Consider the following 57671-nt stretch of genomic DNA (forward strand, 5'->3'; position numbering starts at 1 on the left):
CTCACTGGCCAACGCATGGTTCACCAGTTCGATGGCTTTCGTGGACGTGTTGGCGCGAAGCCATGTTCCGGTGGCCTGCGCATTGCAGACCCACCCGAATTCACGAAAACGCTCCTGCGCGGTTTGCCTTGCTACGATGACCCTCAGGCGAATGGCATGGCTGGATTCGCCGGAAGGTGTCATTCCCGGATTGATTCGTTCCACGGGAGGCACTTCGATTTGAATGTCGATGCGGTCGAGGATCGGCCCGGACAGTCGGCTGAAGTATTTGATACGGTCTTTTTCCTTGCAGGTGCAGCGTTCGCCGTTGCCGTAGGCGTAACCGCAGGGGCAGGGATTGGCCGCCATGATCAGTTGGAATCTCGCTGGATAGTAGGTGGTGCCTTTCGCACGCGATATTGCCACGTACCCGGATTCCAAGGGTTCGCGCAATGTTTGTAGGGTGCGTGCCGAGAATTCGGGCGCCTCGTCCATGAACAGAATGCCCCGGTGCGCCCGTGTGATCGCGCCTGGCTGCGCCAACCCTGCGCCACCGCCGACCAGGGACGCGGTGGATGCGGTATGGTGCGGCGCTTCGAATGGTGGAATGTCGCTGATGCCATAGCTGGGCAATGTGCCGCATAGGGAGCGGATTGATGCGACTTCCAGCTGTTCCGATTCGCTTAACGGGCTCATAATGCCGGGAATGCGCGAAGCAAGCATGGTTTTTCCGGTACCGGGAGGGCCGGTCATCATCAGATGGTGTCCACCTGCGGCCGCCACCTCCAACGCCCATTTGGCCGTTTCCTGCCCCATGACCTCATTCATGTCTCCCGGGGAAGGGTATATCGACATGGCGGCGTCGTTGGGGTTCACGTCCCTGATCCGGTCGGGAATCTCGTACTTCGCGGTGCCTCCCATCAGTTCGATCAATTCGCCCACGTGGCGTACGCCGATGGCGTTGACGTCGGGCACGAGGGCGGCTTCGTCCAGATTGGCATGCGGCACGATCACTTTGCAGACGCCCTGATCGCGTGCGTGCAGCAGAATCGGCAGTAGTCCGTTGATGGGAAGCACCGTGCCGTCGAGATTCACTTCCCCGAGCACGACAGTGTCTTTCAGGCAATCGTGGGGTATCGTTCCGGATGCGCTGAACACGCTCGCTGCTATCGCCAGATCATGAGAGGAACCGCGTTTGGGCATGGATGCCGGCGAAAGATTGACCGTGACCCGTGTCTCTGGCCATTTTGCGCCGCTGGCTTGGCATGCGGATTTGACACGTTCCCTCGCTTCGGAAAGCGAGGTGTCGGGAAGTCCGATGATGGAGAAGTAAGGAAGTCCGGGGGAGACGAACGCCTGGATTTGGATGATGAAGGCTTTCAATCCGATTAGTCCCACGGAAAGTGCGCTGCCGATGGCCATCAGAACGCTCCTTCAATATGGTGCACAAGCGGCTTGCCGTCACGTACGATGACGGTGATGACGTCGAAGCGTACGCCGTTGTGTGGTGTGCGATGGTCGCTGTCCGACAGCCACTGCACGGCCGCGTGGCGCAGGTTGATCTGCTTGGATGACGTCACGGCTTCCTGCGGAGTGCCATAGCGGAGCGTCCGCCTGGTTTTGACTTCGACGAAGACGATGATTCCCGCATCGTCGCGTGAGACGATGTCGAGTTCGCCATACCGGCAGTGCCAATTGCGGTCGAGCGTCTGCCAGCCCTGGCTTTCCAGCCATGCGGCCGCATACTGTTCGCCAAGTTCGCCGAGCTGCCGTGCGCACAGAGTGCCATCATGCAATCGCTGTGCGATGGAATCAAGAAGCTGTTCCGAACGCTGCGTTGCGATCGGAACGTCATATGTTGTGTTGCCGTTCATGGTTCAAGTCCAGCAGAAAGAATCGGTGTGAAGCAAGCGTGAACGGCGAATGTGGATAAAGGATGCGGTTTCGGGCGTGTTTGGGATAGTCGGTGGATAACTTGCCGTTATCCACATTGCTCCACGGGACCAATGGCTGTGGAACGCCCGAAACCGTATATGATCGGAATGCTCAGTGACGGACCAGCTGCGTCAGCTCGTCAAGATTCAGTTCAAAGCTCACGCCACGTTCATCATGATGCGGCTGATACTGCGTGTTTTCCATGGCATGACGCACGAACTCGCCTGCGATATGTGCCGATTCGGCTAACGGCCTGCCCGCCATCAGCGCACCACAGAGTGCGGAAGCGAACGCGTCGCCGGTACCATGCGTCATGAACGGCAGCTTGCTGTGCGCAAGCTCCTGCTTGCCAGAAGCCCCCGAAGCAGCTGAGGCAACATAATTGCGAATCGTGCCATCGTCATGATCGATGCCTTTCAAAACCACGTTTTTCGCACCCAAATCAAGCAATGCGTCAATCATGTCATTTACTTCGGCATCGCTCAGATCGCGCCCTGGGTATGTGCGTTTCGTCAATATGGATGCTTCCGTCAAATTCGGCATCAGCACGTCGGCGCCATCCACCAGCGTGCCCATAGCTTCGCAGAGTTCCGGCGTGTATGTGGCGTAGATTTCGCCTCCATCTCCCATTACCGGATCCACCAAACGCAAGGCATGCGGATATTGCGAATACAGGCGTTTGATAATCGCAACCTGTTCGGCGGAGCCAAGAAAACCGGAATACACGCCGTCCAAATCGACGTTCTCCTTACGCCATGCGTCCAGATAGCCGTCCAAAATCTCAGTCGTATCGTGGAAGGTGAATACGCTGTAGCGCGTGTGTGCCGAAAACAGCGCGGTCGGCACCGGGCACACGTCGCACCCGGCCGCCGACAGGATCGGAATGGCCGCCGTCAGCGAGCAATTGCCGTATCCGCACATGTCATGCACCGCCGCAACGCGCGGAACATAATGCGGGTCGCGATCATACAGAATCACGTCATCCATGTTGAAACCCTCTCTTGCGATTGTCTGACCACGACTTTAGCCGCCCGTCTGACTTCGGAGACTCGATGCTTCGCACGGTGTTTCACCGCAGTGCCGTTTGCCGGCGTGTCGCAGTTTTCCAGATGGTTGTCAGAACGGTTTTGTAGAGCTTGAATGGCAATGATTCCAACGGTTTATAAAGGGATATAGGCAAGTGCGATAACGTTTGGCTTGCATTGCGGAGCGCGGCCGGATTATTGTCACTACCAACACCTGACCAGCCGCCACACACGGCAAGGCGGGTGGCCAGCAAGACAGGCAACGAACCATTCCACACAAGGAGCAGAAACCATGGCAGATTCCAAGAACTACCGCTTCGAAACCCTGCAGCTTCACGTCGGCCAGGAGCAGGCCGATCCGGCAACCGATTCCCGCGCGGTGCCGATCTACCAGACCACCAGCTACGTGTTCCATAATTTCGACCACGCCGAGGCCCGTTTCGGACTGGCTGATCCAGGCAACATCTACGGCCGCCTGACCAACTCCACCCAAAGCGTGTTCGAAGACCGCATCGCAGCCCTCGAAGGCGGCACCGCAGGTCTGGCCGTCGCATCCGGCGCAGCCGCGGTCGAATACGCGGTGCGCAACATTACCCAGTCCGGCGATCACATCGTCGCCGCCAAGAACATATACGGTGGCACCTTCAACCTGCTGCGTCACACCCTGCCGCGTGACGGCATCACCACCACCTTCGTCTCCGCCGAGAATCCGCAGGAGTTCGAGGACGCCATCCAGGAGAACACCAAGCTCGTCTACTTCGAGACCTTCGGCAATCCGAACGCCGACCTGCCAGACTTCGAAGCCATCACCGCCATCGCCCACAAGCATCATCTGCCGGTGATCGTCGACAACACCTTCGCCACCCCGTACCTGTTCCGCCCGCTGGAGCATGGCGCTGATGTCGTGGTCGAATCCGCAACCAAGTTCATTGGCGGCCACGGCACCACCCTCGGCGGTGTGATCGTTGAAGGCGGCAATTTCAACTGGGCCGAAGTGCCGGGCAAGTTCCCGACCCTGACCGAGCCGGATCCGTCCTATCACGGATTGAACTTCTACGAGGCTCTGGGCGGCTCCGCGTTCGTGACCCGCATCCGCGCCATCCTGCTGCGCGACACCGGTGCCACCCTGTCTCCGTTCGCCGCATTCCTGCTGCTGCAGGGCACCGAAACCCTGTCGTTGCGTGTCGAACGCCATGTTGAGAACGCGCTGAAGGTCATCGACTATCTGAAGACCGTTCCGGAAGTCGAGTCCATCTCCCACCCGTCCATCGAAGGCCGCAAGGACAACGAGCTGTACAAGAAGTACTTCCCGAATGGCGGCGGCTCCATCTTCACCTTCGACATCAAGGGCGGCAAGGACGCGGCACGCGTGTTCATCGACAACCTGCACCTGTTCAGCCTGTTGGCCAACGTGGCCGACGCCAAGAGCCTCGTGATCCACCCGGCCTCCACCACGCACTCTCAGGAGACAGTGGAGGAGCTCGAGGACCAGGGCATTCACCAGGGCACCATTCGTCTGTCCATCGGCACCGAGAACATCGAAGACATCCTCGACGATCTCAAGGGTGGTTTCGCGGCTCTGCGTGAATCTGGTCTTGCCAAGTGAAATGCATCGGATCGGCGGAATAGCGCCATCCTAAACAAATGAAACGGTCTGCGACATCGAAAAGAAGGGGTGGTGTCGCAGACCGTTTCGTCGTATCTGCAAACGATGTCATCTCAATGTATTACAGCTGGTATAGAATCTGCGGTTGTTACGAAAAGCAATATCTCAATTCTTTTCTTTGAAAGAAAAAACATTAGATTCTTTCAAAAATACAAGCATTACCGATGATATTGAGAATAACGTAAAGAGAGAAGAGATCATGGCTCAAGAAGTCAAGAACGATATCAAAAAGGCGTTGCATGTCAACACCATTCCGCTAATCGCCATTATGACCGCGGTCACCACGGTGCTGACCATGCTCGTGAAGATCCCGACACCGATCCGTGGCTACCTCAACCTGTCCGACACCATGATCTATTTCAGCGCGTATGCGTTCGGACCATGGGTGGGCGGCGTTATCGGCGGTCTTGGCCCGGCGTTGAGCGATCTGATTTCCGGTTATCCGCAGTGGGCCATCTTCACGTTCATCATCGATGGCCTGCAGGCCGTGCTCGTGGGCCTGCTCGTCAAGAAATTCAATCCGGCGAACATCATTATCGGCTCGGTGATCGCAGGCGTATGGAAGGTGTTCGGCTATTTCATCGCAGGCGGAATCCTTTCCGGATTTGGCCCGGCGTTGGGTGAGATCGCGGGCAACTCCTTCCAGATGGCGGTGGGTCTGATTGTGGGCTTCGCGCTGTTCACCGCCGTTCGTCAGGCCTATCCGCCGCTGGTACGTTTGGGCAACCTCGGTATTAAGGCGGGGGAGTGATACATTAATATCATGTGAAGGCAGGCCCGTGGATTTGCCGATGAAAGGCGATTCCACGGGTTTTATTGTGAAATGCGGTTGCCGGCTGCGGAAAAAAATGCGTGAAAGCACGGGGTGGGCGTCATGATTACGGTTCGCGACTTAGGATGGAAGTACGCGCCACTGACCGACGGGGGCAAGCCGGTGGAAAGTCTCAAGCGCGTCAGCTTCGACATCCGGTCCGGCTCCTTCGTCGGCATCATCGGACCGACCGGAGCTGGCAAATCCACGCTATGCATGGCATTGGCCGGCATCATTCCGAACCTGGCCGACGGCACTATGAGCGGTGTCGTGGAAGTTAACGGCATGAATACGAGCAGGCACTCCGTCTCGGCACTGTCGGAGCGCGTCGGCTACGTGCAACAGGATCCGGAGGCGCAGCTGTTCTGCTCGAGTGTCGAGGATGAGATCGCTTTCCCGCTGGAAAACCGCGGAGTAGCCCCAAACATCATCGACAAGCAGATCGACATCATGCTTGACTTGGTCGGCATGGCCGGATACCGCAAACGTGTACCGACCAGCCTGTCGGGAGGCCAGATGCAGCGCGTGGCCATCGCCGCCGCGCTCGCGGCGGAACCCGATGTGCTTATTCTTGACGAACCCACCGCGGCCCTCGACCCCGAAGGCAAGCAGGAAGTGTTCGACGTGCTCGAACGCATTCGCCAGACCCGTTCCATGACGGTGATCATGGCCGAGCAGGATACCGAACACATCGCCTACTGGGCCGATCAGGTGCTGTTCATGGTCAACGGTGAAGTGGTGCGCAATGGAGACGCCAGCCTATTTACCCGGGAACGCGGACTGTTGGAATCCTCCGGCGTGCGGGTGAGTGACGGACCGTCCCCTGTCATCAAGGCGTTGCCGGTAAGGAATGACGGCAAACCGAAGCATGCGATCATCAGTCTGGACCATGTGACGCACCGCTATGGACAGGGCGGCAATGCGTCTCCCGCACTGGACGACGTCAGCCTGGATATCGAACAGGGCGCCTTCGTAGGGCTTATCGGGCGCAACGGGTCAGGCAAAACCACGCTCGCCAAGCATCTGAACGGGCTGATTCAACCCACGCAAGGAATCGTGAATGTGGATGGGCTCGACGTATCGAAGCATAGCGTGGGTGAAATGGCCGCGCACGTCGGATTCGTATTCCAAAATCCCGACCATCAGATCTTCTGTTCCAGCACCAAAGAGGAGATCGCGTTCGGTCCGACCGCGCTCGGACTTGACACGGCCACCGTGTTCAAACGTGTCGACGAAATGATGACATTGTTCGACCTGCACCGGTATGAGGACGTTTCGCCGGCTACGCTCGGCTACGGCGAACGACGTGCGGTGGCATTGTCTTCGGTGATCGCCATGCGCACGCCAATACTCGTCCTCGACGAACCTACGGCGGGTCTCGACCATCGTCTCGCATCACGATTCCTTGGAGCCGTGGAAAAACTCAACCGGCGTGGCGTCACCGTCATCATGATCAGCCATGACATGCGTGCCGTATATCGGTATTGCACGCACGTGCTCGAATTGGAAGACGGTCATGTCGTGCAATATGGACCGATCGACAAATCGCAGAAAGCGCAACAATCGTCCGCGCGACAGGCGCGGCAGCCGCACAAGGCGCGCGGTCCGGTATCAGCGACCCACGTATTGTTGAAAATCGCCAAGGATGAATGCGACAAGGAGGAACGCTGATGGATGCCGACCTGTATGTGCCAGGCGACGGATGGTTGCATCGCACCGATCCGCGCGTCAAATTCCTCATCTCCATCGTCATGCTGGCCCTTTGCCTCGTATGGCGTAACTGGGCGTTCATCCTCGGCATCCTCATTCTCGAACATGTGATGCTCGCCACCGACTGTGTGCCCGCCGAACGCATTGGATGGGTATGGAAGATCCTCGCCGTGCTCATCGTGTTCATCGTGGTGCTTTGGCCGGTCTTCGACCAGAGTGGAACGCACGTGCTCTGGCAGTGGGGATGGCTGCGTCTCACGCAGGAGAACCTGCTCATGGCGGCGGTGATGGGTCTGCGCATTCCAGCGCTCGGCTTTGCATGCTTCATCACGCTGTTCACCACCAGCCAGACCAAACTGGTTCGTGGCCTTACCTCGCTCGGTGTGCCCTACAAGGCCGGGCTTACCTTGGCAACCGCATTACGGTATATTCCCGTGTTCTTCTCCATCTTCCAATCCGTGTCCGAAGCGCAGCGTGCTCGAGGGCTTGATCTGAGCGGCAAAGTCAATGCGGCAGGTAAAAAACGTAACATATTAGTGCGTCTCGTAGACCGGTTCAAATCGTATCTGCCAATCATCATTGCCGTATTGATCCGCGCCTACAAAATGAGCCAAAGCGTGGGCTGGGCCATGGAATCGCGCGGACTCAACCTGAATCGGAACGGCGTGAAACGCACATATCGGGTCAACCTTACGATGAGAATTGCCGACTGGATTATTCTCGTGATTACCATCGCCGCCACCGCAGGCAGCGTGTGGTTGATGACATGGCTGTCATAGGGAGGCGTGATGACGCAGGATGAAGGGCGTACCACAATCACCGCACGTGATTTGAAGGTGGTCTCGGCACTGCAATGCAACGGACGCATGACCATGCAGGCGCTTGCCGATAAAATCGGCATTTCCGTATATGCGGCGACGGAAAGCTACAAACGGCTCACCGATGCGGGCATCATGACCATTGTGCCCGTATGCAATCCGTTGAGTCTCGGAAATTACAGTCAGGTGCTTGTGGGACTGCGCATCAACGGCAATCGCAACGAGGCGCTCGCCATGCTCAAAGCCATGCCTCAGGTCACCTATGTGGTCTGCGCGCTGGGCGATGCCGACATCATCGCCGAAGCTGTGGTGTATTCAGCCGAAGGTATGGACCATTTCCTGAAGTACGATTTGCGCGCACTGCCCGGATTGACCCGTCTGCAAGTGTTCTCCTGCGGTCGATTGGTGCTTGACGACCATAATGTCAGCGTGGTCAACCGTCTGCTGGCCGAACGCGGCGAAACTGGGTTCATGACCAAACGTGAGGCCAGCGTCGGCACCGATATTCCCGTGCATCGGTTGGACGCGCGATTCGTGCACACGTTCAACGAATTGCAGAAAGACGGCAGGGCAAGCTACGCCATGCTAGGGGAGCATCTTGGTGTGACGCACACCGCGATTCGTGGGCGCGTCAAAAAACTGGAGGATTCCGGTGTGATGCGCATTATGGCCACGGTCAGCCCCATGCGTTTAGGCGGATTCCGCCAAGCGTTTCTCGGCATCGGTGTGAGGCCTCCGTATCGGCTCGACATCGAACAGTTGTTAGCGATCGACGAGGTGACATATGCGATGAGCGGAGTCGGTTTGAATGGCGCCGACTATCTCATCGAAATCATCGCCGGAGATGACGAGGACTTATGGCGTGTGGTGGATGAGTCCATCCGTTCGCTGCCAGGCGTGGATCAGACATGGTGGGCTTCCACCGTCAGTGTGGAAAAAGAGTCGTACTGGCTCGAACCTCCGCAGGATGGTGTACTCCTCGACGATTGATAAATCAATGGCATGGGGCGTCTCATTTTTGCTCATTCTCAAGGATGAGATGATAATTCAGACCAACGCATGATATTGGAATCAGCTGTTTTTCCGTAATTTTGGAGGTAATCCAAAGAAAGGAATGACAGCATGGATATCAGGGACACCATCAAAGCTACCAATACGGCCATTGCAACCGTGGATCTTGTGAAGGACTACGGTTCCGGAAATAACACGGTGCATGCGTTGCGTGGCGTCAACGTTGCTTTTGAAAAAGGAAAATTCACGGCGATTATGGGACCTTCCGGTTCCGGCAAATCCACGTTGATGCACACGTTGGCAGGACTGGATTCCGCGACCGGCGGGCACATCATATTCAATGGCGACGATCTGACTCGCATGAACGACAACCAGCTTACGTTGCTGCGCCGCCGCGACATCGGATTCATCTTCCAAAGCTTCAATCTGCTGCCGATGTTCACCGCCGAACAGAACATTCTCATGCCATTGACCTTGGCTGGAGCGAAACCCGACCGACAGTGGTTGCGTCTGCTGGTGGAAACGCTTGGCCTTAAGGAACGTCTCAACCATCGTCCGAACGAACTATCGGGAGGTCAACAGCAGCGGGTGGCCATCGCACGAGCATTGATCACCAAACCGAAACTAGTGTTCGCAGACGAGCCCACCGGCAATCTTGACTCCGTATCAAGCGCCGAAGTGCTGAGCTTCCTGAAACGTTCCGTCAACGAACTTGGCCAAACCATCATCATGGTTACGCATGATGCGGTCGCCGCGTCTTACGCCGACCGTGCGCTCGTGTTCGCCGACGGCCAGATCGTGGCGGACGTGAACAAGCCGACAGCAGACCAGATGAGTGAACTGCTGATGAAGGAACGCGAAGCCGCCACAATGAATGTGGCTTCCGCGAGACATTCCCACTAAACGCACTGTAGAAGCATTCGAAGAAGGGAACAGAATCCACCATGTGGTCCATCACTTTGAAACTCATGCGAAAAACCAAGCGCATGCTCATACCCGCAGGCATCGCCATCATGATCGGCACGGCGTTCATCGCCAGCACCTTCCTGTTCGGCAATGCCATGAACGACTCCCTGACGCGGCGGCTGACCGCTATGTTCGGAAACGCCAACTATGCGGTGACCGTCAACAGCTCCGACCTGAGCGATGAGGAACTCAACGAAGCGTACTCCAGCACTGTCGGCGACTTTCATCTCGACCAGATCGCCGGCATCGAAGGGGTTGGCGGCGTCCGTGCCTCGGTGGAAACCGACGTCAGCGTTTCCAAGGGAGACAGCACCGTCAGCGGCGAGATCATTTCCACCGCGGCACAGAAGAACATGCTCCCCGTGAATGTCACGGAAGGGGACCAACCGAAGGATTCCAACGAAGTCGCGCTGCCGGAAGACATGGCGAAACAGTTGAACGTCGGCGTTGGAGACACTGTAAGCCTGACCTCCCGATATGCGGTAGGCGACGATGGCAAAGCCAAGGCGGACAACGTGCGCGTGGTAGGACTCACGTCCGATCCGAACGGCGCCTACTCGTACTATGGTGGTGCGATCGTAGGATCCAACAATCTGCTTGCCGCAATGCAGGGAGTGGACGATTTCAGCGCCACCGGAACAACAATGGTGTATCTCGACCTTGCCTTGGATGGAAACAGCGTATCCGCAAAAACCATCAACGGTGTGAAAGCGTTGCTGCCAAAGCATTTCGATCTGATGTCACGACAGCAAATCAGTGACGAAAGCATCAAATCCTTAAGCGGCAACCAAACCAACATCGTCACCACATTCCTTATGTGCTTCGGCGTGCTTGCCATGTTCGTGGCGGCTCTGGTGATCGCCAACACGTTCCAAGTGCTCGTGGCGCAACGCCGCCGCACACTCGCCTTGCTACGCACCATCGGCGCAAAGAAAGGCCAACTGTATGGTTCCGTGCTGTTCGAAGCGGTGGTGCTCGGCTTCGTCGCATCCGTGCTTGGCGTGGTGCTTGGAAGCCTGCTCATGTGGGGCATGTGCGTCAGCGACATCATGCAGGCGGGTATGCGGTTCAACTTCTCCTGGCAAGCCGCCGTCGTACCGATTCTCTTCGGCATTGTGGTGACGGTGCTTGCATCCATGGGATCTGCACGTTCCGCCACCGCGGTAACGCCATTGGAGGCATTGCGTCCGATTGAACTGACCGACAACCGTCGTTCCAGCCTTACGCGAGCCATAATCGGTATTCTGATGGTGGTGGTCGGTATCGCCATGGCCATATTCTCCATCTGGCAGGTGCAGGCCACCAACGGCGGCGAGGATGCGAGCGGCGATCAATTCACGATGATTCTGCTCATAGCCATCGCCGGTGCAGCACTGGTGTTCCTCGGCATGGTGGTCACCGCGGTATTCTGGATGCCGACCCTCATGAAGGGCGTTGGAGCGTTGGCCTCGCTGACAGGTCCTTCCGCAACAGTTGCACACGCCAACATTCAGAAGAATCCGCGACGCATCGCAGCAACCGGTGCCGCTCTGCTCATCGGTGTCACCTTGGTCTCCACCATCGCAACCGGTGCCGCTAGCGCCAAAGAGACTATGAATGGTGCGCTCGCCACCCGTTATAGCGTCGACATCGTGGCCATGGGCGATGACATCAGCCAGCAAATGGTCAAGGATGTATCTGACATCAACGGCGTGTCCGACACGTTGTATGCGCCGGCGGTTTCCGTGACCTTGGAGAAAGCGGATGGAACCCAGCCTACGTCCGCATTGCTGGTCGGCGTGAAGAACATCGATCAGGTCAAGCAGGTCATGCGTGCCAACTTGGGTAACGCCTCCATCGACAGTGATAGCGTGCTCATGCCAACATACAATGCGCAAACCGGCAAGGAGCTGCAGTTCGCCAATGGCACGGCTGATTTCTCCACTGAATGGAACCAGAACGGCGACGCTACGCGTTCGCTGACATTGCAAGCCAACCAAGCCGACTACCGTCGTGTATCCGCGCAATATGGAGCTGTTGGATTCGTGGATGAAAGCCATTTCACCAATGGTGACCTTGATGCCGCCACCCATGTGTTGCTGGTCAAGGCAGACACTGACAAGTCGGGAGTTTCCGTTGACGACATCTACAACGACATGCAGGCCGCATTGGAGAAGAGCACTGATGCGACAGTGACCGGACCGATCGCCGAACGCATCGTATGGGCGAACATGATTGACTCCATGATGATGCTTCTGGTGGGGTTGATCGCCGTGGCCGTGCTCATCGCACTTGTCGGCGTAGCCAACACGCTGTCGCTGTCAGTGATCGAACGCACCCGAGAATCCGCCACACTGCGTGCCATCGGCATGACTCGAGGCCAGTTGCGACGCTCCCTCGCGGTGGAAGCCCTGCTCATCTCGCTGGTATCCGGCATCTCGGGCGTACTACTTGGCACACTGTTCGGCTGGCTGGGCGCATACGTGGTGTTCAGCATGTACGGCAAAGTGGTGTTCCCGTTCGAATGGGGCATTAACGGCATCGTACTCGCCGTGGCAGCCGTGGCAGCGCTGCTCGCCAGCGTATTCCCCGCACGTAGGGCAGTGAGCACGCCTCCTGTTGAGGCGCTCGCCGAAGCCTAAACGCCTAAACTTATATCGGAAAAAGAATAACGGCTTGTGTGACTCGCATATATTGTGGGTCCGCAAGCCTTTTTTCGTTTTTCATATTTGCGAGGATTGTGCGCTTGACGATTCATTTCATTATGAGGCCAGAGGAGCTCCGGACGGAAATGTGACCGGCATGTAAGCAGAGAAACGTTAGCGAAACATGGTGGCAATGTTGCCGAACCGGGTGTTTGCAATGGTTTTCCATACCTGTTCGACATAGGAATCGTGCGGAATGCCGGAATACGATTCCACTCGAATCATACGAAAAAGGGAGGGCGTATGATCACATCTCGATTCGGTAGGCTCAGTGGGGGACTGCGCAGATTCAGTGCACTTGCCGCGGCTTTTGTCATGGTGACAGCTTCAAGCGGTTGCGGATGGGGGCGGACCGTGGCACAGAAGAACGCTTTGGAAGCTAGTGCCACCGATACATCCAACGCCTCTAGTTGCGTGGACGTCTCCGGTTCTACAATCAAAATCGGCTTCGTGAATTCATTGTCGGGCACCATGGCAATTTCTGAAACTACAGTGAATAAATCGCTGCACATGGCCGCCGATGAAATTAACGCGGCGGGCGGCGTGCTTGGCAAACAGCTCAAGGTGGTCGATCAGGACGGCAAGTCGGAGCCCGCTGTTTTCGCCGAAAAAGCGCGTAGCCTTATCGAAAAGGAGTGCGTGGCGGCGGTGTTCGGCGGTTGGACGTCCAGTTCGCGCAAGGCCATGCTGCCGGTGTTCGAGGCCGACAATGCGCTGTTGTTCTACCCGTTGCAATACGAAGGTATGGAATCCAGTTCCAACATCTTTTATTCGGGTGCCGCCCCCAACCAACAGATCGTGCCCGCGCTTGACTATCTCAAAGAGCAGGGTCATAAGAAGCTGTTCCTCGTGGGATCCGACTACGTGTTTCCACAGACCGCGAACCGCGTGGTAAACGCCTATGCTGAGGGTAATGGCATGGAAGTGGTCGGCGAGGAATACACGCCGATGGGTTCCACTGATTTCACCACTATTGTCAACAAGCTCAAGTCCTCTGGCGCGGACGCCGTGGTCAACACGTTGAATGGCGATTCCAATGTTGCGTTCTTCAAGGAATACAAGGCTTCCGGTCTAACCGCTGACCAGGTGCCGGTGATTTCGATGTCAATTGCCGAGGAGGAAATTTCCGCTATCGGACTTGATAATGTCAAGGGCCAACTGACGGCTTGGAACTATTACCAGACGCTGGACAGTTCTGAAAACCAGAAATTCGTTAAGAACTTCAAAGCAAAGTATGGTGCAAGTAAGCCTACCTCCGATCCGATGGAATCCGCCTACACCTCGCTCTACCTGTGGAAAGCCATGGTCGAAAAGGCTAAGAGTTTCGACGTGGACAAGGTCAAGGCGGCTGCAGATGGCGTGACTTTCAACGCCCCTGAGGGGAAAGTCACTGTGGATGGCGAAAACCACCATATTTACAAAACGTCGTATATCGGGCGCATTGAGGACGACTTGCTCATTCATACGGTTTGGCAATCCGATGGACCGATTGCCCCGGATCCATACCTCAAGACTTACAGCTGGGCAAAATCGCTGAACGCAAGCGCACAGTGACAACTGAAGTTAAAACACGCGCACATATCACACGTATAGACGAAAAACCACAGAAAGAGGGGAGTGGACGACCATGAATATGTTCTTTCCACAGATTGTGGCGGGATTGTCCAATGGGTCAATTCTGCTGTTGGCGGCGCTTGGATTGTCGCTGACATTCGGACAGATGGGCGTGATCAATAACGCCCACGGCGAGTTCATGATGGCCGGTGCATACACTGCGTATGTCATGGGTTCGGTCATCGAATCGAAGACGGTGGCGCTCGCAGTGGCACTGGTGGTTGGATTCCTTGTGTCCGGCTGTTTGGGGTTGCTGCTTGACGTGTTGCTGTTGCAGCGCATGCGCACCAGACCTTTGGACACGTTGTTAGTGACTTTCGGCGTTTCGTTGGTGCTGCAGCAGCTTGCACGCGATATTTTCGGTTCCACGCCAGTGTATGCCGCTGCGCCGAAAGCGCTTGCCAGCCCGGTGACGGTTTTCGGCTACAGCTTCTCGGCCGCCCGACTATTCATCTTCATTCTCTCCATTGTGTGCGTTGCGGCGCTATATGCGGTTCTGAAGTTCACGCCACTGGGTCGTCAGATTCGCGCCACGGGTGAAAACCGTGATTTGGCGGAGGCTTCCGGTATCTCCAGCAGAAAGGTCGACCACGTGACATTCTTCCTCGGCTCTGGTATCGCTGGCATAGCAGGCGTGGCTCTGAGCCTGCTTAACTCCATCAGTTTCAATTTCGGCACCAACTTTATCGTGCAGGCCTTCCTTGTTGTTGTCGCCGGCGGTGTTGGCCAGCTTAAGGGCGCGGTGATCGCATCCTTCGTGTTGGGCCTGTGCCAGTCGTGGATTGAATTGCCGACATCCGCATCCATTGGGCAGGTGATGGTGTTTCTCATCGTCGTGCTCTTCCTGCAGTTCCGCCCGCAGGGTCTGGTCGCTGTTCGTTCCAGGAATCTGGCGTAGGTTCGGGAGAAAGGGGATATTATGCAACGTCTCAACATTTCCGAGTTGTATACCAAATACAAGCTGTGGATTGGCGTTATTGCAGCGGTTGTGCTGATCTTTCTGGCACCCGCCGTCATGAACACCTACAATGTGGGGCTCCTGTCCAAATACCTGTGCTACGCGATGGTCGCAGTGGGCATCGGATTGGCTTGGGGCGAAGGCGGCATGCTCACTTTGGGGCAGGGTCTGTTCTTTGGTCTTGGCGCTTATGTGATGGCTATGCATATGAAAATGTCTGATATTGGGCCTGGCCAAGTGCCTGATTTCATGGCTCAATACGGTATTACCGAACTGCCTGACTTCTGGAAACTGTTTGCCAACCCTGTAGTTGCGGCAATTGGTGTGATCGCAGTGCCCGGTATTATCGCAGCGGTTCTCGGATTGCTGGTGTTTGGGCGTGGAGTGCGCGGCGCGTACTTTGCAATCCTGTCGCAGGCGCTGGTCGCGGCTTTTGCGGTGCTGCTCATCGGTCAGTCCAAAACCACCGGCGGCACGAACGGCTTGTCTGACTTCGACGGTTTCTTCGGCTATGACCTGACCGATCCCGCGAACAAGGAGATGATCTACTACATCTGCGCGTTCTGTGTACTTGCCATGGTGCTTATATCCTACTGGATCCGTCACTCGTTCATGGGCGAGTTGGTGATCGGCGTGCGCGATCAGGAGAACCGCATGAAATTCCTGGGCTACAACCCCGCGTCGATCAAAGTGTTCGTCTTTTCGCTGGCCGCGATGTTCGCCGGCTTGGGCGGCGCGATGTTCGTGCCGGTGGTTGGCATCATCTCGCCGTCGGACATCGGTGTGACACCGTCGATCCTCATGCTCGCCGGTGTGGTGATCGGCGGGCGCACCACGCTGTTGGGGCCCGTAATAGGCACATTGATCGTGCGTTTTGCGGAGACGCAGCTGTCCGAGGCCTATCCAAGTGCTTGGACCTATATCGAAGGAGCGATGTTCATTCTCGTCATCGCCTTCGTGCCGATGGGCTTGGGACAGTTCAAGGGCGTATGGCCATGGATCAAAGACAAACTGGGATTGACGGGGCCGAGCGTCAAGGCGGCCACGATGACTAAGGCGGTGAACGCATGAGCGAGCGTCGGAATGAGACGACGGTGAATGGCGAGGAACTTGAGCAGTTGCGCCGTGAGGTGCGACGCATGCGTGATGAGGCCGAGCGCATGCGTGATGAGGCCGCGCAGATGAAGGCGGAGATCGCCGAGGAGCGTGACCGTCTGAAGACACAGCTGGCGGCGTTGGACGATCGCGGCGGTCAGTGGAGCGATTATTTGGAAATCCGTGGACTACATGTGGAGTTCGACGGCTTCGTGGCCGTGAAGGACATCGATCTGACGGTGATGCATGGCGATCTGCGCTTCCTTATCGGTCCGAACGGCGCTGGCAAGACCACGATCATCGACGCGATCACCGGATTGGTTCCAGCCACCGGATCCGCCACCTTCCGTGGTGAGCAGCTCATTGGCAGGAAACCCAATGAGATTGTGCATCTCGGTGTGGGACGCACCTTCCAGACGGCCTCGGTGGTCGAAGAACTCACCGTGCTGCAGAACCTGCAGATCGCCGAAGGATTCCGGAAAAAGCCGCGTGAACTGTTCGCCAAGCCGGACAAGGCCTCGCAGAATGTGGAATACATGATGGAGGTCTGCAATCTCAAGGACGATGCCGACAAGTTGGCTGGCACTCTGCCACACGGCAAGAAGCAATGGTTGGAGATCGGCATGCTGCTGGTGCAGGACGCCCATCTGTTGCTGCTCGACGAACCGGTGGCAGGCATGACTCCGGCCGAACGCGAGGCCACGGGTCAGCTGCTCAAGCGTTGCAGTCGGAACCGCACTGTGATCATCGTTGAACATGACATGGATTTCATGCGTCAGTTCGCCGATTCCGTCACCGTGCTCAATCAGGGTGAGATTCTGGCCGAAGGATCGGTCGAGGACATTCAGAACAACGAGGAGGTCGTGCGCATCTACCTCGGCGGAGGTGATCAGTGATGGCGATGTTGGAAGTCAAGGGACTTAATTCCGGCTACGGTAAGGTCAAAGTCGTCGACGATATTTCATTCGATGTGAAAGCTGGGCAATGGGTGAGCATCGTCGGTAACAATGGTGCTGGTAAGACCACGCTGCTCAAAGCAATTCTCGGATTATTGCCGATAAATGGTGGAACTGTGACGTTCGATGGCAAGGATGTCACCAAAGCCGCTCCGAACAAACGCATTGCAGCTGGCATGGCTTTCGTGCCGCAGGGGCAGCAGTCCTTCGGCCAGATGACAGTTGCCGAGAATCTGCAGTTGGTGGCAGAACAATACGGTTCGCAGGCGAGGTCTCGCTATGACGAGGCAGTGGAGGCGTTCCCCGTGCTGAAGGAGTTCAGGGATCGGCGTGCTGGGCTCCTTTCAGGCGGTCAGCGCCAGCAGCTGTCAATTGCCCGTGCGCTGATCACACGTCCCAAACTCATCATTCTCGACGAACCCACCGAAGGCATCCAGCCCAACATTGTGGCCGACATCCAACGCTCGATTCGTTCGATGTCCGAGGACAGGGGCATCGGCGTGGTTCTGGTGGAGCAGAAGGTACAGTTCGCGGTCGAACGCGCGGACTTCTATTACGTGCTCGCCGCAGGGCGTTTCATCGCCGCCGGCGAAGGCGGTTCGGACGCGGTGTCCGAGGCCAAGGAGGCCATGAGGGTGTAAGGCGATGTCGATTCACCGATCGGACGGGGCAGACACACTATCGTGATCCGTCGGACGCGTCCCGTCCATCGTATGTCATCAGCGGAAACGTTACCGTGCCAGAATGCGGACTGCCATGGTAACGCGGAGCCATGAGCCGCAGTGGCACGTGAATGCGGTGCATGCCATACGCGTAACCAAGGATTACCAAGGAATCGAGGCAAAACATGAGACTAACGCCCAGGGAAACCGACAAACTAATGCTGCATTTGGCAGGCGAACTTGCCAAAGAGCGACGTGATCGGGGGGTGAAACTCAACTATCCCGAAGCCATCGCGCTAATCAGCTCCGAAGTGATGGAACGGGCGCGTGAAGGTATGACAGTGGCCGAGCTTATGGCCTATGGGCGCACTGTGGTTACGGCGGATGAGGTCATGCCCGGCGTGGCGGAGATGATTCACGAAGTGGAGGTCGAAGCCACATTCCCCGATGGAACCAAACTCGTATCCATCCATGATCCCGTCGAAACCACCGAGGAACTAGTGCCCGGCGAATATCTGCCGGCCGATGGTGAACTGACGCTGAACGAAGGTTGCGAAGCCATCGAAATCGACGTGACGAATACCGCTGACCGTCCCATTCAGGTCGGATCGCATTATCACTTTTTTGAAGCGAACAAGTATTTGCGTTTTGATCGCAGAGCCGCTTATGGCAAGCATCTTGATATTGCCGCTGGCACGGCCGTACGTTTTGAACCTGGTGAATCGCATCGTGTGCAGCTTATCGATTTTGGCGGCACCCGCGAGGTCCATGGATTCGCCCAACTGGTGGAAGGACGCCTGGACGACCCAGTCGTGCGTGAAACGGCATTCGCCAAAGCGCGCGAAGAGCATTTTCTGGGAATGGATGATGGCGACGACGAGGAGATTGCATGATGAAAACGATTACACGACGTGATTATGCCGGCATGTTCGGTCCCACTACCGGAGACAGGGTGCGTTTGGGCGATACAAGTCTGATCGTCGAAGTGGAAAAAGACTACACGCATTACGGCGACGAATTGAAATTCGGAGGTGGCAAATCATTCCGCGATGGCATGGGACAATCCTCAACGCAATTGGATGCCGAATCGCCTGACACAGTAATCACCAATGCGTTGATCGTCGACTACACCGGCATTTACAAAGCCGACATCGGCATCAAGGACGGTAAAATCAACGCAATCGGCAAAGCAGGCAACCCCCAGACCATGGACGGCGTGACACCGGGACTCGCAGTGGGATCTGGCACCGAAGCGCTTGCGGGCGAAGGCCTGATTGTTACGGCAGGAGGCCTTGACACCCATATTCACTTCATCGCACCGCAGCAGGTGCGCACCGCGCTCGCAGGCGGAGTTACCACAATGGTGGGCGGCGGTACGGGACCGGCAGATGGCACCAATGCCACCACCTGCACTCCTGGCGCTTTTCATATGGCTCGCATGATTGAAGCGGCGGAAGCGTTGCCGATAAATATCGCATATCTTGGGAAGGGCAACGATTCATCGCCTGAACCGTTACGCGAGCAGGTGCGTGCGGGAGCTGCTGGTCTCAAAATCCATGAGGATTGGGGAGCTACTCCGGCAGTAATCGACACATGCCTGACGGTGGCTGATGAAATGGATGTGCAGGTGGCCATCCACACCGATACTCTGAACGAGGGCGGTTGTGTGGAAGACACGATTGCCGCGTTCAAAGGCCGTACAATCCACACGTACCACACGGAGGGCGCAGGTGGCGGACATGCTCCAGACATTATCCGTGCGGCCGGTTTCCCTAATGTGCTGCCGAGCTCCACGAACCCGACCATGCCGTTCACGCGCAACACGATTGATGAGCATCTTGACATGATGATGGTTACGCACCATCTGGATCGCAATGTTCCTGAGGATATTGCTTTCGCTGATTCGCGTATCCGTCCCGAAACCATCGCAGCTGAGGATGTGCTGCACGATATGGGCATCATTTCGATGATGAGCTCCGATTCACAGGCCATGGGGCGCGTGGGCGAAGTGATCACACGCACTTGGCAGACGGCCGATAAAATGAAGAAGCAGCGTGGTCCTCTGCCTGAAGATGAGCATGACGGCAACCGCAACGACAACTTCCGCGTAAAACGTTACGTGTCCAAATACACGATTAATCCGGCGCTGACGCATGGCGTCGCCGACTATGTGGGCTCCATTGAAGTAGGGAAAATGGCTGATTTGGTGCTCTGGCAGCCTGCGCTGTTTGGAGCGAAACCTGAGATGGTTATCAAAGGTGGTTCGATCGCCTATTCGCGGATGGGTGATGCGAACGCTTCGATTCCTACTCCGGAGCCGGTGATTTATCGTGACATGTTCGGTGGTATCGGACGCGCGCTCGGCTCCAGTTGCATCACATTCGTTTCGCAGGCAGCTTTTGATGATGATATCAAAGGCCGATTGGGATTGTCTCGTACGGTTTTGCCTGTGCGCGGGTGCCGTACAATCGGCAAAAAAGATCTCAAATTCAATGATGTGCTGGCTGACATTCAGGTGAATCCTGAAACTTTCACGGTTACCGTGGATGGCGAACCGGTTGCCTGTGAACCTGCAGCCGAGCTGCCATTGGCGCAACGGTACTTCCTGTTCTAATTATTCCTAGGCGGGTGGCAGATCGAGACAGATGACGGAAGATAATTTCGGATGAAAGGATCTGCTGCGGTTCCAAGCGGCCGTGCGGCTCACAACCTTGTTGAGGCCGCACGGCCGCTTGGTCCGTATAAGCGAGTTTCGTCAGCCGTTGATCTTGGAAACTTTCCTTACATACGTTTGAAGTTCGGCATCATCGGACGCAACAGGTTTAATCGACCAGCCGGGAAGCGGCGGTGATGAAATCGAGAGCATCGGAACCGCGGGAAGTGAGTAATCGAGCGACCACGCCATCCATAACACGGGTGGTGCCGAATTCACCGGGTAAGCGCATGCTCTTGGCAAGGTCACGTAGTTTGGCGATTAAGGCATCCTCCTGATTTGCGCGAGCGGTGTTGCGTTCTGTTAAAGAGAGGGTCGTAGCGCCATTTTTCTCCATGCCATTGCACGATAGTTCGGGCAGATGAATATACATGAGACCGTTATGCGTGTAATCACGCCACATGGCCATGTGCGTGTAATCGAAACGGCCTGGTTCCAGCAGCGTGTGGTCCGCGAAGGCCAAATGACTTGTTGAATCGGTTGGGCATGTGCGGTGTCGAGCGGTACTCGGGGCATCAGTGGTGGATGCGTGAGGCGTCTCGTCCAGTTCTGAGAATGACGTTCCGTCTACAAAGACCTTGAGTTTGCTGGAATAACGCTGCATTTTCCATTGCTCGCCCATGCCGGCTCGTCCGTTAGCTACCACGTCGGCATACACGAAGGTGGATTGCGGGGAGATATGAGCGGTCACCGCGTTTTCGAAATCACTGTTCTGGAACGGTATTACCGGTAATGGCAGGAACACCGTTTTGGCGATGCCTTGAACGGTCAGATTGATGATACGTGATGCTGAACCTCCGGCGGTATCGAGCACTTTCTCATAGCTTTGCGTGCTGATTGTGGAGTCAGTTCCGGGTCCGAATACACAATCCATTCGGGCTTCGTCCCCAGCAAGAAAACCGGGCCCTACAAAAGATAGCATGAATTCCGTATGACGACCGTCGACGAACGGATGCACCAGTTTGAACGGTGCATTGAAATACAGATCGTCGACTTTGGTGCGTTCGTGCCTCAGTGCGGTCGTCAAACGGAATTCGCTATGCATGAGTGGCCTTTCTGCGCGGGGGACTATTTACTGATTCCCTGCTATAGTGCCCTTTGAGTAGGCGAAGGTGGAATGATGGTGGATATGTCTTGGACGCCTCTGCTTCTGTAAAAATGAAGATGATTACATGTCTTCAAAAAGCGCGGATTTTTTGATCCAGTCAATCACGTCGTCCACGCCCTTGTCGTTCATCAAATCGGTGAATATATATGGTCTGCCATTGCGCATTTTCTCAGAATCACGGGCCATGATATCCAGATTGGCGTGCACAAGATCGGCGATGTCGGTTTTGTTGATTACCAGCAGATCGGAACGTGTGACGCCCGGTCCGCCCTTGCGCGGGATTTTGTCACCTTCATCGGTTGCGATTACGTAGATTGTCGCGTCGGCTAGATCAGGGCTGAAGGTTGCTGAGAGGTTGTCGCCGCCTGATTCCACGAAGATGATGTCCACATCGGGGTGTGATTCGGCCATCGCCTCGCAGGCCTCAAGATTCATCGAGCAGTCTTCACGGATTGCGGTGTGTGGGCATCCGCCGGTTTCCACACCGACAATTCGGTCTTCTGGCAGTCGGGAATTGGCGATGAGGAATTCGGCGTCCTCCTTGGTGTAGATGTCGTTGGTGACAACGCAGATTGAGTAGTCGTCGGCCATTTTTCTGGTCAGGCGTTCGATAAGCGCGGTTTTACCGGAACCGACTGGGCCGGCAACGCCGATGCGTACATATGACATGGTTTTCCTTTCGTTGTGGGATAACTCGTCTAACTCATATAAAGACGGGAATAAAGGGTTTCGTGTTGCATGGAGGCGATATCAAGGTAGGCGCCAGAAATGCCGAGGTCATCGGGATGCAGTGTGAATGCGAGGTCTACGGCATCAACTACGGCTGGGAAACTGTCACGAAGTGCAATCTGCCCCGCATATTGGCTGATAGGCACGGCTTTAACCGCGCAGACGGTGAGTGCGCTGATCAGCGAATAACAGTAGGTGATGGCCGCCTCACGAAGGTCGGGTGCCTTATCGGCAGCGAACAAGCCCATGGCAATGGCATGCAAACCCAAACAATGTCCTGTGTCTATCAGTGCTTTATAAGTGTCAACGTGAGGTATGGTACGGCCGACGGAAGGTGTGGACGAGACGGGATCCAGGGCATTGTGCCGCATATTGACCGTACGCCGGGCCGAACCTCCATGCCGTACATCCATGGGTTGTAACGGGTTGGATTCCATCTGGTCGGCGAGTTTGATCATGCGCAAGCACATTTTGTGTTGGCCTTCGCGGATTTCTCGTGGAGCTTGAAGTGCGGTTGCCAGACTGTCTAATTCGGTGATTTTTCTAGTGAAACCGGTGGGGGAGAGCCGCCTGTCGCGTGCGATACGCCCGGCGATTACCATTTGTCCGATTTCCTTATAGGCGGCCACTTCCAAGTAGTTGTGCAGGTAGTCGGCGAAATCGCGGTTCGATTGAATGATGTCGTGCTGCACGAAGGTTTCCATGCCGTTCGACAATGCGAAAGCTCCCACGGGGAACACGCTGTCGCATACTTGCAGATAATTGAGGCGACGCAATTCGATGATGTCGGCTGAGCGTTTCGCGTGTTCTCTGGCGTTCGATGTTCTTCTGCGTGGTGTGCTCAGTGTGTATGCCATGTGTGGCCGCCGTCATGTGAATGCGTGCCGTCCGCGCGGTGCAGCACGCCATTGAGCTCGTATGTTTCGTGTTCATGAGTGTGCTCATGATTATATTGATTATGCGCGGTTTCGTGATGATGGTGGGCGAAGGCCGCATCGGCTTCACGCTCCTGAGCTTCCTCCTCCAAATCGCCAGTGGTTTTGTTGGTTCCCGGCACGATGGTTCCACTTCCCGCATGTGCTTTGACAATCAGGAAACCATCGAATCCACCTTCAATAACCTTCGGTTCGAAGCCGATTTTCTTGGTGTATTCCATCGTCGGATGGTCATAAGGCACCAGCACGCGGTCCTCCTCCACCTTGAGGCTCAGGTGACGGTTGCCGAGTTCGAAGCACAGTCGGCCCATCTCTTTCATGGAATGTACCGGAATTTCAATGAGCTGAGCGGTTTTCATACGCGCGTAGTAGCGTTTGTCATCCGTTTCGGCGAGTACGTCGCCATCTTGAATGGTTTGCCCAACCATTACGCCGATTTCGGTACCGTCCTCGGCCACTTTGCGCATACGCTTCTTGGACGCTTCAAACCATTCGAAGTTGACCGGCACATTGAGCTTGCCGTCCGAAATGGGATGTTCGATGATATTGCCGGAAATGCCAGTGGCGATCATATCCCTGCTCCCGCCTTTCTTTCATGGTTACTGTTGCGAGCTGTGGTCAGAGTAAGACGGAAAAGCAAAGCGATTGTTTCCCGATTGTTTCCTATGTAACGGTGCGGCGTTACCACTGATTTACATGAGGGCAACATGCATCGGTAGCGTTATTTTCGCGGGCAATACCGCCACATGAAGGGTTATTCTCGAAAGGAGCGGAATAGATGGCTTGTTTTCTCGTGAGTGGCGCTGAAGCTGCAGCCGTGACCGCGGTGCGCAGGTTTGTGGAGCATAAAGAAATCGCCAAAGGCGTTGCCAGGAAAGTCGATGGCAAGGTGGTTGCGGTCAAGGAAGGGCACGTGCTGTTCAGTCGTAAGCTTGGATGGCTGATGAACATGCTGTGGGGTGGTGCGTTCCTACTGCTTATCGAGCATGTATGGCATGGTGAGGTGGTTCCATGGTTCCCGTTCCTCACTGCCATGCGTTCGCCTGATGAGACGGTTGTGATGCTCCATGAAATGGCCACGGTGGGCGTCGGCATGGCGGCTCTGGTTACTGTGGTTTGGGGAGCGATGTGTGTGGTAGCGGATTGGCTTGAAGCGCATGGTGCGGTTCTCACGGCGATGTCCGCTGAAACTGCGGGCTCCATCGGGGAATGATGGTGAGGCTCGCATGACGCTGATTATTACGGGTGTTACCGCATTTGCGGTGACGGTTATCTACATGCTTATGAGACGTCATAGCGTTGATCGTTGCAATTCCTCGCATTTGGGTATGCTGATGTTGATGTACTGGGGCGCGACACTGATGTGGTGCGTAGACGGCATTGCTTCGCTTGCCGAAGACAATCCATTTGTTACACTGTCTGACCCGGCCGTTGTGGCGGATGATAGTGCGCTTGGTTTGCTGGTGGTGTTTGCCGGCTTCTTCGCGTGGTCTGCCTACCTGATGGTTGAAGCATTACGTGCACGGCAGCGTGTCGCCGCAACGTCACGAAACATCTGATTGGTGATGCTGCTGATTGTTGCATCTGTTCGTGAGGGGCTCTCCAACGGTGAGATATGTCGCTGCTGGAAGCCCCTCATTTATTGTTGACAAAGGCTGTTTTGTTGCAACCGTCTAAAATTTGGCAGGTCTGTTGAAGTTGATTCCCGAGTGATTAAACCAGCTGGGCGTAATCGTCAGACCAAATGGTTTTCATAAGCGAACACCACTGCCTGCACGCGGTCACGCGCATTGATTTTCGACAGAATATGCGCCACATGCGTTTTCACCGTAGGCAGGCTGATGAAAAGCTTGTCGGCAATTTCCTGATTCGACAATCCATGCGCGATCTCAATAAGCACTTCGCGCTCGCGATCGGTCAGCTCGTCCAATTCCGGATCGGTATATGTTGAATCCGTAGCAGAAGTAGTTGCGGAATTTTCAGGCCTACCGACGTTCGTAGCCATGAAGTCGCCTTCCATCATTTTCTCGATAAGACGTTTCGTGGCGGACGGTGCGATAATCGCATTACCTTGAAAAACCGTGCGAATCGAATTCAGCAACGTTTCCGGTTCCGTATCTTTCAGCAGAAAACCGGAAGCTCCGGCAGTGATCGCAGCCATAACATATTCATCCAAATCGAATGTCGTCAGAATGATCACTTTGGTATGAGTGACTTCTGATTGCGTTCCATCGGCAGCAAAGCGATGCTGCAACGCACTGATCTGCCGAGTCGCCTCAATACCATCCATGCCGGGCATACGCACATCCATCAACACCACGTCAGGATGCAGCGTTTCCGCCAACGCCACAGCCTCTGCACCATCGCGAGCCTGCGCCGCAACCGCCATATCAGGTTGGGAGCCGATCACCATGGCGAAACCGGCACGTACCAATTCCTGATCATCGGCAATGACCACACGAATCTTCTGTTCTTCACTCATACTCTCCACCTTATCGGCATTGTTCCGCTCACAGCGCGAAACAAACCCTTAAATCTCCCTGAAAAACTTGAATCGGCTATCGAGGCACGCGCTGCAGCTGCTCCTCCAATGGTGCTGCGGGCCTCAACTGCAGTTCGCTCGCACTACCGGCATGAGCGTCATCGCTGAAACCAGTCTCACGAAGCACGCCAAGCAATTCGCGCATACGCTTAAGCGCGGCGCGCCCCTGCTCGCCAATGGCTTTGAACGCTGCGGAAATCTCGTCGGCGGTAGTCTCTTTGCCTTGTGCTTCGGCGCTATCCAGCATGCGGATACCATCGACGGCTTGACTAATCACGCTGTTCAACGTGGCGGTGACTTCAGCCTGAATGCTGGCACTGATACGGTCACGTTCCATATTCGCCGCGAGAATACGCTGCTTCTCCTGCTCGGCCACCAGTGCCTCTTCGCGAGCCTGCAACACCAGTGCGTTTGAATCACTGGAACGCGCCCAACGTGCCCACGCCATGATGCCGGCGCACAGCATCAGCACTGCAACCGTATACATGACGCCGGTAAAGAATGCTGCACTACTACTTGACGTGGCTGAAACCGGTTTTGTTAAGCCCACGGAAGCGGCGATGGCGCCGAACAAGGTAGTGTATCCGTGTTGATCAGCTGCGATTTTCAAGCCCATCAGAGCTGAACAGGTGACAGCGGCAAGACCGGTCCAACGCCATGCGTGTTCACGCCCATACAATACGGCTGAATACAGCGCACACAGCGACGCTACGATATGTCCAACCTCAATCAATCCCAAAAATACCAATTGCACAACCGACAATACGAACACAATAAGCGCGCAAGTCTCGGGGAACCTGCGTCGAAGAGCCAGTGCCAGCAAGCAGCATGCGGCGATCGCATGAGAGAGCTGCGCATCGCGTGAACTATCAAAAAAGAATGTAATCGACATGCGATTCAGCAGCATGACCAATACCACGGCACCAACGGAATCCATGAGCACATAATGGTGCTGCGTCCACGCGGAAACACGTTCCACCCAATTCAGCCCTCGCGAATTGGATGTATTTGCAAGTTCTACGGATTTCAGTTTCAGCGATGTGAGCAAATCATGCAGATTGGGTGCGGTGATGCGCAAGTGTTGCAGGGCGTTCGAACGATGGTCGCGACCGGTTGGTTGGTTGGTTTCCTGCGTCTGTTCCGATGGTTGATCGGGGATTCGCGCCGATATGCTGACGGCTGTGTGAGATGCGATTGCTTCGTCGGATAATTTCGCTTTGCTGGATATGGCAGTTGTGTTGCAAGATTCGGACTGTTCCGAGGCATACTGTTCGCCGGTTTCGTCTGTCACTGGCTCTTTACCGCCGTAAGGCAGGGTGGCCATAACTTCGAAGCCTCCGCCGAGTTGAGGGCCAGCCTGCAATGAGCCTCCGGCCGATTCGATGCGTTCCTTCATGCCCAACAGGCCGTAACCTGGCGTATGCCCGTCGATATTGGCCGCCGCGCCACGACCATTGTCGGTGACGGTCAAAGTGAGTAAACCGTTGTTCCATGACTCTTTAATATGCACATCGACGTGCGGCCCCGCATACTTGCGGATATTCGTCAGCGCCTCCTGCACTACATGGTAGGAAGCTATCGAGGCTTGTTCACCGAGTTGTTCTGGGCTGGCGGTGCCGGTGATATTCCATCGGATTCGAATGTCGGGGGAGACGTTTCGCGCTTGTTCCACAAGATTGCCTATATCGTTATAATCGGCGTGCGGTGAACCCCCGAATACTCCCAGAAGACGTTGCATGTCATGCAGTGCGCGTTCCGATTCGTGTCGAATCGTCTCCATGGTGTTTCTAGCCACCGCGGGATCATGCGTGCCTGCATAGCGGCCGCCATCAGACTGCACGATGATGATTGATAGGGTGTGCGCCACCACATCATGCATGTCGCGTGCGATGCGTGCTCGTTCCGCCAACGCGGCGATATCGCGTTCGTCCTGGTCTCGTGCGGCGATCGCCTCATTGCGTTCCCGCATCATACGAACGGTTGCCAGACGGGCACGCTGCCAGAACGCTACAATGACGGTGGAAATAATGCATACTTCGAAAATCGGCGTCAGCACCAACATGTATTGCGCCACCATGTTGGCGACTTCCGACATGGATGTTCCTGTGTAGATGGAGCCGAGAGTGTCTTCCGTGACCATTGAGCCATTTGGATTTGAGCCATTCCAACTGCTCCACGTATGCACTTTGCCACCGGTGAGCAGCGGCCCATTGGTCATGGTCCATGCCATCAACGCCGAAGCCAGAAGACCGATGGCCAACGCTAGAATAATGAAGGCTTTCGTGTTTTTGGGATTGCCGTAGACGATCACCGAATACAGCATGACCAATGCCAGAATATCGGCGCCCAATATGCAAGGGCCGAATATGAGATGCGTCAAGGCCAATGCCACACAGAGCAACGCTCCGGTCTGTGGCCGCCATCGACGGATCAGCAGCGGGATCAGCATTGCCGCTTCCCACGCCATCTGTATGGAAGGATTAAGGTCAAACAGCAATCCCGGATTATAGGTGATGCTGCCGGTCACGCCGAACAGCAGAACACCTATAACAAGCGTGAGGATGAGATCGCCTGCGAAGACATGACCATGCATCCACGACAGGAAACGCTGCTTGAAATTCGACATACGCTCCACCCTAGCGCCAGATATGCTGTGACGCCATCGTGCGCAGGAATGAAATAACGGTAAGATAAAGCCGCTTTTGTGAGGTAAGGTTGTCTCCGCATGTGGGTGAGATGGAATCTATCAAGAAGTCACTACCCGCATTGAATATGCCGATGACGCCAAAGGAAAGGTGAATGCATGACGTTGCTGAGCGAATACTACGTGCCCGGATTGCATATTGAGGATCGTTCCATCAAGGTGCCGTTGGATTGGGCGGGTCACGAGCCCGGTCATGGGTTCGATGGCGAATCGATCAGCCTGTTCTACCGTGTGGTCACCGCTCCCGAACATGTGCATGACGACCTGCCGTTGCTCGTGTTCCTGCAGGGTGGTCCCGGTGGTTCCGGTCCGCGTCCGCTCGGCCCAAGTTCCGATGGTTGGATCGAGGAAGCGATCAAGCATTTCCGCGTGGTGTTGCCGGATCAACGTGGTACGGGGCGTTCGTCTCGTGTCGACACGCATGTGATTGAGGGCATGGACGGCGACGGCAAGGCCGGTGCCGCGTTTTTGAAGCGTTTCCTCGCTGATTCGATCGTTCGTGATTTCGAGCATCTGCGTCGCACCGAATTCGGGGGCGCACGTTGGGTCACGCTTGGTCAAAGCTATGGCGGATTCCTGACGTTGACGTATCTTTCGCTGTTCCCGCAAGGAGTTATCGCCAGTTTCACCACGGGCGGCATTCCTCATGTTCCCGCCGATGCGACCGACGTGTACCGTCATACGTTCCCGCGCATGGCGGCAAAGACGAAGCAGTTCTACGAGCGTTACCCGATCGATATCGAACGTGTCGTGGCCGTCGCCGACATTCTGCAATCGCGCAAGGTCACATTGCCGAACGGCGATCCGCTCACGGTGGAACGCTTCCAATGCTTGGGATCCGATTTCGGTATGAAGCCAAGTTTCGAACGCGTGCATTGGATTCTTGACCAGGCATTCCTTGACGGCGACGGTTCGGCCTCGACCTCGGCGGAACTGTCTGACGAATTCCTATCTTCCGTGATGGAGGCGACCTCGTCTCGCCCACTGTATTGGCCGTTGCAGGAGTTCATCTACGCCAACGGCGAGCTGAAAACGCCGATTTGCTGGGCCGCCCAGCGCGTGCGCGGCGAGCATCCGGAATTCGCGGGTGACATTCGTCCGCTTAATTTCACCGGCGAGGCCATGTTCCCGTGGATGTTCGAGCAGGAACGTGCGTTGCGTCCGTTCAAACCAGCCATGGACGTGCTTATGGAAGACACGCATTTCGGCACGGTCTACGATGCCGACCAGTTGGCGCGTAACGAGGTGCCGTTGCAGGCCGCCGTCTATTTCGACGACATGTACGTCGACTCCGATCTGCAATTTGATACGCTGTCCCGTGTGGGACGATCGCACTATTGGACCACCAACGAATTCGAGCACGACGGTGTACATGGTTCCGTGGTGTTCAAGCACCTGTTCGACGAGGCGTTGAACAGGGGAGACCTGGAAGAACTGTTCTGACATTCCCGAAATTCTCCGAAACCATCGCATCCAAAACAATTACGTCCATTAGAAAAGACGACAAGGAGGACACCATGTCCAATCCAACCATCGGATTCATCGGATACGGCAACATGGCGCAGGCGATCGCCGAAGGCCTGGTCAATGCCGGCACAATCAGCGGCAACGACATTGTGGCTTGTGCGGCACACTATGACAAGCTGGAATGTAACGCCGCCAAACTTGGTGTGAAAGCGGTGCATACCGCTGCACAAGTGGCCGAAGCCGCCGACGTGGTCGTTATCGCCATCAAACCGTATCAGATTGAAGCGGTGATTTCACCGATTGTTGATAAGCTGGCGCAGCCAAACACCATCGTCGTGTCCATTGCGGCAGGCTGGGATCTGAACAAATTCCGCGACCTGTTCGGAACGTCTTTCGAACAGGCACACATCCAATGCACCATTCCGAACACGCCGATGGCTGTCGGCGAAGGCGTGCTGGTCACGGAAATCGACAACACGCTCACGCAGGAACAGACGGAAACCTTCGAAAGCCTGTTTTCGTCAATCAGCCTGATTGAACGCGTGGACACCGCACACATGGGCATCGGCATGTGCATCGCCGGCTGCGCGCCGGCCTTCACCGACATGTACATCGAAGCATTGGGCGATGCCGGTGTGAAATATGGATTGCAGCGTGCCACCGCGTATCGTCTGGCCGCCAAAATGGTGGAAGGCGTGGGCGCGCTCTATTTGGCCAACGAAACGCATCCGGGTGCCATGAAAGACGCTGTCTGCTCTCCAGGGGGCACCACCATCAGGGGTGTCGCATCGTTGGAGGAAAGCGCGTTCCGTGGTGCCGTGATCAAAGCGGTCGACGCCATCGAAGCCTAATACTAAGCTAAGGAACCATGTCTCTTACTATCGGAATCGTCGGACTGCCGAACGTCGGCAAGTCCACCATGTTCAACGCATTGACCCGTAACAACGTGCTGGCGGAAAACTATCCGTTCGCCACTATCGAGCCGAATACTGGCATTGTGCCGTTGCCGGATGACCGCCTGCCGGTGCTCGCCAAGCTCGTGCACACGGAGAAGATCGTGCCGGCCACCGTCACGTTCGTCGACATCGCAGGCATCGTCAAAGGTGCTTCGGAAGGCGAAGGCCTGGGCAACAAGTTCCTCGCCAACATTCGCGAAGCCGATGCTATCTGCGAGGTCGTGCGTGCCTTCGAAGACGATGATATCGTGCACGTCAACGGCAAGGTCGATCCGTCCGACGACATTGAAACCATCAACACCGAGCTGATTCTTGCCGATCTGCAGACCATCGAGAACGCGCTGCCGAAGCTGGAGAAGGATCTGCGCGGCAAAAAAATCGAACCGGCCTACATGGAAGCCGTCAAGCAGGCGAAGACCATTCTCGAAGCCGGCGAAACCATTGATAAGGCGGCTCGCGAAGGCCGTTTCGACAAGGATTCCGTCTACGATCTGCACTTGATGAGCGCCAAGCCGTTCATCTACGTGTTCAACGTGGACGATGCCGAACTGCAGAACAAAGATATGCAGGCCAAGCTCGCCGCATCCGTGGCTCCGGCTCCGGCCATCTTCCTCAACGCGCAGTTCGAAGCCGATCTGACCGAACTCGACGAGGCTGACGCCCGCGAGATGCTTGCGGACGCCGGTCTTGAGGAGTCCGGATTGGATCAGTTGGCACGAGTCGGATACGATACGCTCGGCCTTTCCACCTTCCTTACCGCAGGTGAAAAGGAAGTGCGCGCATGGCAGATCCACAAGGGCTATACCGCCCCGCAGGCTGCCGGCGTGATTCATACGGACTTCGAAAAAGGCTTCATCAAGGCCGACATCGTCTCCTACGACGATTTCGTGGCTGCCGAAGGCTCCATGGTCAAGATCAAGGAGGAGGGCAAGCTACGTCAGGAAGGCCGCGACTACGTGATGCAGGACGGCGACATCGTCGAGTTTAAATTCAACGTTTCCAAGTAGTGATTGCCGATTAGTGCCGAGGGCCTTGGAAGCGTTGCGTTCCAAGGCCCTTGTCTATACTGTAGACAGTTGTTCTTCATATGTGAATCGCCCGATATGACTTTGGAGCGGGCTTGATTGGAGGGGGCGGATATGACGAGTTACGTGCTGCGGCTCTATGATGATCCGTTGCTCCGGTTCGATGCGTCGTATGGCGAGGGCCTGCTGGCGGGCAAGATCGAGGCGCATGTCCGCTGGTTCGATGAGTCGAAGCGCGCGTTGCTGCCGTTTCCGTTGGCTCCGGAGCCGGATAATGCGAAGCTGACGACGTGGCTGGAGCGGCGCACGATTCCGAAGAATCGTGAGTTCGCCACGCAGGTTCTCGCGCAGGCGGGGTTGAACATTGCGGATACGCTGGGCATCATCGACCTGTGCAAGGGGCTGTCGGTCAACGATTCGTTCTGGGCGGAACGCGACGGTGAGAACCTCAAGTTCGCGGACATCAACCTGTATGACAATCCGTTGGACGAGACGCTCGCCATCGTGGCCTACACGGGGTATACGCCGAGCGAGAAGCATGCGATCGGCCTGTCGAGCGAGTGGACGACGGACGGCCAGTTCCCGAAGGCGTGGCGGCATACGGAACGTGGGCTGGAACTGTGGAAGGCGGGTTCCGAAGGGTATGCGAACGCCGGTTTGGAACCGTATTCCGAGTATCTCGCCTCGCAGCTGGCGCGCAGGCTCGGTGTGAACGCGGTCGACTACCGCATCGCCCGTTGGAAGGGCAAGCTCGCGTCGGTGTGCGGTTCGATGAACTCGAAGGACGTGTCGTTCGTGCCATTCTATGTGGTGACGCAGCTGGCGTCGTTCCCGGAGATCCTCGCCGCCGCACGCGCCGTGTCCGAGGAATCGTTCGAGGCGATGCGCACGATGCTAGTGTTCGACGCGCTCATCGTCAATCAGGACCGTCACGCCAACAACCACGGGTTCCTGCGCGACAACCGTACCGGCCGGATTCTGGGTCCGGCGCCGTTGTTCGACCATAACATGTCGCTGTTCAAGAACGACATGCGCGCCGACTGGGAGGGCGGCGCGTGGATTCCGCAGGTACTGTCCGAACGTCAGCCGGCAAATTCTCGTATGACGTTCCGCGACCAGTGCGCGGCCATCATGGGCAGCGCGCAGCATGAGATGTTGCGCACAACGTTGGACGTCACCTTGGAGAACGACCCGGCTTACCCGCTGGAGCCGGGCCGCATCGAGGCGTTGAACGACTACCTGCACGCGGCCGCACGATCCCTGCTCGAACTGCCGGTGGTCGACGAGTCGAAGCTGTCCGACCAGCTCGATGCGTTGCAGCCGTCAATCGAACACGCTCCTGTCATCCTCAACGAACGACTGTTGCGATAGACCAAACCGGTCGAGTTCGCCAATAAAAAGGGCCTTCCGGGTTGCGCACTGTGAGGAGGCGTGGAAGGCTGCTACTGACTTGAATCCTATACGGCGACATCGACATCTCGCCCACGTACTTGTATGGGCACTCATACGAATACGCCGCCCCCGGCGAACTGGTTTCAGCCTGATGTCGTATGCCGACATCGTCGAGTTCATGTTCCAGTCCGGTTGTGTGATGGACAAGTGCGGTATGAAGGCCGTTTCCGAATCAAAGTCCGATTGCTTCGGACTCATCGGCGCATACCATATCTGGGACGTCTGGCAGGTCCACACCCGCCTCGACGGGTACGGCAAAGCACGCCGATGTCGCCGATCGGCGAGATCGTCAACGGCAGGCGGCGCATCACCACCCCATGGCATGGCGGCTCGGCATGGCGGCTCGGCATGGCGGCTCGGCAAGGCGCTCGACACCACGCCCGACTTCTGGGCGAACCTTCAGACCGACTACGATCTGCTGACCTTCGACCCCAGCACCTTGGACGACATCCGCCCGCTCGTGCAGGCCTGACGCCGGGGCGCTTGATCCAATGACCACCATCGTCGTATGTGCGATTACAGTGGTCATTTTCATATCTACGGTACGGGGATGACGTGAACGGCCAACATCACCATGATTGATGGCGGTCGTTTGCATATCCACACATGGCTTTGATGTCTCAGCTGTCCAGAGCGAAGGTGATGGAATCCCGTCCTAGAACCGCCGCGTTACGTGCGCGACTGGCAGCAGCATCGCGGTGGCTAGGGCGAACGTCACCGCCAGGACCGCGCCCGCCGGGTAGACGCTGTACGCCCAGCCGTATGCGATCTGTCCGAGGGGCTGGGCGCACATGCTCGCGGAGAGCGCAAGCGACATCACCTTGCCGGTCATGTTCTCGGGGCAGCTCATCTGGATCGCCGGCACGGCGATGAGGTTCGTGAGGGTGATGGCGATCATGGTTCCGCAGGTGCTCGCCGTGAGCACCGTGAGTCGCATCACTCCACCTGCGGGAATCGTCATGGCGAGCGCTTGGGGCAGGATGGTGAGCGAGAAGGCGGCGATCGCCATCGGGAATCGCCGCATGGACAGCGACCTCGCGACCCGCCCACCGGCGAGCGCGCCGAGCAGTCCGGATGCTCCCACAAGACCATATGCAAGGCCGTACGCCGTGGAGCCGAACCCCAGTACGGTCCGCACCATGTAAGGGAAGCCGACCTCCGCATACCCCGTCACCAGGAAGTTGAGCGCGGCGCAGATCAACACCAGATGCAGCACATGAGGATGTTCGCGGGTGAGGAAACGTCCGGCCGCGCGCAGGTCGTCGACCGCGGTGACGCGGACGGCGTCGCCGCGGTCGGGAGCGCCGAGCCGGATGAAACACTCCACGACGGCGGCCGCACCGAACCCCACGATCGTGATTTCCATCATGGGCATCGCACCAACCGCCGCGTACAGCATGCCGCCGAGCACGGCGGGAACGAGCGTGCTCGTCTGGTTCACTACGTTCACCACGGCCATCGCGCGACGCATCACATCCTCGCCATGGGAGCGGAACATCTGCGGCAGCGCCGCCTGCACCGTAGGCGTCTCCATCGCGTCAAGCACGGCGAGCACCACCTGCATCACGGCTATCGCCGCCAGATTGAAACCGACGACCGAAAAGATCGCCGCGCAGACGAGCACCGTCACGGCGGAAAGCGCGTCAAGCGCCACCATGACGGTCCGACGGTTCGTACGATCCGCCATCACGCCGCCAAGGGGCGAGAGCAGAATCGTGGGCAGGATGCTTGCAGTAAGAATGGAGGCGAACGCCGCCGCCGAGCCGGTCTCGTCAAGCACCCACATGGACATGGCAAACCGCAGCATAAGGTTGGCGAAGAGCGATATGCCGAGACCCGCGACGAGCAGGCGGAAGTCGCGTGTGCGAAGAGGATCAGCGGCTTGGCTTCTTTGTGGTTCGTATGCGTTCGTCATCGTGGATTCCTTTCTTGTGATTGGCCACGGCCATTTATACAAACCGACCGTCGGTCTGTTATTGTGATAACAATACGCCCAAGGAAAAGGTGCGGAAGTGCTTCGACATCTGTGGCGTCAGGATGTGCAAGATGTGGCGCACCCGGGCGCGTCTCCTATGCGGACGCTGTATCCTCTTCCGGCGTCAGGGCCGTGAGCCCTTCGGTCGTCCGCAGGATGAGCGTCTCGTCGAACACTGGCACGCCGATGGCGTCGAGCATCGTGGCGAGGCAGCGGATGCGGTGTTCCATGCCAGCATGATCGGCGGGGTAGAAGCAGGGCATGAGCCAGTAGTTGCCGAGGAGCGAGAGCAGTTGCGCCGCCTCCTCGGGGTATGCCGTGGGAATGGAGCCGTCCTGCACGCCCATATCGATGAGCGAGCGGAAGGACTCCGGCAGTCTCGTCGACCAGAAGCGAATGTTCGCCGTAAAGAACGCAGGATCCTTGAGCAGCGCCAGCTGGGAACGGACCAGGTCCAGATGATCGGGGGCGTCCACGGCGGAAACGATGAGCGCGCGCAGCTTCTCAAGCGCACTCATGTCCTTGCGCTCGATGAGTTTGTCGAGAAGACGCGCGGTGACGGCCCACTCGTCGGCGTTCAGCCGGTCGAGAATCGCCTCCTTCGATTTGAAGTGGTGGTAGAGCCCGCCCTTGGACAGTCCCAGGTCGTTCAGGATGTCCTGGATGGACGTCTTCTCGTAGCCCTTTTCAGCGAAGAGCCTGCGAGCGGAATCGAGGATTCGTCGTTCGGTGTCTCCGGAATGTATATCGTGCGCCATGCGGATGGCCTGCCTTTCGTTCATGTCCCCGTCAAGCATACAGACCGTCAGTCGGTCTGTCAAATGATCGAGGAAGTCACCCCTGCGATGCGATTGAATATCCGCGGCAAGGCGGGGCGAAGAAGACCGGTAAGACGCCGAGTTCAAGGACAACATCTCGAAGTAAGTGTTTCTCTGGCTCCCCTCTTTGAGGGGGGCTGTCGCTACAAGCGACTGAGGAGCGGCGCGGATAAGGCCTGAGAAGTCGTCTTCTCAGGCCTTTGTCATGACATTGTTCTGCAAGGACTGGCTGCTGCAGCAGCATAATGTGTGTTCTATTATGAGTCTTCGCCAGAAATCATGACGGAAACACGAGACGCAACCCTTAGCTCGCCCCTGATTCATCTCCGGACCGTTATTCAGGCGTAGCGTATGCGTAAGCCCAATCCTCTTGTGAAGATTTTGTGTATTGTTGAGCATGCGTGGGTTTCACCGTCTATTTGAATGATGATAGGCTTCTCGATACCTGCCGTACGAAAACCCATCAAGGAGATGCCATGAACCTGTATCGCTACGCGATGTTCATCGCACGCGCCTGCCGTGGGTCGTTCATCGGCAATGTTCTGTTTGCCAATCCACAAATGGCCCTATTCTCGATGCTGGTGTAGCGGGGACACGCCTTATGCCGGGATGTACCGATGGCCCATCCGCAGTCGACGTCGCATGAATCGCTCACCATAGCCATCAACTTACGCAAAGCCGCGAATCGTTTGCCGTATATGAATGCGGAACGGATGGCGGCTTTTCCTTTACCCCGGACTCATCGGTGTCCTCGCGTCTTGACACAAGCATGGGGCCGGATCGCCCACACATGCCGTTACCAACAGAAGGAAATGCTGTGACCTCACAGAAAACCGCGGAACTCGGGTCCGCCGCCAGTTCCGTAAAGCCTATTGATCCGCACACCCGATTCATCGTCGTGGGTGTGATCGTCGTCGGCTCGTTCATCGCGCTGCTCAATCAGACCGTCATGTCACCGGCCTTGCCGGCACTGATGCGTGATTTCAATATCACCACCGGCACCGTGCAGTGGGTGACCAGCGTCTACATGCTGGCCTCGGGTATCATGGTGCCGATTTCAGGCTATCTGATTGATAAATTCTCCACCCGAAAGCTCTTCGCCGGAGCTCTTGCCACTTTCATGGTCGGCACACTGCTGTGTGCCGTCGCGCCGAATTTCATGCTGTTGCTCGTCGGACGCATACTGCAATCCGTCGGCTCCGGCGTGCTGTTGCCATTGGTCGCCGTAGTGCCGATGCTCGTCTATCCGCCGGATAAGCGCGGCACCGCCATGGGCATGGCCGGTATCGTCATGGCCGCCGGCCCGGCTATCGGCCCGGTTATCGGTGGTCTGGTGATTGACAGTTTCGGATGGCGCCCGATGTTCATTGGCATCGCAGTCGTGGCACTGGTCATCCTTGTCGGAGGCACGATGATGCTCAAGAACGTCAGCGAGTTGAAGAACCCAAAGCTCAACATCCTGTCCGTGGTCCTTTCGACCATCGCGTTCGGTGGCCTGCTCTATGGCTTCTCGTCCGCTTCCACGATGGGATGGGCCAGTCCGGTCGTCATTACCTCAATCGTCGTTGGTCTTGTGGCCTTCGTCGCATTCGTATACAAGCAAGTCAAGCTCGATGAGCCATTGTTGCGCGTTGACACCCTTGCCACCCGCAACTTCCGCAACTCCGCGATTCTGGTCACTCTGATCAACGCCGCAGTCGCCGCAACCAACGTGACGTTGCCTATCTTCATCCAGAATGTGCTCGGCCAATCCGCCACCGTCACCGGCATGGTCATGCTGCCCGCCGCGGCGGTCGGCATCATCCTGAGTCCGGTCGCCGGTGCCGCATTCGACAAATTCGGCCCGCGCGGCGTGGGCATCGGTGGCCTTGCGCTCATGACCATCTCTCTTGGTCTTCTCGGCACCATCAGCACCAGGACATCAGTGCTGTTTGTCGCCGTGCTCTGCGCATTGCAGGCATCCGGTCAGGCTATCGCCAACATGCCGATCAACACTTGGGGCATCAACGCTTTGCCGAACGACATGATCGCCCATGGCAACGCCATCGCCAACACCGGCCGTCAGATCGCGGCAGCCATTGCGACCTCGCTTCTGGTCACCGCAGAAACATCCGTGACCGCCTCGCACATGTCCCAGGGTGTGAAGTCCGCCACGGCCAGCGGCATCGCGTTCTCCTACCTGCTGTGCGCCGCCATCTCGCTGGTCGCCCTGATCATCTGCATCTTCACCGTCACCAGCCGTGCCAAGGAGAAGGCCGCACGCAACGCCAAGGCCTACGAGGCGCAAGCCTCCGCCGAAGTCGCGGCCGAAACCACTGAAGGCCAGCCCGCCGAGCATCACTACGCCGGCGCATACGTGGCCCCCGCCGCCTCCCTGTTCAAGCAGGCCCAGGAACAGTCCATCGGCGGGATCATGGACGATCAGCCCTACAGCTGCCTGGACAGCGATGACATCACGCATGTGGTGCGCGAGTTCATCCGCCTCAACGTCTCCAGCCTTCCCGTGGTGAACGGCGAGGGCAGGCTCGTCGGCTTCGTCAGCGACGGCGATGTCATGAAATCGATTGCCACCTATGAATCCCGTACGGTTTCCACCGGCACCGGTTCGACGATGGTGGTGTTCGACGACGAAACCGTGGCCTCCAAGGTGCAGGCACTCTCCGGCAAGAAGGTGATGGACATCGCCACGCGTAAGGTCGTTGCCGCCACGCCCGACCAACATGTTGGAGAGGTGGCCCGAATCCTCGCCAAGAAGCAGTTCAAGAAACTGCCGGTGGTGGATGGTGATGGCAGGCTCGTCGGTGTGATCCGCCGTAAGTCCGTGATGGAACATGCCTTCGACGCGCTGTTCCCAAAGGATGATCGGTGATTAGGCGCCATCATCGCTGAATAGAATGAATGGAACATGAGGCTTCCTTCTTGCAGGGAAGCCTCATTGCTTTGTCCGCGGAGTCTTACGGCACCTGCGCAAGGGCAACGTCACGCCTTCGTGATGCACTATTTAAATAGTGTGTTCCTATCGTTGCATGGTGACGCTAACGCATGGCGTCACGATACTGAAGCCTGCCATCTAACGGCGGGTACGGCTCGTTGCTGGAGTCGTGCACGCATACGCGCGTCGGCGTGCGTATGCCGTGATGTGACCTTTGTAGTGGAATTGAAGAATTGAGGGGCTTCTGCTGTTTTCGTGGGTTAGGTTCTTGGTTGTGATAGGTGTATGTCGAGTCCGCCGCAGCGGAGCATGGCGAGCGCGATGAGGCTACTGACGTGGTGGAAGCCATAAGTCGTGCGGATGGTGACTTTGATGCGGCTGTGGGGCTTCATCCGTGGAGCCAGCGTGATCATCATCGACGATCACGGCGCTGTGGCTGTTGCAAGGCATTCCCGTGGTCGCCGGCACAGGCGGATTCACGCACGTCGATGATGTGCATGATTCCGCGTATGGTATGCCGACCCGACCCCGCTTCGTTGGTGTGCGTGGGATGTCCATTCAGGTTTTTCCCATCTTCGGACTCGTAAAATAGGTGAGGTTAACAAGACGAAGAACAATGACATCCGTCGATTCGCAAGGGGAGGACGCATATGGATTATCAGTATCAGGCCGTTGAACAGCCTTCCAATCCCCGCAAAACCTGGCCGATTGTCCTTTCCGTGGTCGTGGCGCTCACTGTGGCATGCGGCGCAGGAGTGTACGTCTACCACAACAAACGGCAGGAGGCGTTGGACACATGCCGGCAATCGCTTGCGGAATTCAGCTCGGCCCGTAAGGCCGTGCTCGACACATCCGAAAACGGTAGCGAGCTGCAGAAATTGATCCGTGGTGCGCTCGGCGTGAACGACATCATCGACGCGTTCGCGGACGCGGCCACCAGCGCAGAGAACACGGTCGATACGGAAGGCTGTAAGGCGGACGCCACCATCACGCAGCTCAATCTCATCGCCAAAACACTAGACAGCGCCACGGACTCCCTGAATAACAGCCTGAAGGACATCCAGGAGAAGAACGGCACGAATGCGCTGCAGGATTCGCGGAACGATTCGGATGGCACGACAACGAACGGACCATCCTCCAATACTCAGTCCAATATGTCATCGGGGCAATTGCTCGACGTTCCTTCAAACGGTTCTTCCGCCACGGAATCGTTGGATGAATCGAAGAAGGAACTGCAGCAGTCGCTCGACAAGGCGGACAAATTGGTCAACAAGCTTGGCAAGGACGAAACACTGACGTTGACTGGCCGTAAACTGCTGTCCGCATTGTCCAAAGCTGTGGATTCCGGTCAAAAACTCATTGAAAACAGCAATATCAAGGATTCTAAGTACTACAAGGCAGCCAAAGTCACGCTCGATGAGGCCATCGATGTGGCCGAGAATTGGGTGGACAGACAGGCGTCCAAAGCGCAATGACGATTCTCCCTCGTGTTGCTTCCATACGCGCGTCTAAAGTTTCCCGGAAAACGTCGACGATTATGACATCAGAGAATATGACGCCATGACGGATGGAAGCGTAAGAGGGGATACGAATGGCGAAATCGGGGTGTGGGCCGTCGGGGAAACATCGCGTTTGCGAACCCGGTCGCCCGTCCATATCCTAGGCGATCGGGTTCGCAAGACCAATTAGAAGAACAGTGCTGCGACTCCGGCCGCAAAGCACATAAGCAGCACAGACGTGATGAAACTGGCGAGGAACGCCTTCTGTCCCTTCTTGGCGATGGCATTGAAATTCACGTTGATGCCAAGCGCGGCCATGGCCATGCCGAGCACAATGTATGCGAAATCGACCAGATTCGGTGTGATGGCACCGATGAACGGCACGAACGTGCCGATGATGGAAGCGCCGATGAAGCCGAGCATGAACCATGGGAATGACACTTTGCGTTTGCCGTTCGTCGGTATTTCGGAATGGTTTTTATCCCACCAAACGGCGATGACGATGGCTGCGAACACCAGCATCAGTACTCGCGACAGTTTCATGATGGTTGCGATGTCCACCGCGCCGAACGCGTCGCCGGCTGCCACGGCATGGGCGATTTCGTGCAAGGAAGCTCCGGCGGTAATGCCCAGCTGTGTCTTACTCAAACCGGTCAATGGTCCAAGGGCGATTTCCAGTAACGCGAAGATGGTGCCCATGATGGCGATGATGGCCACGGCCATCACTTCGTTGTTGGCTTTTTCATCCTCTTTTTCCGGCGGTACTTTGATGGAGCCAGACAATCCCATGACGGCGGCCGCACCGCAAATGCCGGTGCCGCCCGCCACTAGAATGGCGAGCTGCGGATCGACGCCGAGTTTGCGAGCTATGTTATAGCACGCCACAATGGTGAGCGTCACCACCACAGCGGCGATCGGCAGACATTTGATACCCTGTGTGAACAGTACCGTCAAATTGAGCTTGAAACCAAGCAGGATGATGCCCAAGCGAAGCAGCTTGTTGGAGATAAGCCCTGCCGCGTCCTTCACGCCGGCCTTATGTTCGGTGGAACGGCTTGAATACCATTTGCGGATTGGGAATTGCGCGATCATGCCGATAAGTAGCGCGATAATCAACGCGCCGAACAAGCTGAATCCGGGGAACTGTTTGAGCCATGAGGCCGCCAGCGAAGCAGCCAACGTGACGATACCGATGAAAACCATTTCCTTGGTGGTAATGCGCGTCCACCATTTTTTGCAAAAATCAATCACGAACCTTAAGTGTTCCGGCCGGTTCGGACATCGGTATGGTGCGGAAAGTGATGACTTCAGCGCCGTCGGTCTGCCGGGACTCGCCTTGCAGTGGGCGCTGATTCCGCTCGCCGCCTACTGGACCGAGTCGCTGATTGCCAAGCGCAATCACTGAACAACGATAGTTCAAACGCGGCAGTCAGCCACGTTCTGAACAAAACCGATATTTTTGGGAGCCAAGCCATTACGCTTGGCTCCCGTTGTCATATCAGTCGGGAAATCGGGAGAAACGGTCATGATCGCCGGAGTGTCCATCACCACATTGCTGCTGGTGCTCGCAGCCGGCATCGGGGCGGGATTCGTTGGATACGCGGTCGGCGCATCCTCGCTGATATCCTATCCGGCGTTGCTGGCGTTCGGCATTCCGCCTGTGCTGTCCAACACCACGAACACGGTGGGCGTGTGCGGTACGGGCATCGGTGGACTGCTTTCCGCCCGCAGGGAGCTCAGAGGCCAAGGCGTGCGCGTGGCCGTCTACGCCTGCATCGGATTGGTTGGTGGCATTATCGGCGGACTGTTGCTGCTGGAACTGCCGGCAGAAGTGTTCGAATGCGCGGTGCCACCGCTGATCCTGTTCAGTGCGTTAATCATTGCTATCAATCCTCGGAAAAAAGCTGCGGCGCGAGACGCCGTTGCACAAGCGCTTCCTCAATCGCAACAAGGCGAACGAGCTGCACAGATCGCCAACAAAACCGATAATGGCAAACTGCATGACCCATGGTGGTTGTGGCTTGGCGTAAGTTTTGTCGGCATTTATTCCGGATATTTCGGTGCTGCAGCAGGCACGCTTGCCTTGGCGATTCTCGACTTGGGTAAGATCGGTCCGTTCCATCAGATTAATGCGTTGAAAACGGTGGTCGGTTTCGGCGCGAATATTTCCGCTGCGATCATGTTCATCATTCGTGGATCCGTGTATTGGCCGTTCGCCATCATGATGTGCATCGGATGTATCATCGGCAGTGCAATCGCCCCACCTGTCACCCGGCATATTCCTGAAAACATCATGCGCGCCGCCGCCGTGCTCACCGGCATCATCCTAGCCGTCAAGCTCGGCTGGAGCACCTACTTGTGACATGCGCTGTACATTGATTCGCGATGTGAAGTCCCGCTGGAAGAACCGATTTCTCCAGCGGACTTCTTTTTCTAGATACCTTGCGATTGAAGGACCTGCGAGCCGTCCATCGGCATCTCGCAAAACAGCATCGTGTCAGATAAGCGTCGACAGTGCTCGCATTACAATATCCACATCCTTGTTTTCCAATTCGCGAATGACATGCAGATAGGTTTCCTGTGTTGTGGTCATGCTGGCGTGGCCGAGGCGGCGCGACACGCTGGCGATTGATACGCCGGCGAACAGCAGTAGTGATGCGTGCGTATGCCGCAATCCGTGGATGGAAATGACCGGCGCATCCACGTTCTTGCAGTGTCTGGCGAGTACGCCGTTGGCTGTGGAGTTATAGATTTTGCCGTGCACGAAGATGGGCTTGTCGTGCGGAAGATTCTTGAGTAATCCGGAAAGCTGCATGATGAGCTGCCAGTCAAGCTGCACTTTGCGTACGGAGGATTCGTTTTTCGTGGGTACAAAACCGCCGCCGTTTTTGTAATCCCAGGTTTTGCTGACGGAAAGCGTTTGGTGGGTGAAATCGAAGTCGTCGGGCGTGAGTCCAAGTGCTTCGGAGAATCGGAGTCCGGTTTTCGCGATGAGGAGGATAAGCCAATCCCAACTTGCCTCAGAGCCAAGATCAAGATCGGCGAGCATAGCGTGCAGCTCGAATTGGTTGAGATACTTCATTTTTTTGATGCGTGGCTGCTTGCCTTTGATGATGACTTTGCGTGTCGGATCACGGGGAATGAGTCCTTCATCAACGGCATCGAGAATGGCGCCTTTGATCTGGTGATGAAAATCCATGGTGGTCTGGCGCTCATGATGCTGCGCGTAACCGTTAATGAGCTGCTGATAGGCGGTGCGATCCATATCGGCAAGTCTTAGTTCAGGGATGAGTTTGCCGAGCCAAGATTGTGTGAGTCGATATTTACTCATGGTCACGTCTCTGATGGCACCTTCCTTATACGTTTTCACCCATTGGGCGTAGTAGTCGCAGAATAGCGATTCAGCGGTGATGTTTTCCTGCATAGTGTGCACCTTTCTAAAAAAGATAGGGGATAAGGTGCAGCCATCATACTTACGCTGATGAAGGGTGATGAGCGAGTCCAGACGGTCGAAGAACGCGCCGATTTGGCGCTGCTCGTTTTCTGAGGCAGGCATAGAAATTCTGATTGAAGCAAAGTCATCGAATTTCAAAACTTGAGTGTCCTTGGAATTGCCCTGCGAAACCTGTTGATACTGTTTCAGCAACATCGGTTGCCTGAGAAGGCGCGCAAAGAATCGTGCATAAACCTCGGAAGTGGGCCTTGTTACCACATATGCGGGGCTTACGATGCCGTCGTACCGACTTGCATCTACAGCTCCCTGCCACATGCGCATACTGTTGTAAACGACATCTCCGAAATGCACTATTTTATAGTTCGCGAGACTCGCGCCAGGATTCGTCTCCCTATCGGACTCAGATGCTGGGTATATCCCGTTGGCTACACTGACAGACAAAATCTCTCTATCGGAAGCTCTTTCATCACTCTCCTCGAACAGTTCACCCAGCTTACGCTGTTCCCAAGCGGGGGCGCGGTATTCTTATGGAAGATGTGCAGTCACTCGTGGAGCCGTGCATTGGTTTGCCGGTACCGCAATGAGGAGGGATAGATGAATAAGCAGCAGCTCGCTTCGAAGATTTGGGAATCCGCCAATAAGATGCGTTCCAAGATCGAAGCGAACGAATACAAGGATTACATTCTTGGCTTCATCTTCTACAAATTCCTTTCGGAAACCGAACTGATGCGCTTGAGAGCCAGCGACTTCACTGAGAACGACCTTCCGCAGCTCACGGAGGACAATCCGGACATTGTGGAATTCGTGCAGGGTGAGTGCGGCTACTTCATCGCCTATGACAACCTGTTTTCCACATGGATTAAACAAGGTAACGATTTCGAGATTTCCAACGTACGTGATGCGCTTTCGGCGTTCTCCCGCAACATCAATCCGGCACACAAGAAAGTATTCGACGGTATTTTCGACACTCTACAGACCGGACTTTCCAAGCTCGGTACCGATGCAAGAAGCCAGTCCAAGGCCGCGCGAGATTTGATTTACCTCATTAAAGACATTCCGATGGATGGTCGTCAGGATTATGACGTTCTCGGCTTCATCTACGAATATCTCATCAGCAATTTCGCCGCCAATGCGGGGAAGAAGGCCGGCGAATTCTACACACCTTCTGAGGTTTCCCAGCTGATGAGCGAAATCGTCGCCTGGTATTTGCAGGGGCGCGAGCAGATCAAAATCTACGATCCGACATCCGGCTCCGGTTCCTTGCTGATTCATATCGGCCAGGCTGTGGCTCGGCGCAACGGCAATCCGGATTCCATCATGTATTACGCGCAGGAGCTTAAGGAGAACACCTATAACCTCACGCGTATGAATCTGGTGATGCGTGGCATTCTTCCCGACAACATCGTTGCCCGCAACGGCGACACCTTGGAGGACGATTGGCCATGGTTCGACACGTTGGAGAACAAGGAGGAAACGTACAATCCGCTGTTCGTGGATGCGGTGGTCTCCAATCCACCCTATTCGCAGAATTGGGATTCCGCTGACAAGGAGATCGATCCGCGTTTCAGCTATGGCATAGCCCCGAAGTCCAAGGCGGATTATGCTTTCCTGCTCCACGACTTGTACCATCTGCGTGCCGATGGCATTATGACCATCGTTCTGCCGCATGGGGTGCTGTTCCGTGGCGGCGAGGAAGGTCAGATTCGTAAGAATCTAATCGAGAACCGTCATATTCAGGCGATTATTGGTCTACCTGCGAATATTTTCTTTGGTACGGGTATCCCCACCATCGTGATGGTGTTGCGCAAAAAACGCGATGATGACAGGGTGCTCATCGTTGATGCGTCGAAGCATTTCATCAAGGACGGCAAGAACAACAAGCTACAGGCTTCCGATATCAAACGCATTGTCGATGTGGTGTCGAACAATCGCACGGTACCCAAGTTCAGCCGTCTGGTGTCCATCGATGAGATTCGCGCCAATGATTACAACCTCAACATTCCGCGTTATGTCGATTCATCCGAGGATGCGGAAACGTGGGATGTGTACGCTTCGATGTTTGGTGGCGTTCCGAAGAACGAGGTTGAGCAGTTCAAGGAATATTGGAACTCTTGGCCGAGTTTGAAGGCTGAACTGTTCCGCGATGATGGCGCTTGCTATGCCTGCGATCATGATGACATCGCCGCCGTGGTTCGCAACAATGCCGATGTGAAGACGTTCGTCGCCGCATATGAGCATGCTATTTCCGACCTGCCCTCCGACCTGCGCTTCCGTTTGGTCGAGCATCCCGAACAAGTGGATGCGCTCGCCCAGGAAGCGGCCATTGGTAGGGAATTGGATGCGATGATTGCCAATACCGCGCTGGTTGACCCGTATGATGCTTATCAGAAGCTTGATGACGCATGGAACGGCATCTCCATTGATCTGGAAGTGTTAGGTTCCGAAGGTTTCGATGCGGTAAGAGCAGTGGATCCGAATATGGTCGTCAAGAAGAAGGCCGGCAAGGATGTGGAAGTGCAAGATGGCTGGATTGGCCGCGTTCTGCCGTTCGACCTGGTTCAGCGCGAGCTGCTGCACGATGATTTGGCTGCAATCGAGACGGACGAACGCCGTGTGCAGGACATTGATTCCGAGATTGAAACCATATTGGAAGGTTTCGATGAGGATAACAAGCAGAACAGTGATGCGATCAACCAGGACGGTGAGGCCTTCGTTGCCGCCGAGCTGAAGAAAGCGGTCAAGGCGATCGGCAAGAATCCGGCTTCCGATTTCGAGCGTGGCTTGGTGCAGGCCCAGAAGCTGTTTGATGAGGAGAAGAAGCTGAAGTCCAACATCAAGACCAAGCGAAACGCGTTGGAGGATAAGACATGCGACGCGATTAAGACGTTGAGTGATGACGAAGCCAGAAGGTTGCTGGAAGCCAAGTGGATTACGCCATTGCAGAAGCAGTTGGAAAAACTGCCGAATGACGTGATCGACGAGCTCATTGGCAAAGTGAACGAGTTGAAGAACAAGTACGCCATCACATATGCCGATGTATGCGGCCAAATCGATGAAGCGGAGAAGGAATTGGCCGGAATGCTTGGCGATTTGACCGGCAATGCTCGCGATCTGGCGGGCTTGGAAGAGCTCAAAGCACTGCTCGGGGGTGAATGATATGGTCGAGCAGCATGCAAAGGCGCTGGTTCCGGAGATTCGTTTCGCTGGTTTCACTGACCCTTGGGAACAGCGTAAGCTAGGTGAAGTTGCCAATGTTTGCAGTGGCAGAGACTATAAGCATCTGACGGAAGGACCAATCCCGGTATACGGAACAGGTGGTTACATGACATCTGTTTCTAAGGCTCTTTCGTATGATGAAGATGCAATTGGCATAGGGCGAAAAGGAACTATCGACAAACCGTATAGACTGCAGGCACCTTTCTGGACGGTAGATACGTTATTTTATGCCATTCCTGAGGCTTCCTCAGATATTAATTTCCTTTTGTGTTCTTTTCTGAACGTTGATTGGAAAAGCAAGGATGAGTCGACGGGGCTTCCAAGTCTTTCAAAGCGGGCAATAAATGAAACCGAAGTCCTAGTTCCAGACAATGGCGAGCAGCGTCGAATCGGCGCATTCTTCGACCGTCTGGACTCGCTCATCACCCTTCATCAGCGTAAGTATGACAAGCTCTGCGTGCTGAAAAAATCCATGCTCGACAAGATGTTTCCTAAAGGGGGTTCCCTGTATCCGGAGATTCGTTTCGCTGGTTTCGCTGACCCTTGGGAACAGCGTAAGCTGGGCGAAGAGCTTGGATTTCTCCGAAGCAATACTTTGTCCCGAGCTGAATTGAGTGACAGTGAGGGCGCAGCGTTTGATATTCATTATGGTGATGTCTTAATAAAATACGGTTCTGTCCTCGATCTCAAAAAGGCAAAAGTTCCAAGAATTGCAGACGATGCCGTTGCAGATAGACAGACCTGCGATTGCTTACAGGACGGTGATGTTATTATCGCCGATACAGCCGAAGACTCAGCCGTCGGAAAATGCACAGAACTATGTAATTCTGCGGGAAAGAAGGTATTTTCCGGATTACATACGATGCCTTTGCGTCCAATCAGAGAGTACGCTAGTGGATATCTTGGGTACTATTTGAACAGTCCCGCATTTCATGATCAGTTGCTTCCGCTAATGCAGGGAATCAAAGTGATTTCTGTTTCGCGTTCGGCCATGGAGGATATGATGATGGCCGTTCCTTCCATTGCCGAACAAGCCTCAATCGGCGCATTCTTCGACCGTCTGGACTCGCTCATCACCCTTCATCAGCGTAAGCTCGAATTACTGCGGAATATCAAGAAATCCATGCTTGACAAGATGTTTGTATAGGGGTGTTCATGGCAACAATCACGTTATTTCACGGTTCCCCATACGAATCCGTGACCCCCGAATACGGTTTGGGCAATGACAAGCATGACTACGGTCGTGGTTTCTATCTGACTAAAAGTGTCGAGCTCGCCAAGGAATGGGCCGTGTGCAGGCCGGATGAGTCCAATGGCTGGGTCCACCAGTACGAACTGAACACGAATGGGCTGAGCATCCTGGATTTTCAGGAGCATAGCGTGCTTGCCTGGCTAGCCGAGCTGATGAAACATCGTGATGCCGCCGATTCCAAGCGTTATCGCGTGCTTGCCGCAAAATTCATCGCCCAATACGGCATCGATACCAGCGGCTATGACATCATCAAAGGCTGGCGTGCGAACGCCTCGTACTTCTACATCGCTAAAGAATTCGTCCGAGACAATGTGGACGTCGATATCTTGGAGGAACTGCTGTCGCTTGGAGGTCTGGGAATTCAGTATTGTGTCAAGACCGAAAAGGCATACGGTCAATTGCGAGAAGTCAAAGATGGCTTGCTTTCCGTCAGCTATAGCGAATTCAACGACAAATACAATCAGAGGGATGTTGAGGCGCGGCAGAACATGCGTGACCTTATCGATTCCGATGTCAATACGGTGACCAACGTGTTCAGCACGTTGCTCTAGGGAGTGAAAACCATGCGGGCATATTCGGAAGTCTATCGGGATGATGTGGTGGAAAGTCAAGGCAAGCTTTTCGACTACGTGGCGCAGTCGTTCCCTAACAAGAACACGGAGGATTTCATCGCCACGTATATGACGAGCAAAACACGAAAAAGCATTGATGAAGCCAAAGCCTACGTCAATACGATGGATGCGGAAGAACTGTGGAAGTATTTCACCGAGACCGAGCATTACCAATTGAAGGACGGCAAGGCGCTTAAAGGGTTCATGCCCGATTGGATCGGTGAGTTCTATGCCTACTACCAATGGTTCTACGGTATTCCCAGTTATGAAGTGATCACTAGGGTGCCGTTGGACTTCCTGAAGAAAGCCTATTTCGGACTTCATGATCTCGATCTGGAACTTGCGGTGCGGAAAGTCGGCGAAGAATGACGGACATCATCTGCTTCCATAATCCCGATGAGGAGAACGGGTACCTGAGCAACTGGTATCCATCGCGCTTCGTTGTGGACGGTGTCGAGTTTTCCTCAATGGAACAGTACATGATGTATCGCAAAGCATGCTGTTTTAACGATGCTGAAACAGCCGCGCGAATCTTCGAAACCGATGACGTGGCCGAGATCAAACGCCTTGGTCGACTGGTGGCCGGTTATGACGATCACGTGTGGAACGGCGTTCGCCAAATCGAGGTCTATGAAGGATTACTTGCCAAATTCAGCCAGAACGCCGAACTCGGGGCACGGCTTGAGGTAACCGGCACCGCGCTGCTGGCGGAATGCGCCGTCAAAGACCGCATCTGGGGCATCGGCCTGTCGATGCATGACCCAGCCAGGTTCAATCCGAGGCAATGGCGAGGTCGGAACCTGCTCGGATACGCTCTAATGCTCACAAGAAGGAAGCTCAGCCGTATAGATTGACGGTAATACGGCTGTTTTTCGGGCTCTCATTGTCCCCGCTTGGGAACAGCGTAAGCTGGGTGAAGTTGCACCATTACAAAGAGGATTTGATTTACCCGTCAGTCAAATGATCTCAGGCCCCTATCCCGTAGTAATGTCAAACGGAGTAGGAGGATGGCACTCAAAATACGCGGTTAAAGGTCCCGGTGTTGTCACAGGTCGTTCCGGAACAATCGGAGGTCTTCAATATATTGAAGGAGATTTTTGGCCGCATAACACCAGTTTATGGGTCACTTCGTTTAATGGCAATGAACCAAAGTTCATCTATTGGCTCTATAGCTCACTGAATTTGGAACGTTTTGGCTCGGGTAGTGGCGTTCCTACACTTAATCGGAATGATGTGCATGATCAACTTATTGGTGTTCCGTGCAATATCGCCGAGCAGCGCCGAATTGGCGCGTTCTTCGACCGTCTGGACTCGCTCATCACCCTTCATCAGCGTAAGTATTGTGGTGTTGCTTCTTGGATGTTAGGGGCTGCGCTCGTAAGATTGGGCTCAGAAAGTGACGGTGCATTCGGGGAGATGAAACATGTTCTACGATAAAGAATCGGATTTCGAAGACAATCTGGTCGCGGTGCTGAAGCGCCATGGATGGACCGATGGCGTGTTGGAATATCCAACTGAACAGGACCTTATCAGCAATTGGGCCAATATCCTGTTCGACAATAACAAAGGCATCGATCGATTGAATGGGCAGCGCCTTACCAAAGGTGAGATGGCGCAGATCCTCGAACAGATCGAAACATTACGCACACCATTGGCGCTGAATTCCTTCATTAATGGTAAAACCGTATCCATCAAACGTGATAATCCCAAGGATGAGGCTCATTACGGTAAGGAAATCAGCCTGAAGATCTACGATCGGCAGGAAATCGCAGCGGGGCAAAGCCGCTACCAAATCGCAAGACAGCCTATTTATCCAGCTAAAAATAAGATGTTGAACGATCGCAGGGGAGACGTTTGCCTGCTTATCAACGGAATGCCGGTCATCCATATAGAACTGAAGAAAAGCGGCATTCCCGTAAGCCAGGCCACCAATCAAATCGCCAAATACGCGCATGAAGGCGTGTTCACCGGGCTGTTCAGACTCGTGCAGGTCTTCGTGGCCATGAATCCGGATGATGCCGTGTATTTCGCCAATCCCGGTGAAGGCGATTTCAATAGCAACTACTTCTTCCACTGGGCTGACTTCAACAACGAGCCCATAGCGGCGAATAAACATGTCGGGCAGGACGAGTGGAAACGTTTCGCATCGGATCTGCTATCTATCCCTATGGCGCATCAGCTCATCGGGTTCTATACGGTCGCCGATTCCGCGGACGGATGTCTCAAAGTGCTACGCAGCTACCAATACCAGGCGGTAAACGCCATTTCCGACCGTGTGCGTACCTGCAAATGGGATGAGCCGGTGCCAAGCGGTACGCCGGGTCGTCCGGGCGGTTATGTGTGGCATACCACCGGCTCGGGCAAAACCATGACCAGTTTCAAGGCGGCGCAACTCATTGCCGGCTCAAAAGACGCCGATAAAGTGGTCTTTCTTATGGACCGTGTCGAATTGGGCACGCAGTCATTGCTGGAATACCGGTCGTTCGCGGATGATGCCGACGATGTGCAAGGCACGGAAAACACGGATGTGCTCAAATCAAAACTGGCAAGCATCGACCCCAAAGACACACTCATCGTCACGTCCATTCAGAAAATGAGCAACATCAAGGCCGGCGAGGGGCATATCACCGAAGAGGAAGTGAAGAAGCTCGCCGGCAAACGCATCGTATTCATCATCGACGAATGCCATCGTTCCACATTCGGCGAGATGCTGCAGGATATTCGCCATTCCTTCCCGAATGCGCTGTATTTCGGTTTCACAGGCACTCCGATCCATGAGGAGAACCGCAAGAAGGGCTCAACCACATCAATGGTGTTCGGCGATTGCCTCCACCGATATAGCATCGCTGATGGTATCCGCGATGGCAATGTGCTCGGATTCGACCCGTACATGGTGTTGACCTACCGAGACAAGGATGTTCGCCAGGCTGTCGCGTTGCAGAAGGCAAAAGCGGCGACAGTTGAGGAAGCCCAGGCGGATCCGGCGAAAGCCGAAGTGTTTTACCATTACATGGATCCGAGGCAAATGCCGATGGGACCTATGGAAACGCAGGCCGGAGAACATATCAAAGGTATTGAGGACTATCTGGCCCCAGCGCAGTACGCGCAGGATACGCCTCATGAGGGCAAGGTCGTGGAGGACATTCTCGACCAATTCCCATTGCTGAGCAGAGGCAACAAATTCCATGCGATGCTGGCCACGAGTTCCATTCCCGAGGCGATCAGCTATTACCATCTGTTCAAGAAGCGTGCTCCGCAGATGCATGTGACCGCGCTGTTTGATCCCAATGTCGATAACTCCAATGGTGCAATCCTCAAGGAGGATGCGCTTAAGGAAATCATCGGCGATTACAACGAACTGTTTGGCAAGGATTTCATCATCCCCACATGGCCGAAGATGAAGAAGGACATCACCGCGCGGCTTTCCCACAAACGGCCGTACCTGACTGTCGACCAGCATCGTGAGGAGCGGATCGATCTGCTGATCGTGGTCGACCAGATGCTGACGGGCTTCGATTCCAAGTGGGTCAACACGCTGTATCTCGACAAGATCATCGACTACGAGAACATTATCCAGGCGTTTAGCCGTACAAACCGGTTGTTCGGACCGGACAAGCCTTTCGGAACGATTCGCTACTACCGCAAGCCACATACCATGAAAGGGTATATCGAAGCGGCGGTGAAACTGTATTCCGGAGACAAACCGCTTGATTTGTTCGTGCAGAAACTGCCGGAAAACGTGCGTTTGATGGATGCGCGTTTCGAAGAGATCGCTTCCGTGTTCCGTGCCGGGGGCGTAGAGGATTTCATGCGACTGCCGGAATCGGTGGAGGCGTGCCGTAAGCTCGCGAAACTGTTCGTGGAACTCAATGATTTCTTGGAATCCGCCCAAGTGCAAGGATTCACTTGGGGGCAGCGGGAATACCTCATCACCCATGACGATGGATCCGTGGAAGTTGTGCGGCCGAAGCTTGATGAACGGACATATCTGATTCTTGTACAGCGATATAAGGAAATGTTCAGCAGCGGCGAAGGCTATGTCAGCAGTCCGGAAGTGCCGTATGAACTTGACGGCCATATCACTGAGATAGATACAGGATTGATTGATACGGATTACATGAACGCCAACTTCACCAAATGGCTCAAGGCGCTTGGCGGAGGAGATCCAGTCCTGTTGGCATCCGCCGAGGAGGAGCTACATAAGTCGTTCGCTTCGCTCAGTCAGGAGGAGCAACGGTACGCTGAACTGTTCATGCATGATGTGGAGCGTGGCGAGATTGAGTTGGAGGAGGGCAAAACGCTGCGCGACTACATTACGTATTATGCTAACAACGCCAAGAACAGCCAAGTGGAGAAGATCACCAGGGCGTTTGACGTGGATGGAGCTTTGCTCAACGAGATGATGCGGCTTGATCTTACCGAAGCGACGTTGAATGAATTTGGTCGGTTCGACCAGTTGAAAGCGTCCATCAACAAGCCTTTGGCAAAGGCGTTCTTCAGCAAGCCGGATAGCTCTGTCACCCAATTCACTGCGAATCTTCTCGCCACCAAGTTGCTGAAAAGCTTTATCCTTGAAGGAGGATTCGATCTGGACGATCGCAAATAGCGGACGGCAGTAAAACAGGGGAGAATCATGGCGGTTGTTGACGAAGCAAAACTGGGGTATCTGGACTTTCTTTCGCGTGAGGATCGGGTACGCCACCATCGCTACGTTGAGGAAATGAAGCAGTATGACATGATGCGTTCCGGCGATATCAATGCCATTTCGGAAAGCGCGAAACTGTGGGATTCCGGACTATACGGCCATCTGTCGGACGATTCTCTGAAAAACGCAAAATACCGTTTCATCACCACCATTACCTTGGCCACGCGTTTCGCCATTGAAGGTGGCATGGACGAGGAAGACGCATACAACGCCTCCGATCTGTACATTCAAGATCTTGACAATTGCAAGACCCCGGAAGACGTGCGTCGACTGCACACCGACATGATGACCTTCTTCACTTGGGCCATGGCCGACATGCAGAAGACGGAAACGCATTCCAAAGCCGTCAACGAATGCATGGACTACATCCACTACCATCTGCATGAGAAAATCACTGTCGCGATTCTGGCACAGCACGTGCATTTGAATCCCACGTATCTGTCGGAACTGTTCGCACGCGAAACGGGAACGTCATTGTCGCAATACATTACCGACAAACGTATGGAAGCCGCCGAAAACATGCTGAAATATTCGGAATACAGCTTCAGTGAGATCGCGCAGATCCTCGCATACCGGTCGCAAAGCCATTTCACGAAAGTGTTCAAAAAACATAGCGGTATGACACCGGGGGAGTACCGCGCCAAGTACTCACAGAACGGCATCTGGCCGGAGTAGTAGCGCCCCGGCGTGTCGTGGGCGATGCGGTGAACCGGACGTAACGACATCGCGAACTTCGAGTGTGCCAATCGTGAAATCGACGTGGTTTCGCGTGTGGCATACGTTCAAATCGACTACGGTGAAAGCATTCAATGATGATGCGCGCCGGCCGAATGAACGGCAGAACGGAAACGCGCGCAGGATGTGGATGAAAGCAAAGGAATAAACGAATATGGGAATGCCCCTTGATTTGTATGTGATTCGACATGGCGAATCCGAAGCGAACGTGATTATCAGTGCCGGTGAACAGGGTGACAACTCGCTGTATACGCAGGACAACGTCACCGTGCCCGACCGTTCGTGGAGGCTTACGGCCACCGGCCGCAAGCAGGCGGACTGCATCGGCCGCTGGCTGGTCTCACAGCAGCCGTTGTTCGACCGTTACCTCGTCTCGCCGTACGTGCGCACGCGTGAGACGGCTGCCACGATGGCCCTGCCTAAGGCGAAATGGGAGGAGACACGCGTGCTGCGCGAACGCTCCTGGGGTGAGATCAATACCATCACGAAAGACGATTTCAAAACCAATTACGCGCGCAACTGGATGTTCAAGAACACTGATCCGCTGTATTGGCGTCCGCCGGCGGGCGAATCAATCGCCGATGTGGCCGAAAACCGCGTGCATAATCTGCTCACGTCCCTGAACCGCAAGTCGGACGCGGAATCCGTAGTGATGGTCAGTCACGGCGACCTCATGCTGGCGCTTATGCTCACTTTGGAGGACTTGTCCGACGAGGAATTCATGCACCGTGCGGCGTCCGACGAATGGAAGATCACTAATTGTACGTGCTTCCATTATTCGCGCCGTGATCCGGCGACCGGGCGTACGCATAAGCGTTTCCGTTGGGAACAGACCGCTCGTCCGGTGTTCGACGATGCGGAAGGTCGTTGGGTGGTGAAGGTCGAAGATTGGCGTGAATTCAAGCGTCCAGTGCTGTCGAATGGCGATTTGGTGGACGTTGTTCATGCGGTTGACCGTCACCTGTGATGTGTGTTGGTCTGTTGATTGCATGATCGGATTGGCTGATATCGACGATTGATGCCCCCATCTTGTGTGAGCAACGCGCCCGTGTCCACGCCCCACTACAATGGCTGTGACACGCGGCGCGTTTTTGCTTGCCGCGAAAGAGAGTTAAGGAGACAATCGCATGTCCAATCTGTTCACGTGGCAGGTCCACGGTGACGGCAAGACGCTGAAGCCGGGCGAAGTCGTTGAGCCTGACGAGCGTCTGACTTGGCCGCGCACCGCCGAAATCGGCGCACAGCATGTCATCGCCATGTTCGGTGCCACGTTCCTGGTGCCGATTCTGACCGGTTTCGACCCGTCAACCACCCTGTTCTTCACGGCCATGTCGACCGCACTGTTCCTGCTGATCAACAAGAACGTGCTGCCGAGCTACTTGGGTTCGTCCTTCGGCTTCATCGCCCCGATCACTGCCGTCACCACGGCGAACAAGGGCATTGCCGTCGCATCCTTCGGCATTCTCGTCACCGGTTTGCTGCTGGCTCTGATCGGTGTGCTCGTGCACTTCGCGGGTGCCAAGTGGATTGACATCATCATGCCGCCGGTGGTCAACGGTGCCATTGTGGCCATCATCGGTTTCAATCTGGCTCCGAGCGTGTGGAACAACTTCCAGGTCGCTCCCGATACCGCTATCGTGACTTTGGCTGCCGTGCTGCTGGTAGCAGTGCTGTTCAAGGGTCTGCTTGGCCGACTCAACATTCTGATCGGTGTGATCATCGGTTACGCATACGCTTGCATTCGTGGCCAGGTTGACTTCTCCGCCATCGGCAAGGCTGCTTGGGTTGGTATGCCGACTTTCCACCTGCCGCAGGTTGATTTCACGATTCTGCCGATGTTCGTTCCGGTGGTGCTCGTGCTCGTTGCCGAAAACGTCGGCCACGTCAAGTCCGTTTCCCAGATGACCGGCCGCGATTATGACGACCAGATCGGCACCGCCCTGTTCGCCGACGGTCTTGGCACCACCATCGCCGGTTTCGGCGGCGGTTCCGGCACCACCACGTACGGTGAGAACATTGGTGTGATGGCAGCCACCAAGGTGTATTCCACCGCAGCCTACTGGTGTGCGGCTGGTTTCGCACTGCTGCTGAGCCTGTGTCCGAAGTTCGGTGCCATCATCAACACGATTCCGGCTGGCGTGCTCGGTGGCGTGACCACCCTGCTGTACGGCATGATCGGCATGGTCGGCATCCGTATTTGGGTTGAGAACAAGGTTAACTTCGACAAGCCGCTGAACATCATGGTTGCCGCAATCACCATGATCATCGCCATCGGCCAGTTCGCGTTCGCTTTCAATGGCATTTCCTTTAACGGCATCGCCATCGGCACCATCGTGATCCTCATCGCCTACCACGGCCTGAAGGCCATCGGCAAGGCCACCGGCACGATCGACAAGAACGATCCCGACATCCTGTGATGCAATGATCATTTGCATCGCTCTGAAGGCCCTTCCCAAACGTTCCCTGTTCCGGAAGGGTCTTTTTATGTGTGAGTGGGGAAAGGCGGAGATTCCGGCTGGACCTTGAATCGATATATAGCGTTTATGCTATGATATAGGCATGTCGATTATTGAGGAGCTTAAGGATGAGCGTATCCGGCGTGGTTTGACGCAACGTGCAATTGCCGAAGCCATGGGCACTACACAATCGGCGTTATCGCGTGCTGAGCGCAACGGGAATCCCACTCAGGATTTTCTGGAAAGATATCGTTCTGCGCTGCAGCAGGTCGCTTCGAACGATAGCCCTTTGGAATTGACCACGATCCGTTTCATTGTTGGCAAAATTGCGCGAGAATACGGTCTTGCCGAAGTTTGGCTGTATGGGTCCGTGGCTCGAGGGGATGCAAGACCGGATTCTGATGTTGATTTGTTGTATCGTTTGAAACCCGGTGAGCGGCTCGGTCTGACGCAAACTCAGACATTGACAGATGAATTATCGTCTTATCTGGGGCGTG

At 55.6% G+C, this 57671-nt stretch carries 50 protein-coding genes and 1 pseudogene (2 of these 51 only partly in view); 37 read left to right on the top strand and 14 right to left on the bottom strand.

Features of this window, described 5'->3' with window-relative positions; genetic code table 11:
- The 3 genes from AH68_RS03400 to AH68_RS03410 all read right to left on the bottom strand — a co-directional run.
- Positions 1-1401, bottom strand: the 5' portion of a protein-coding gene (locus AH68_RS03400; protein WP_039197665.1) for a YifB family Mg chelatase-like AAA ATPase. The gene continues 129 nt to the left of window position 1, outside the view; 1401 of the gene's 1530 nt are visible here — the first part of the coding sequence; its start codon is at positions 1399-1401; its stop codon lies beyond the left edge, outside the window.
- Positions 1401-1853 (bottom strand): YraN family protein, encoded by a 453-nt coding sequence (locus AH68_RS03405; RefSeq protein WP_039197667.1) that lies wholly within the window; start codon positions 1851-1853, stop codon positions 1401-1403. The genes AH68_RS03400 and AH68_RS03405 overlap by 1 nt, the downstream gene beginning before the upstream one ends.
- Positions 1854-2025: 172 nt before the next feature.
- Complete coding sequence (locus AH68_RS03410) at positions 2026-2901, bottom strand: pyridoxamine kinase (RefSeq protein WP_039197669.1); 876 nt, start codon at positions 2899-2901, stop codon at positions 2026-2028.
- Between the two features lie 330 nt (positions 2902-3231).
- Here AH68_RS03410 and AH68_RS03415 point away from each other — a divergent pair, with 330 nt between their 5' ends.
- The 14 genes from AH68_RS03415 to ureC all read left to right on the top strand — a co-directional run bounded on the left by AH68_RS03415 (position 3232) and on the right by ureC (position 20504).
- The gene (locus AH68_RS03415; protein WP_039197671.1) at positions 3232-4545 is read left to right on the top strand and encodes an O-acetylhomoserine aminocarboxypropyltransferase/cysteine synthase family protein; all 1314 of its coding nucleotides are present in this window, start codon (positions 3232-3234) and stop codon (positions 4543-4545) included.
- Positions 4546-4804: 259 nt separating this feature from the next.
- Positions 4805-5356 (top strand): ECF transporter S component, encoded by a 552-nt coding sequence (locus AH68_RS03420; RefSeq protein WP_039197673.1) that lies wholly within the window; start codon positions 4805-4807, stop codon positions 5354-5356.
- Between the two features lie 123 nt (positions 5357-5479).
- Complete coding sequence (locus AH68_RS03425) at positions 5480-7087, top strand: ABC transporter ATP-binding protein (RefSeq protein ID WP_039199744.1); 1608 nt, start codon at positions 5480-5482, stop codon at positions 7085-7087.
- Positions 7087-7905, top strand: coding sequence for an energy-coupling factor transporter transmembrane component T family protein (locus AH68_RS03430; protein WP_039197675.1), 819 nt, complete (start codon positions 7087-7089; stop codon positions 7903-7905). Before AH68_RS03425 ends, AH68_RS03430 begins: the two co-directional genes overlap by 1 nt.
- A gap of 9 nt (positions 7906-7914) precedes the next feature.
- On the top strand, positions 7915-8934 hold the full coding sequence (locus AH68_RS03435; protein WP_039197677.1) for an Lrp/AsnC family transcriptional regulator: 1020 nt from the start codon (positions 7915-7917) through the stop codon (positions 8932-8934).
- A gap of 132 nt (positions 8935-9066) precedes the next feature.
- The gene (locus tag AH68_RS03440; protein WP_039197679.1) at positions 9067-9858 is read left to right on the top strand and encodes an ABC transporter ATP-binding protein; all 792 of its coding nucleotides are present in this window, start codon (positions 9067-9069) and stop codon (positions 9856-9858) included.
- A 41-nt stretch (positions 9859-9899) separates the two neighbouring features.
- Positions 9900-12542 carry an ABC transporter permease gene (locus AH68_RS03445; RefSeq protein ID WP_039197681.1) on the top strand — a complete coding sequence of 881 codons (2643 nt, stop codon included), beginning with the start codon at positions 9900-9902 and terminating at the stop codon, positions 12540-12542.
- Between the two features lie 306 nt (positions 12543-12848).
- Positions 12849-14159, top strand: a complete 1311-nt coding sequence (gene urtA / locus AH68_RS03450; RefSeq protein WP_236682443.1) for an urea ABC transporter substrate-binding protein — start codon at positions 12849-12851, stop codon at positions 14157-14159.
- A 73-nt stretch (positions 14160-14232) separates the two neighbouring features.
- Positions 14233-15117 (top strand): urea ABC transporter permease subunit UrtB, encoded by an 885-nt coding sequence (gene urtB, locus AH68_RS03455; protein WP_039197683.1) that lies wholly within the window; start codon positions 14233-14235, stop codon positions 15115-15117.
- A 21-nt stretch (positions 15118-15138) separates the two neighbouring features.
- Entirely contained in the window at positions 15139-16248 is a 1110-nt protein-coding gene (gene urtC, locus AH68_RS03460; protein WP_144245684.1) for an urea ABC transporter permease subunit UrtC, read from the top strand.
- Positions 16245-17168 carry an urea ABC transporter ATP-binding protein UrtD gene (gene urtD / locus AH68_RS03465; protein ID WP_236682444.1) on the top strand — a complete coding sequence of 308 codons (924 nt, stop codon included), beginning with the start codon at positions 16245-16247 and terminating at the stop codon, positions 17166-17168. The genes urtC and urtD overlap by 4 nt, the downstream gene beginning before the upstream one ends.
- Positions 17168-17869: an urea ABC transporter ATP-binding subunit UrtE gene (gene urtE, locus AH68_RS03470; protein WP_236682445.1), complete on the top strand. Its 702-nt coding sequence runs from the start codon at positions 17168-17170 to the stop codon at positions 17867-17869. Before urtD ends, urtE begins: the two co-directional genes overlap by 1 nt.
- Positions 17870-18075: 206 nt before the next feature.
- Positions 18076-18783, top strand: a complete 708-nt coding sequence (ureA, locus tag AH68_RS03475; RefSeq protein ID WP_039197685.1) for an urease subunit gamma — start codon at positions 18076-18078, stop codon at positions 18781-18783.
- Positions 18780-20504 carry an urease subunit alpha gene (gene ureC / locus AH68_RS03480; RefSeq protein ID WP_039197687.1) on the top strand — a complete coding sequence of 575 codons (1725 nt, stop codon included), beginning with the start codon at positions 18780-18782 and terminating at the stop codon, positions 20502-20504. The genes ureA and ureC overlap by 4 nt, the downstream gene beginning before the upstream one ends.
- Before the next feature lie 208 nt (positions 20505-20712).
- On the opposite strand, the gene AH68_RS03485 is transcribed toward ureC, so the two are convergent.
- The 4 genes from AH68_RS03485 to AH68_RS03500 form a co-directional block, all read right to left on the bottom strand.
- Entirely contained in the window at positions 20713-21648 is a 936-nt protein-coding gene (locus tag AH68_RS03485; RefSeq protein ID WP_052189133.1) for an urease accessory protein UreD, read from the bottom strand.
- Positions 21649-21771: 123 nt separating this feature from the next.
- Positions 21772-22380 (bottom strand): urease accessory protein UreG, encoded by a 609-nt coding sequence (ureG, locus tag AH68_RS03490; protein ID WP_039197689.1) that lies wholly within the window; start codon positions 22378-22380, stop codon positions 21772-21774.
- Positions 22381-22409: 29 nt separating this feature from the next.
- Positions 22410-23144, bottom strand: a complete 735-nt coding sequence (locus AH68_RS03495) for an urease accessory protein UreF (RefSeq protein WP_236682446.1) — start codon at positions 23142-23144, stop codon at positions 22410-22412.
- A 137-nt stretch (positions 23145-23281) separates the two neighbouring features.
- Positions 23282-23947 (bottom strand): urease accessory protein UreE, encoded by a 666-nt coding sequence (locus AH68_RS03500; RefSeq protein WP_039197691.1) that lies wholly within the window; start codon positions 23945-23947, stop codon positions 23282-23284.
- Positions 23948-24153: 206 nt separating this feature from the next.
- Here AH68_RS03500 and AH68_RS03505 point away from each other — a divergent pair, with 206 nt between their 5' ends.
- Together AH68_RS03505 and AH68_RS03510 are read left to right on the top strand one after the other, a co-directional pair.
- On the top strand, positions 24154-24588 hold the full coding sequence (locus AH68_RS03505; protein WP_039197694.1) for a hypothetical protein: 435 nt from the start codon (positions 24154-24156) through the stop codon (positions 24586-24588).
- Between the two features lie 13 nt (positions 24589-24601).
- Entirely contained in the window at positions 24602-24934 is a 333-nt protein-coding gene (locus tag AH68_RS03510) for a hypothetical protein (RefSeq protein WP_052189135.1), read from the top strand.
- 176 nt (positions 24935-25110) lie between these two features.
- Here AH68_RS03510 and AH68_RS03515 read toward each other — a convergent pair whose 3' ends face one another.
- Positions 25111-25857 (bottom strand): response regulator, encoded by a 747-nt coding sequence (locus tag AH68_RS03515; protein WP_039197696.1) that lies wholly within the window; start codon positions 25855-25857, stop codon positions 25111-25113.
- A 76-nt stretch (positions 25858-25933) separates the two neighbouring features.
- Entirely contained in the window at positions 25934-28543 is a 2610-nt protein-coding gene (locus AH68_RS03520; protein ID WP_039197698.1) for a sensor histidine kinase, read from the bottom strand.
- Between the two features lie 177 nt (positions 28544-28720).
- Between AH68_RS03520 and AH68_RS03525 the strand changes: the two genes are divergently transcribed.
- The 5 genes from AH68_RS03525 to AH68_RS10945 all read left to right on the top strand — a co-directional run bounded on the left by AH68_RS03525 (position 28721) and on the right by AH68_RS10945 (position 33993).
- Entirely contained in the window at positions 28721-30064 is a 1344-nt protein-coding gene (locus AH68_RS03525; protein ID WP_039197699.1) for an alpha/beta fold hydrolase, read from the top strand.
- 74 nt (positions 30065-30138) lie between these two features.
- Positions 30139-30939, top strand: a complete 801-nt coding sequence (proC, locus tag AH68_RS03530; protein ID WP_039197701.1) for a pyrroline-5-carboxylate reductase — start codon at positions 30139-30141, stop codon at positions 30937-30939.
- A 17-nt stretch (positions 30940-30956) separates the two neighbouring features.
- Complete coding sequence (gene ychF, locus AH68_RS03535) at positions 30957-32051, top strand: redox-regulated ATPase YchF (protein ID WP_039197704.1); 1095 nt, start codon at positions 30957-30959, stop codon at positions 32049-32051.
- A 132-nt stretch (positions 32052-32183) separates the two neighbouring features.
- Positions 32184-33440 carry a HipA family kinase gene (locus AH68_RS03540; RefSeq protein ID WP_039197706.1) on the top strand — a complete coding sequence of 419 codons (1257 nt, stop codon included), beginning with the start codon at positions 32184-32186 and terminating at the stop codon, positions 33438-33440.
- Between the two features lie 172 nt (positions 33441-33612).
- A complete protein-coding gene (locus tag AH68_RS10945; RefSeq protein WP_236682447.1) occupies positions 33613-33993 on the top strand; it encodes a helix-turn-helix transcriptional regulator in 381 nt (126 codons plus the stop codon).
- Between the two features lie 183 nt (positions 33994-34176).
- Here the strand turns inward: AH68_RS10945 and AH68_RS03550 are convergent, their stop codons facing one another.
- Positions 34177-35436 (bottom strand): MFS transporter, encoded by a 1260-nt coding sequence (locus AH68_RS03550; protein WP_039197709.1) that lies wholly within the window; start codon positions 35434-35436, stop codon positions 34177-34179.
- A gap of 155 nt (positions 35437-35591) precedes the next feature.
- The gene (locus AH68_RS03555) at positions 35592-36254 is read right to left on the bottom strand and encodes a TetR/AcrR family transcriptional regulator (RefSeq protein ID WP_039199764.1); all 663 of its coding nucleotides are present in this window, start codon (positions 36252-36254) and stop codon (positions 35592-35594) included.
- A 461-nt stretch (positions 36255-36715) separates the two neighbouring features.
- Here AH68_RS03555 and AH68_RS11215 point away from each other — a divergent pair, with 461 nt between their 5' ends.
- The 3 genes from AH68_RS11215 to AH68_RS03570 all read left to right on the top strand — a co-directional run bounded on the left by AH68_RS11215 (position 36716) and on the right by AH68_RS03570 (position 40721).
- Positions 36716-36901 (top strand): hypothetical protein, encoded by a 186-nt coding sequence (locus AH68_RS11215; RefSeq protein WP_033501981.1) that lies wholly within the window; start codon positions 36716-36718, stop codon positions 36899-36901.
- 230 nt (positions 36902-37131) lie between these two features.
- On the top strand, positions 37132-39183 hold the full coding sequence (locus tag AH68_RS03565; protein ID WP_039197711.1) for an MDR family MFS transporter: 2052 nt from the start codon (positions 37132-37134) through the stop codon (positions 39181-39183).
- A 713-nt stretch (positions 39184-39896) separates the two neighbouring features.
- Entirely contained in the window at positions 39897-40721 is an 825-nt protein-coding gene (locus AH68_RS03570) for a hypothetical protein (protein ID WP_039197712.1), read from the top strand.
- Between the two features lie 210 nt (positions 40722-40931).
- Here the strand turns inward: AH68_RS03570 and AH68_RS03575 are convergent, their stop codons facing one another.
- A complete protein-coding gene (locus tag AH68_RS03575; protein WP_039197714.1) occupies positions 40932-41996 on the bottom strand; it encodes a YeiH family protein in 1065 nt (354 codons plus the stop codon).
- On the opposite strand from AH68_RS03575, the gene AH68_RS10950 reads away from it, so the two are divergent.
- Both AH68_RS10950 and AH68_RS03580 read left to right on the top strand, forming a co-directional pair.
- On the top strand, positions 41938-42150 hold the full coding sequence (locus tag AH68_RS10950; protein WP_236682486.1) for a hypothetical protein: 213 nt from the start codon (positions 41938-41940) through the stop codon (positions 42148-42150). The genes AH68_RS03575 and AH68_RS10950 overlap by 59 nt on opposite strands.
- Positions 42151-42270: 120 nt before the next feature.
- Positions 42271-43107, top strand: coding sequence for a sulfite exporter TauE/SafE family protein (locus AH68_RS03580; protein WP_039197715.1), 837 nt, complete (start codon positions 42271-42273; stop codon positions 43105-43107).
- A gap of 135 nt (positions 43108-43242) precedes the next feature.
- Here AH68_RS03580 and AH68_RS10915 read toward each other — a convergent pair whose 3' ends face one another.
- Entirely contained in the window at positions 43243-44169 is a 927-nt protein-coding gene (locus AH68_RS10915; protein WP_039199766.1) for a site-specific integrase, read from the bottom strand.
- Positions 44170-44274: 105 nt separating this feature from the next.
- Positions 44275-44691, bottom strand: a pseudogene (locus AH68_RS10920) (hypothetical protein); the annotation flags it as partial.
- A gap of 102 nt (positions 44692-44793) precedes the next feature.
- On the opposite strand from AH68_RS10920, the gene AH68_RS03590 reads away from it, so the two are divergent.
- The 11 genes from AH68_RS03590 to AH68_RS03635 form a co-directional block, all read left to right on the top strand.
- A complete protein-coding gene (locus AH68_RS03590; protein ID WP_039197716.1) occupies positions 44794-47355 on the top strand; it encodes a type I restriction-modification system subunit M in 2562 nt (853 codons plus the stop codon).
- Position 47356: 1 nt separating this feature from the next.
- Positions 47357-48562, top strand: coding sequence for a restriction endonuclease subunit S (locus AH68_RS10250; protein ID WP_039199768.1), 1206 nt, complete (start codon positions 47357-47359; stop codon positions 48560-48562).
- A gap of 8 nt (positions 48563-48570) precedes the next feature.
- Positions 48571-49218, top strand: coding sequence for a DUF3990 domain-containing protein (locus tag AH68_RS03600; protein ID WP_039199770.1), 648 nt, complete (start codon positions 48571-48573; stop codon positions 49216-49218).
- Positions 49219-49230: 12 nt separating this feature from the next.
- Positions 49231-49647 carry a hypothetical protein gene (locus AH68_RS03605; protein WP_039197717.1) on the top strand — a complete coding sequence of 139 codons (417 nt, stop codon included), beginning with the start codon at positions 49231-49233 and terminating at the stop codon, positions 49645-49647.
- Positions 49644-50132: an NADAR family protein gene (locus tag AH68_RS03610; protein WP_039197719.1), complete on the top strand. Its 489-nt coding sequence runs from the start codon at positions 49644-49646 to the stop codon at positions 50130-50132. The genes AH68_RS03605 and AH68_RS03610 overlap by 4 nt, the downstream gene beginning before the upstream one ends.
- Before the next feature lie 28 nt (positions 50133-50160).
- The gene (locus AH68_RS10255; RefSeq protein WP_268871208.1) at positions 50161-50715 is read left to right on the top strand and encodes a restriction endonuclease subunit S; all 555 of its coding nucleotides are present in this window, start codon (positions 50161-50163) and stop codon (positions 50713-50715) included.
- Entirely contained in the window at positions 50702-53884 is a 3183-nt protein-coding gene (locus AH68_RS03615; protein WP_039197723.1) for a type I restriction endonuclease subunit R, EcoR124 family, read from the top strand. Before AH68_RS10255 ends, AH68_RS03615 begins: the two co-directional genes overlap by 14 nt.
- 27 nt (positions 53885-53911) lie before the next feature.
- Positions 53912-54658, top strand: coding sequence for a helix-turn-helix domain-containing protein (locus AH68_RS03620; protein WP_039197725.1), 747 nt, complete (start codon positions 53912-53914; stop codon positions 54656-54658).
- Positions 54659-54872: 214 nt separating this feature from the next.
- Entirely contained in the window at positions 54873-55685 is an 813-nt protein-coding gene (locus AH68_RS03625; protein ID WP_039197727.1) for a histidine phosphatase family protein, read from the top strand.
- Between the two features lie 160 nt (positions 55686-55845).
- Positions 55846-57135: a uracil-xanthine permease family protein gene (locus AH68_RS03630; RefSeq protein WP_039197729.1), complete on the top strand. Its 1290-nt coding sequence runs from the start codon at positions 55846-55848 to the stop codon at positions 57133-57135.
- Positions 57136-57277: 142 nt separating this feature from the next.
- Positions 57278-57671: the 5' portion of a nucleotidyltransferase domain-containing protein gene (locus tag AH68_RS03635; protein WP_173405841.1), read on the top strand. 107 nt of this gene lie beyond the right edge of the window; the window shows 394 of its 501 coding nt (coding positions 1-394); its start codon is at positions 57278-57280; the stop codon falls past the right edge of the window.

This window comes from Bifidobacterium catenulatum PV20-2, assembly GCF_000800455.1.
GTDB lineage: Bacteria > Actinomycetota > Actinomycetes > Actinomycetales > Bifidobacteriaceae > Bifidobacterium > Bifidobacterium kashiwanohense_A.

Coding starts and splice junctions, on each gene's coding strand:
- AH68_RS03405 (WP_039197667.1), bottom strand. CDS start 1,853: ATGAACGGCAACACAACATATGACGTTCCGATCGCAACGCAGCGTTCG.
- AH68_RS03410 (WP_039197669.1), bottom strand. CDS start 2,901: ATGGATGACGTGATTCTGTATGATCGCGACCCGCATTATGTTCCGCGC.
- AH68_RS03415 (WP_039197671.1), top strand. CDS start 3,232: ATGGCAGATTCCAAGAACTACCGCTTCGAAACCCTGCAGCTTCACGTC.
- AH68_RS03420 (WP_039197673.1), top strand. CDS start 4,805: ATGGCTCAAGAAGTCAAGAACGATATCAAAAAGGCGTTGCATGTCAAC.
- AH68_RS03425 (WP_039199744.1), top strand. CDS start 5,480: ATGATTACGGTTCGCGACTTAGGATGGAAGTACGCGCCACTGACCGAC.
- AH68_RS03430 (WP_039197675.1), top strand. CDS start 7,087: ATGGATGCCGACCTGTATGTGCCAGGCGACGGATGGTTGCATCGCACC.
- AH68_RS03435 (WP_039197677.1), top strand. CDS start 7,915: ATGACGCAGGATGAAGGGCGTACCACAATCACCGCACGTGATTTGAAG.
- AH68_RS03440 (WP_039197679.1), top strand. CDS start 9,067: ATGGATATCAGGGACACCATCAAAGCTACCAATACGGCCATTGCAACC.
- AH68_RS03445 (WP_039197681.1), top strand. CDS start 9,900: ATGTGGTCCATCACTTTGAAACTCATGCGAAAAACCAAGCGCATGCTC.
- urtA (WP_236682443.1), top strand. CDS start 12,849: ATGATCACATCTCGATTCGGTAGGCTCAGTGGGGGACTGCGCAGATTC.
- urtB (WP_039197683.1), top strand. CDS start 14,233: ATGAATATGTTCTTTCCACAGATTGTGGCGGGATTGTCCAATGGGTCA.
- urtC (WP_144245684.1), top strand. CDS start 15,139: ATGCAACGTCTCAACATTTCCGAGTTGTATACCAAATACAAGCTGTGG.
- urtD (WP_236682444.1), top strand. CDS start 16,245: ATGAGCGAGCGTCGGAATGAGACGACGGTGAATGGCGAGGAACTTGAG.
- urtE (WP_236682445.1), top strand. CDS start 17,168: ATGGCGATGTTGGAAGTCAAGGGACTTAATTCCGGCTACGGTAAGGTC.
- ureA (WP_039197685.1), top strand. CDS start 18,076: ATGAGACTAACGCCCAGGGAAACCGACAAACTAATGCTGCATTTGGCA.
- ureC (WP_039197687.1), top strand. CDS start 18,780: ATGATGAAAACGATTACACGACGTGATTATGCCGGCATGTTCGGTCCC.
- AH68_RS03485 (WP_052189133.1), bottom strand. CDS start 21,648: ATGCATAGCGAATTCCGTTTGACGACCGCACTGAGGCACGAACGCACC.
- ureG (WP_039197689.1), bottom strand. CDS start 22,380: ATGTCATATGTACGCATCGGCGTTGCCGGCCCAGTCGGTTCCGGTAAA.
- AH68_RS03495 (WP_236682446.1), bottom strand. CDS start 23,144: ATGGAAACCTTCGTGCAGCACGACATCATTCAATCGAACCGCGATTTC.
- AH68_RS03500 (WP_039197691.1), bottom strand. CDS start 23,947: ATGATCGCCACTGGCATTTCCGGCAATATCATCGAACATCCCATTTCG.
- AH68_RS03505 (WP_039197694.1), top strand. CDS start 24,154: ATGGCTTGTTTTCTCGTGAGTGGCGCTGAAGCTGCAGCCGTGACCGCG.
- AH68_RS03510 (WP_052189135.1), top strand. CDS start 24,602: ATGACGCTGATTATTACGGGTGTTACCGCATTTGCGGTGACGGTTATC.
- AH68_RS03515 (WP_039197696.1), bottom strand. CDS start 25,857: ATGAGTGAAGAACAGAAGATTCGTGTGGTCATTGCCGATGATCAGGAA.
- AH68_RS03520 (WP_039197698.1), bottom strand. CDS start 28,543: ATGTCGAATTTCAAGCAGCGTTTCCTGTCGTGGATGCATGGTCATGTC.
- AH68_RS03525 (WP_039197699.1), top strand. CDS start 28,721: ATGACGTTGCTGAGCGAATACTACGTGCCCGGATTGCATATTGAGGAT.
- proC (WP_039197701.1), top strand. CDS start 30,139: ATGTCCAATCCAACCATCGGATTCATCGGATACGGCAACATGGCGCAG.
- ychF (WP_039197704.1), top strand. CDS start 30,957: ATGTCTCTTACTATCGGAATCGTCGGACTGCCGAACGTCGGCAAGTCC.
- AH68_RS03540 (WP_039197706.1), top strand. CDS start 32,184: ATGACGAGTTACGTGCTGCGGCTCTATGATGATCCGTTGCTCCGGTTC.
- AH68_RS10945 (WP_236682447.1), top strand. CDS start 33,613: ATGTCGTATGCCGACATCGTCGAGTTCATGTTCCAGTCCGGTTGTGTG.
- AH68_RS03550 (WP_039197709.1), bottom strand. CDS start 35,436: ATGACGAACGCATACGAACCACAAAGAAGCCAAGCCGCTGATCCTCTT.
- AH68_RS03555 (WP_039199764.1), bottom strand. CDS start 36,254: ATGGCGCACGATATACATTCCGGAGACACCGAACGACGAATCCTCGAT.
- AH68_RS03570 (WP_039197712.1), top strand. CDS start 39,897: ATGGATTATCAGTATCAGGCCGTTGAACAGCCTTCCAATCCCCGCAAA.
- AH68_RS10950 (WP_236682486.1), top strand. CDS start 41,938: ATGAAAACCATTTCCTTGGTGGTAATGCGCGTCCACCATTTTTTGCAA.
- AH68_RS03580 (WP_039197715.1), top strand. CDS start 42,271: ATGATCGCCGGAGTGTCCATCACCACATTGCTGCTGGTGCTCGCAGCC.
- AH68_RS10915 (WP_039199766.1), bottom strand. CDS start 44,169: ATGCAGGAAAACATCACCGCTGAATCGCTATTCTGCGACTACTACGCC.
- AH68_RS03590 (WP_039197716.1), top strand. CDS start 44,794: ATGAATAAGCAGCAGCTCGCTTCGAAGATTTGGGAATCCGCCAATAAG.
- AH68_RS10250 (WP_039199768.1), top strand. CDS start 47,357: ATGGTCGAGCAGCATGCAAAGGCGCTGGTTCCGGAGATTCGTTTCGCT.
- AH68_RS03600 (WP_039199770.1), top strand. CDS start 48,571: ATGGCAACAATCACGTTATTTCACGGTTCCCCATACGAATCCGTGACC.
- AH68_RS03605 (WP_039197717.1), top strand. CDS start 49,231: ATGCGGGCATATTCGGAAGTCTATCGGGATGATGTGGTGGAAAGTCAA.
- AH68_RS03610 (WP_039197719.1), top strand. CDS start 49,644: ATGACGGACATCATCTGCTTCCATAATCCCGATGAGGAGAACGGGTAC.
- AH68_RS03615 (WP_039197723.1), top strand. CDS start 50,702: ATGTTCTACGATAAAGAATCGGATTTCGAAGACAATCTGGTCGCGGTG.
- AH68_RS03620 (WP_039197725.1), top strand. CDS start 53,912: ATGGCGGTTGTTGACGAAGCAAAACTGGGGTATCTGGACTTTCTTTCG.
- AH68_RS03625 (WP_039197727.1), top strand. CDS start 54,873: ATGGGAATGCCCCTTGATTTGTATGTGATTCGACATGGCGAATCCGAA.
- AH68_RS03630 (WP_039197729.1), top strand. CDS start 55,846: ATGTCCAATCTGTTCACGTGGCAGGTCCACGGTGACGGCAAGACGCTG.